We start from the raw sequence: 57,671 nt of genomic DNA on the forward strand, positions 1-57,671 counted from the left end.
ACTTCGTCACATTTCCAACGTCAAATACATCGTGATTTTTTCCGTTATAAAAAACAACGCGATAGCCTGTAGCGCCAGGGATTTGATCCCAATTCAGTTCAATGTATCCCGATTGAGAACCAGTTAAATTCGTAAAGGCATGCGATTTCGGCTGCTTTGGTGCTTCTAACGGCACAAATACCTTTTCTTCATCTGATTCTGGACTCAATTCATCATGCGGATACTCCGCTACAACCTTTACTTTGTATGCATGTTTATCGTTTCCTTGTTCTTTAGAACCACTATTTTGATAGAACTGAGAAGGACTCGTTGGCAATTCTCCGCCTAGTCCATCGAAATGAAGATCATTTCGCCCGCGGCTTACTTCCTCTTTATTTGGCCATATTTTCTTATCCTTTGTTGACCAAGACGTCGTATTTCCAACGTGGTAATAATTATAATCTGTTCCGTCAAAAATCCCTACTCGATACCCAGTTGCACCCGGTATTGCATCCCAGTTCACATTAATATGTCCTGTTCCGCTTGCAATGCCATTTGAATAAGCTGATAACCGTGGTTTATTCGGCTTTGGATAGGAATACGTAATTTCTAAATGCGGTGCTGTATCTCCTCCGTTATAAGCCGCAATAAATTTCTTCCAATGCGTTTGTCCTCGCCCGTTCGGATGCAGCTTAAATCCATAGTTCGGTCTCTCGCCGCTTACCCACGCTTTTACTGTATTTGTAACATTAAATTCTGCCCATTGATGTCGGCCAACATTCGCAACTGCGATTTCTTGGGACCACGGTTTCGTTTCCCAGTTCATCGTAATATAATCCCAGTCACCTTTTACTTCGTCTAACCAAACTTCATTTGGATTATTTCCGTAATAATGCCACGCTGCATAAGCATAAAATTTTGCATCATGCACAATTGCGCCGTTCAAGCTAGAAAGTTCGGGCTTTGTATAGGCAAAATTATAACCAGTACTATTATCAAAAGAGCCTACTTTCAACGTATGTGCTTTCTGTCCTTCATCCCAGAGTACCCATCTGGAATAATTGTTCTTTGGATGTGCACTCGATACATAAGCTTCTTGGAAACTTCCCATCGTAATAGAAGGGTCAATATAAACCGGATATTTCCGCTCAGGAGCTTGTAGCCACTTCGGATCTGCGGTAATAGTTACATTGTACGTGTTGTTTTCTTGTTTCTCTAACGTATACTTTACATCTTCTGAAATCGGTGCTTCATTCGATTCAGGATGTATATTAGAATCTGTCATAAACGGCTTTGGCAGTGTAAACACAGTCTTTTGTTTATCATCTACCATCAAAATAGAACCGTCTTCTTCTAACTTCGGTGTCAATGTGGTCTGTAATTGGAAGGTAAAGATATGATGTCCTGTATATTCATTCAGAACAATATCTTCTTTTACTTTGTCATTAAACGTAATCGTACGCAAATCGATCTTTGGAAAAATATTTTTATACCAAATCTCATTTTTTTCATACGTAGCTGCAACTGGAGATGGTTGGAGTTGTTCCTTCTCACCCTTTGCCCCTATTAATTTATAAGTAACTTTGTGACCATCTACTTCAAAGGCCGCGTATTCTTTCTGTTCTAACCTTTTTTGAAATGTCGGTTTTAACTTTGTTGTTTTTGTCGCAATTGTTTGTGGGGATTTTGCGACAAGCTCTGGTTGAATCTCTTCTAACTTCCCATCTTTCTTTATATGTATGGGCTCTGTGTAAACTTTCTTTGTAAACGTTCCATTCTTATTATCAAATACTTTTTCGTGTTCGGTTCGTTCTTCTACTACTTCCGTAGGTTTTCCGTCTGATGTTTGCTTCTGCTCATTCGGTTTCTTTGTTTGTTCAGCAGAAGGAACTTTGTTTTCCTGCGCTGGTTTGTCCTTGTTCATCGATTCCGCAATTGTCTCCATCGGAATAGAAGAGACGATTAACGCCATTACGATGAGCTGGATTACATACCTGTACCATCGCCTTTTTCTTTTCTCCTTTTTCATACATTCACCTCGCCAAAATTTTAAATCTTACAAAACCAATGTAAAAAAAGGAGAAAATAAAGGCAATACTATTTTAATAACTTTTAAATTATAATTACTATAAACGTACATTTTTTTGACAATTTTCGAGAAAATCTTTTATTCCGAAGAAAACCTGGTAAAATAAGTATGAATTAAAACAATATTACACCTTGTGTACTAACAATCTAATAAAAATTTCAATCACAAAACTCTTTATACATAATGGGAGCATGTTTATATCTTCGAAAAACACGATTTAATTTTTTAAAAATTACACCTTTATCCTTCAGTTTAATCGTTCCAAACAAGTAAAAAAGAAAAAGCTAATTTCCCTCAACTTATAAAAAATCAGCTTTTTCTCTTTTAAATTTTTTAATATACGCAATTTCTCCTTAGATAACTGTGAAGGGATAACATCTTCACTTTAGTGATTCTTTATTAATCCATATCACATCACCTATTTTTTTAGAGTGATTTATGTCTTCTTTCAAAATCACTTCAAATCCATGTTTCTTATAAAAATGGACCAATCTCTGTATATGATCCTTATCAACTTCTGATATCCACCCTGTTATCCTATCCACATTCATCTTTTTTGCTATATCAATAAGACTTCCTAATAATATACTCCCATAGGATTGATTAATAAATGGTTTCTTAATATCAATATCTGCTAAATCAATGTTGTTATATTCTTTATCAAATACAGCTCTTAAAAACGGTTCAGGAGCTAAAATCCCTTCCTTTGTAATTATTTTTAAGTTAAGGATTATAAATGGTTCTTCTTTTTTTGGAGTATCATCATAAAACTGCCTGTATAATATTAAAATTTTTTCTTTATTCTCAAAAATCGATACTACTTCGCAACCTTCATTAACAATATAATCTAACTGATACGCTACCTCATACTCAACGTTTAATTTTCTCTGTAATGGATATATTCTTTCACTATTAAAAACAGATTCTAAAAATTCTTCAATATCGATATCTTTATTCATTAGCTCTTCCTTTATCAATTATTTAATTTTTATATTTCAATAATAATTGAAAATATACAATCCCAAAAGACATATAAAATACAATCTATCCCATAGCTCTTCCTTGTAAATTTAGGAACGATAACTTTGCTGCAAATAAAAAGAACCATAACCTTGCCGAAACGGCAAAGTTATGGTTCAAATCACACAAAAAATAAAAAAACCACCAAATATGTATTGGTGGAGACGGTGGGAGTCGAACCCACGTCCAAAAGTATCGGCACTTAAGCTTCTACGAGTGTAGTCGATATATTGGCATTTCGCAAACTCTTCGGCCTATCGACAGGCTTCCGAATTGCTAGTCTGGTTGTTCTCTTCCTTTGTCCTCAGACGGCGAACTCCGGCGTAGCCCACTTAGAGTGAGTCCGCTATCCTACCACATGGGCGATGGAGGGGCGAACCGCTAAAAGCTGTTATTAAGCAGCTAAAGCGAAGTTGTTTTGTTGTTTGCCAGTTATAGGCTTTGACGTTTTAACGAGGCCGATCCCCTCGACTCGCAACCTAAGCTCGAACTACCCCTGTCGAATCCGTAACGTCCCCATATAAGAAATGGAGCATACGAAGTATATTCGTGATAGCTGCTATTGAGCTGTTTTTCAATGTTCAACTGACCTTACATTTGTTATTATAGCACACGATCGCCATTTTGCAATTGTAAATTTCTGTATTACATTTTTTGACGATCGCGGAATACACGTGCAATTTCACGTTTTGCTTCTTTTTCTTTTAAATCATGGCGTTTGTCGTATTGTTTTTTACCTTTACCTAAACCAAGTGCCATTTTCGCAAATCCATTTTTTAAATAAATTTTAAGCGGTACAAGCGTATAACCTGTTTCTTTCGTATATCCAATTAGCTTTAAAATTTCTTTTTTATGAAGAAGTAGCTTTCTTGTACGAAGCGGCTCATGGTTAAAACGATTTCCTTGTTCATACGGACTAATGTGCATATTATGTACCCATACTTCACCATTTTGCACACGGGCAAAGGCATCTTTTAAGTTTACACGACCTGCGCGAATTGCCTTAATTTCCGTTCCTTGAAGGACAAGACCTGCTTCATATGTTTCTTCAATAAAATAATCATGATATGCTTTTTTATTTTGTGCAATGACTTTTCCTTGACCTTTTGGCATCTCTATCTTTGCCTCCCTTCATTTGTACTATTGTAGCAAAATATGAAGAAAGAAGCCATATATGGCTTCTTTCTTACTTACGTTTTTTCTTTTTCTTCTTAAAGCTCGGTGCATTTTCAAAGAATGGCTTGTTCTTTTTGCTGCCGTCTCGTTTTCCGTTGCGGTTTGATTCTTTTCCTTGCCCGCCGCGATTATTATCACGGTCGCCGCGTTTTTTTCTATTTCCTTTCGGCTGTTCAATGACAATAGGACGATCTTTTCGTTGTCGTTTCACACTGCCTTTCATGCCGACAATTTCAAAGTCAATCGCGCGTTCATCTTTGTTTACGTTAATTACGCGAATTGTAATTTCATCACCAATGCGGAAGACATTACCTGTGCGTTCGCCAATCATCGCAAAATGACGTTCATCATAGCGATAGTAGTCATCTGTTAAATAGCTAACATGAACAAGGCCTTCAATTGTATTTGGAAGTTCTACGAATAAACCGAAGTTTGTTACAGAACTAATGATTCCGTCGTATTCTTCACCAATTTTATCAAGCATGTACTCAGCTTTTTTCAGTTCATCTGTTTCACGCTCTGCTTCAACAGCGCGGCGCTCCATATTAGAAGAATGCTCCGCAATATCCGGTAAGTTTTCACGCCATTTTGCTTGTGTTTCATTGTCCACTTTTCCGTTAATTAAATACGTGCGAATTAATCTGTGCACAATTAAATCTGGATAGCGACGAATTGGTGATGTGAAATGTGTATAAAACTCTGTCGATAAACCGAAGTGCCCTAAACTATCCGCATCGTAGCGTGCTTGCTTCATGGAACGAAGCATAACTGTTGAAATAACAACCTCTTCTGGTTGACCTTGTACCATCTCTATAATTTGTTGCAGCGCACGCGGATGTACTTCGTTCCCGCGGCCTTTTACTGCATACCCAAAGTTTGTAATAAACTCAAAGAAACGCTCTAATTTATCCTCTTTCGGATCTTCGTGAACGCGGTACATAAACGGTACGTTCATCCAGTGGAAATGCTCTGCAACTGTTTCGTTTGCTACTAGCATAAATTCTTCAATAAGCTTTTCAGCAACAGAACGCTCACGCAATACAACGTCTGTTGGCTTGCCTTCTTCATCCACTAATACTTTCGCTTCTTTAAAGTCAAAGTCAATGGCTCCGCGGCGCATACGCTTTTCACGTAAAATAGCAGCTAGTTTCCCCATCTCTTGGAACATTGGGACTAATGGCTCATAACGCGCCATTAATTCTTCATCTTCATCTTCATCATCCAAAATGCGCTTCACATCAGAGTACGTCATACGCTCCGCTGTTTTAATCACACTTTGGAAAATTTCATGCTTCACTACTTCCCCTTGCTCATTAATTTCCATTTCACAAGATAAAGTTAAGCGGTCTACCTTTGGATTTAATGAACAAATGCCGTTAGATAAACGATGCGGAATCATCGGGATTACGCGGTCTACAAGATAAATACTCGTTCCGCGCTCAGCTGCTTCGCTGTCAATTGCTGAGCCTTCTGTCACGTAATGACTTACATCCGCAATATGTACACCAAGCTTGTAATTGCCGTTCTCAAGCTTCGTCACTGTAACCGCATCATCTAAGTCTTTCGCATCCGCACCATCGATTGTAACAATTGTTTGATCTCGTAAATCACGGCGCCCTTGTAAATCATTCTCATCAATTGTTTCTGGTACACTGTTCGCATGCTCCATTGCATCTGCCGGGAACGCAAGGGGTAAGTTATGCTTATGAATAACAGATAAAATATCAACGCCCGGGTCGTTTTTATGACCAAGAATTTGAATAACTTCTCCTTCTGCACTTAAACGATCTTGCGGATAGCTTGTAATTTTAACAACAACTTTATGCCCTTCTACCGCACCCATAGAAGCATTTTTTGGAACGAAAATATCACTCGTCCAGCGTTTATTATCAGGAATCACAAAGCCAAAGTTTTTCGATTCCGTATATGTACCAACTAATTCTTTTGTTCCGCGCTCTATAATACGAACAATTGTCCCTTCCTTGCGCGAACCGCTTGACTCTGAACTAATACGCGCTAATACTATATCACCGTGCAGTGCGCCTTTTAATTCTGTTGGCGGTATGAAAATATCATCTGTCCCTTTTTCTTCTGGTACAACAAACGCAAAGCCGCGGGCATGTCCAATGAGTTTGCCGCGCACTAAATTCATTTTCTCTGGAAGACCATAGCGATTACTTCTTGTCCGCACAACAAGTCCTTTTTCCTCCATAATGACAAGTGCTTTCACAAATTCTTTAAAATCCGCTGCATCTTCAATACCAAACGCTTCTTCTAACTCTTGCACAGTAAGCGGTTTATATGCTTCTTCTTTCATAAACGATAACAATTTATCGATATTTGCTTGAATCATTTCCTCCAAGTACAAAAACCTCCTTCTAAATCCTCGTATTTTATATTGTATCCGAAAAGATAACCATATATAAATGATGTTGTCTTATATAAATCCATTTTGGTTTTTCACCTATAAATCACTGCTACGAAAACAGAACAGACACTGACCGCTTCTACGCATGGCCAGTTCCTCTCGCCAACCCTTAAAAGAAAAGGGGTTTTCTATCGACTTTTCAACTTGTATGTATATAGGTAAAAAAGAGGCAACTAGATCTTACCAGTCTAGTTGCTCCAAGAAGTTATATACATCTTCATGCAGCTCATCACGCTGCTTATCAAGCGTAATTACATGTGTAGAATCCTCGTACCACTTAATTTCTTTTACATTTGATTCTACTCCATTATAAATAATATTTGCGCTATCTGTATTAATCATTTCGTCATGGCGCGCTTGCACAACAAATGTTGGTGCATAAATCATATCAATGTTATTGCGCACATCGCGAATTAAATCTTGCAGTGCTCTTAATGTGTCCATCGGTGTTTGTTTAAACGCAAACATCTCTTCTTCAATCTTCTCTGGTGATTTACGCTCACGCTTTTTATATTCGCGCGCGTACGCTAGTATACCTTGGTACATTGTTTCTTCGCTTTTAATGTACATTGGGGCACACATTGGTACCACCCCGATAATCGGCATTGTATAAGCAAGTTTTAGTGAAAAGACACCACCAAGCGATAAGCCAACAGCTGCAATCTTTTCATACCCTTTATCTTTTAAATGTTGATATGCTTCCATTACATCTTTCCACCAGTCTTCTGGACCCGTGTGTACGAGCTGCTCTGGTGGTACACCATGGCCTTTATAAATCGGGGCATGACATGTGTAGCCTTTTGTCTCTAAATAACGTCCAATCATACGAACATCAGCAGAATTCCCTGTAAAACCATGTAATAGTAAAACTGCACGTTCTCCCGCTTCAAATGTAAATGGTTTTGGGGATGCTAGTTTCATTTCTGTTTCTCCTTCTCTTTCTATAATGTAATCCTCATATATTGTCTATTCCTAGTGTAACATAGTTTCTTTTCCATAATCTAATTAGAAATTTCCTCCGGAGAAATAAAAAAAGATTCAACCCAAAAAGGTGAATCTTTTTTCATTATACTTGTAAATACGTAACAGCAAATGTTAACACGAAGAATAATACAGCAAGTACAATTGTAATGCGGTTTAATACAGCTTCTACTCCGCGTGCTTTTTGCTTGCCGAATAATTGCTCCGCGCCGCCAGAAATTGCACCGGATAAACCAGCACTCTTACTAGATTGCATTAATACAAGTACAATTAATAACAGCGATACAATAATAAGTAAAACTGATAAAAACGTATGCACTTTACATGCCTCCTAAAGTTTCAATTACTTTAAATGTAACATAAAATAATTGGAAAAGCGAGAGCGTCTCATCCGCCTAATACTTCACCAGATTAAATAAAAACCGCTGCAAATAACGGGCCTAGTAAACATGTTAAGATTGCTGTTAATGTCATCGTTACCGATCCGATTACGCCCTCGTGTTCATTGTTTTTCATCGCACGCATAACGCCCATAATATGCGATGCACAGCCAAATCCTATTCCTCTTCCAACTGAATTTGTCACTCTGCTCCATTTTAATAAAAGAGGACCAGAAATTGTTCCAGATATCCCGGCAACTACTACGAAAGCAGCCGTTAACGATGGTACACCACCAACTTCTTCTGACACACTCATAGCTACTGGCATCGTTACTGACTTCGGTAAGGAAGATAAAATTAAACTTTTATCCGTTCCCATAACAGTTGCAATCATCATATCACTTGCAATGGCAACGATTGTTCCTACCAATACACCGCCAGCAATTGGTACAACATACTTCTTCAAAACGCCGCGTTGTTTATAAAGAGGGATCGCAAACGCTACTACACCGGGTCCAAGCAATTTCGAAATCCAGCCCCCGCCGCTTTGCATGTATTGTTGATATGGTATATCACATACGACCAACAAGATAATCATCAAAGCTGTTGCGACAAGCATGGGAATGGTAAACGGTGTTGGAAACCACTTGTAAATCTTCTTTGCTAGTTGATACAATAACGCTGTTAACATAACCCAACCAATTCCAATTACTATGCTCATTGTGTCTCTTTTTCCTTTCTATTCGCCAAATATTGTCCTGTATGCCCTGCTACAATGATAATCAAAAACGTACTCGCGACAACAGTAATGAACAGCGAAATACCTTTATTCATAAAAAAAGAACCATAATTCATTAAACCAATGGTTGGAGGGATTAGTAAAAATGGCATAAGAGCAACTAATGTTTCCGCTCCTAATTCAAACCATTTCACCGGAAGGACTTTCAAACCAAGCAATATTAGTAACAAAAACATCCCTATTAAACTTCCTGGAATCGGAAGATGAAGTGCTCCTTCTATCCACGTTCCAATCATATTGAACACGTAAAGTGCTGCTACTTGGACAATAATTTTTGTAAATTTCATCTGTCTATCATCCTTCATTATGCGATTCTTGACATTTTCTACATTTATCATAGTACAAATTGTAAAAACCTGCAATTTATCTGATTGACAAATAAAACACAATATGGTATGCGCTTTCATTCTTATTTTTACTGTATTTGTAAACGAAATGAGCAATTCAATTTACATATTACTATATAAAGTTTATATTTTCAGACTTTTTAACAAAAAAATAAAACCGGCCGTGAGAAATCACGCCCGGTTTTTACATTATACAATTATTTTTTTAGGTTGTAGAAAGATTTTAAACCATCGTAAACAGCGATTTCGCCTAGTTCGTCTTCGATGCGTAATAATTGGTTGTACTTCGCAATACGGTCAGTACGGCTCATAGAACCAGTTTTGATTTGGCCAGCGTTAGTTGCAACTGCGATGTCAGCGATTGTAGCATCTTCAGTTTCACCAGAACGATGAGATACAACTGCTGTGTAACCAGCACGTTTAGCCATTTCGATTGCTTCAAAAGTCTCAGTTAAAGTACCGATTTGGTTAACTTTAATTAAGATTGAGTTAGAGATACCTTTTTCGATACCCTCAGCAAGTTTTTGTGTGTTCGTTACGAATAAGTCGTCACCAACTAATTGAACTTTTTTACCAAGGCGGTCAGTTAATAACTTATGGCCATCCCAGTCGTTTTCGTCTAAACCATCTTCAATAGAGATGATTGGGAAGTTGTTGCAAAGATCTTCGTAGAAATCAACCATTTCTGCAGAAGTCATGCTACGACCTTCACCTGTAAGATCATATTTACCAGTTTCTTTGTTGTAGAACTCAGAAGAAGCAACGTCCATTCCTAAGAATACGTTCTCGCCAGCTTTGTAACCAGCTTTTTCGATTGCTTCAATGATTACTTCTAATGCTTCACGGTTAGAACCAAGGTTTGGAGCGAATCCACCTTCGTCACCTACTGCTGTGTTAAGACCTTTGTCATGTAATACAGCTTTTAATGCATGGAATACCTCAGCACCCATACGGATTGCTTCTTTGAACGTTGGCGCACCAACTGGTAAGATCATGAACTCTTGGAAGTCTACGTTGTTGTCAGCGTGAGAACCACCGTTGATGATGTTCATCATTGGAGTTGGTAATTGTTTTGCATTGAATCCACCAAGGTAACGGTATAATGGAAGACCTACATAGTCAGCTGCTGCATGAGCTACTGCCATAGATACACCAAGAATAGCGTTAGCGCCTAATTTACCTTTGTTTGGAGTGCCGTCTAATTCGATCATAGCACGGTCGATTCCAGCTTGGTCAGTTACATCGAAACCAACGATTTCTGGAGCGATAATTTCGTTTACGTTATTTACTGCGTTAAGAACACCTTTTCCAAGGTAACGAGATTTGTCACCGTCACGTAATTCTACTGCTTCGTATTCACCAGTAGATGCACCACTTGGTACTAATGCGCGTCCGAATGAACCGCTTTCTGTGTATACTTCTACTTCTACAGTTGGGTTACCACGAGAGTCTAAAACTTCACGAGCATAAACATCTAAAATTGCTGGCATATTATTTCTCTCCTTTTATATAAATAATTATTTAATAATTGTTTTACCTGTCATTTCTTTTGGCTGTTCAACGCCAAGAAGTGTAAGCATTGTTGGTGCGATATCTCCCAAAACACCGCCTTCACGAAGCTCCACGCCTTCTTTTGTAACGATGAAAGGAACCGGGTTTGTTGTATGGGCTGTCATCGGTGTGCCTTCTGGAGTTAACTCCTCGTCAGCATTACCATGGTCAGCAGTAATAAGTGCTACACCATCTTTCGCAAGAATTGCTTCTACAACTTTTCCTAAACATTCGTCAGTTGCTTCTACTGCTTTAATTGTTGGTTCCATCATCCCAGAATGGCCAACCATATCACAGTTTGCAAAGTTTAGAATGATCACATCATGTTTATCATTCTCAATTTCATTTACAAGAGCATCAGTTACTTCATAAATGCTCATTTCTGGTTTTAAGTCGTATGTTGCGACTTTTGGTGAGTTAATTAAGATACGTTCTTCTCCTGGGAATTCAGCCTCACGACCACCGCTAAAGAAGAATGTAACGTGCGGATACTTTTCAGTTTCCGCAATGCGAAGTTGTTTTAATCCCGCTTGTGAAACAACTTCACCTAACGTATTATCCAAGTTCATTGGCTTGAATGCTACGTAACCTTTTACCGTTTCGCTAAAGTGTGTCATACAAACGAATTCTGGAATGTGAGGTACTTTTTCACCACGATCGAACTCACGGAAGTCTTCGTTTGTAAATACACGAGCAATTTGAATTGCACGGTCCGGACGGAAATTGTAGAAAATGATTGCATCATCATCATTGATTGTTGCAATTGGCGTTTCATCTTCATTTACCATTACAGACGGCAATACGAATTCATCATAGATACCATTTGCATAGGAGTCATCCACACACTCATATGCTGTTTTGTAAGTAGGGCCTTCGCCATTCACCATGGCACGGTAACATTTTTCAACGCGATCCCAACGCTTGTCACGGTCCATGGAGTAGTAACGACCGGAGATTGTCGCGAACTGTCCTACTCCTGTTTCTTTCATTACTTCATTTGTTGCATCGATATAACCTTTTGCTGTTTGCGGACCAACATCGCGGCCATCTAAGAATGCATGGAGATATACTTTCTCCACGCCTTCTTTTGCAGCTAGGCGAAGAAGAGCAAACATATGATCAATGTGACTATGCACACCGCCATCAGAAAGTAAACCGAATAAATGAAGAGCTGTACCATTTTCCTTTACGTGTTTCATTGCACTTTGGAACGTTTCGTTCTGATCGAACTCACCTTCACGAATTGCAACGTTCACACGTGTTAGGCTTTGATATACAACGCGGCCGGCACCAATATTTAAGTGACCTACCTCAGAGTTACCCATTTGACCTACTGGAAGACCTACCGCTTCACCGCACGCTGTAAGCGTTGTGCGAGGGAACTTGTTCCAGTAACCGTCGAAATTAGGTTTCTTAGCTTGCGCTACAGCATTCCCGTATGTTTCTTCACGTAAACCGAAACCGTCAAGAATGATTAAAGCTGTTGGCTTTCTCATTTTACCGCCTCCAAAAGACCTAAGAAGGAAGCAGGCTCTAAGCTTGCACCGCCAACTAAAGCACCATCGATATCAGATTGTGCCATGTATTCTTTAATGTTTTCAGGTTTTACGCTGCCGCCGTATTGAATACGAACTGCTTCTGCAGCTGCCGGAGAAACAGCTTCAGCAACAACTTTACGGATGTGCGCACATACTTCGTTTGCATCTTGTGCAGAAGAAGATTTACCTGTACCGATCGCCCAAATTGGCTCATATGCGATAACAGTTACTTTTACTTGCTCTTCTGTTAAGCCGACAAGTGCTTTTTTCACTTGATCTGCTACAAGATCAAATGTTTTTCCGCTTTCGCGCTCTTCTAACGTTTCACCACAGCAAACGATTGGTGTTAAACCATGTTCAAATGCTGCAAGAGTCTTTTTGTTTACTGTTTCGTCTGTTTCAGCAAACATTTCACGACGTTCAGAGTGGCCAAGTACTACGTAGCTCACTTTCAAGTCGCTAAGTGCTACTGGGCTAATTTCGCCAGTGAATGCACCATTTTTTTCGAAGTGCATGTTTTGTGCACCTACTTGTAAGTCAGTTCCCTCTGCTGCTGCTACAAGACGCTCTAAGAAAAGAGCTGGCGAGCAAACAACCGCATCAACAGCTGTAGCTGCTGGGATTTGACCTTTTACTTCCTCTACGAAGCTAACTGCTTCAGATAGAGTTTTATTCATTTTCCAGTTACCTGCGATAATTGGTTTACGCATGCTTTGCACCGTCCTTTTTCTTAGCTGCTAATTATTTGTCGTTAAGACAAACTACACCAGGAAGTTCTTTACCTTCCATAAATTCTAATGACGCACCGCCGCCAGTAGAAATGTGGCTCATTTTATCAGCCATACCGAATTTTTCAACAGCTGCTGCAGAGTCACCACCGCCGATAACAGAGTATGTACCTTCTGCATCTGCTAATGCTTGTCCTACTGCTTTTGTACCTTCTGCATATGGAGCCATTTCGAATACGCCCATTGGTCCGTTCCATACAACAAGCTTAGAGCTTTTAATTACATCTGCATAAATTGCACTTGTTTTCGGTCCAATATCTAAACTTTGCCAATCAGCAGGAATAGAATCGATATCTACAACTTGTCGGTTTGCAGTTTCAGAAAACTCATCTGCAATCACGCAATCAACTGGCATGTAGAAGTTTACACCTTTTTCTTTTGCAAGTTGGATAAACTCTTTTGCTAGTTCAATTTTGTCATCTTCACATAGAGATTTTCCAATTTCATGACCTAATGCTTTTACAAATGTATAAGCAAGTCCGCCGCCAATGATTAAGTTATCAACTTTATCAAGTAGATGACGTATTACACCGATTTTATCTTTTACTTTCGCACCACCGATGATTGCTGTAAATGGACGATCTGGATTAGAAAGTGCTTTACCTAATACATCTAATTCTTTTTCCATTAAGAAACCTGATACTGCTGGTAAGTAATCTGCAATACCTGCAGTAGAAGCGTGAGCACGATGAGCTGCACCGAATGCATCATTTACGAAGATATCAGCAAGAGCTGCAAATTCTTTCGCAAGTTCAGCATCGTTCTTTTCTTCGCCCGCATAGAAACGTACGTTTTCAAGAACTAATACATCGCCTTCATTCATTGCTGCAACCATTTCTTGTACAGCAGGTCCGAATGCTTCGTCCGCTTTTTTCACGTCTTTACCAAGAAGCTCACCTAAACGTGCAGCTACTGGAGTAAGACGCATTTCTTCTACCACTTGTCCTTTTGGACGACCTAAATGGCTTGCTAAAATCACTTTCGCACCTTGCTCTACTAAATATTGAATTGTAGGAAGAGCTGCACGAATACGAGTCTCGTCTGTAATTTTTCCTTCTTTCATTGGTACGTTGAAGTCAACGCGGCAAAATACTCGTTTACCCTTTAAATCTACGTCACGAATTGATTTTTTATTCATTGGATTTCCCTCCGACTAGTAGTTAGGATTGACAAAACCCATTCAAAAGCTTATCACATTTGCTTATAAAACGAAAGAAGAGAGAGGGAACAAACCCTCTCCCTCGTTTTGTCATTGATAACTGATAAACTTAAGAATTAAAGACCTTTAGAAGCGATGTAGTCTACTAAGTCAACTACGCGGTTAGAGTAACCAGTTTCGTTGTCGTACCAAGAAAGAACTTTAAGCATGTTGCCTTCCATAATCATTGTAGATAATGCATCAATTGTAGAAGAGCTTGTGCATCCGTTATAGTCGATAGATACTAATGGCTCTTCGCTGTATCCAAGGATACCTTTTAATTCGCCTTCAGCTGCTGCTTTGAATGCTGCGTTTACTTCTTCAACTGTTACTTCTTTCTCAAGCTCAACAACTAAGTCAACAAGAGATACGTTAGCAGTTGGAACACGAACTGCACCACCGTTTAATTTACCTTTAAGTTCTGGTAATACTAATGCTACTGCTTTCGCTGCACCAGTTGTAGTTGGGATCATGCTCATTGCTGCTGCACGTGCACGACGTAAATCTTTATGTGGTAAGTCTAAGATTTGTTGATCGTTAGTGTAAGAGTGAATTGTTGTCATCATACCGCGTTTCATGCCAAATTTTTCGTTTAATACTTTAGCAAATGGAGCTAAGCAGTTTGTAGTACAAGACGCGTTAGAGATTACGTTATGGTTAGCTGCATCATATTGCTCATGGTTAACACCCATAACGATTGTGATATCTTCATCAGAAGCTGGTGCAGAGATGATAACTTTTTTAACTGTTCCACCTAAGTGTTTCTCAGCGTCTGCTTTTTTAGTGAAACGGCCAGTAGATTCTACTACTACTTCTACGCCATAGTCGCTCCATGGTAATTGAGCTGGGTCGCGCTCAGCGATAACTTTGATTTCTTTACCGTTAACGATAATGCTGTCGCCGTTTGCAGATACTTCTGCATTTACTGTTCCGTGAACAGAATCATATTTTAAAAGGTGTGCTAATGTTTTTGCATCTGTTAAGTCGTTAATTGCTACTACTTCCACGTTAGGGTTGTTAAGAGCTGCGCGGAATACCACACGCCCGATACGGCCAAATCCATTAATACCAATTTTAGTCATTTGAATTTCCTCCTTGGGGGATGTATATTAAGGGTTATTTACCCTTTACTAACTCTTTTGCTGCACCTTCGTCTGTAATCAATAATGAAGTGTGCCCTTGTTTAATTACTGCTTGAATTGCTTTTGCTTTTGATGAACCTCCAGCAACTGACACGACATGAGTTACATGCCCTAAATCTTCAAGCTGCATGCCAACTGTCTGTACTTTATGAACGACTTCACCTAGTTCGTTGAAGTAGTATCCAAAAGCTTCACCGACTGCTTTGTTCTCTTTAATTTTCATCCAATCTGCTTCTAAAGTACTTCTTCTACGCGCCATTGTTAAGGCATCACCGATTCCGTGAATGACAATATTGGAAGATCGAATCAACTCAAGAATTTCTTTCACAGAAGGTTCTGTCACAATGGATACGTATGCCTCGCTGCTTACGTGGTCAGGAACATACAATAAGCGATAATTACTCATCGTATTTTGTGCCATTTTCGCACAAATCGTGTTTGCTTCTAGCTCCACACTCTCTCCTATTCCACCGCGTGCTGGGACAAATAACATATGTAGATCCCTGCAATCAATTTGCATCATATCAGCTACGGCAGCTATCGTGGTTCCTCCAGTCACAGCAACGATATTATTCGCTGTTAGACGATCTTTTATACAAGAAACACAAGCGCGGCCCATCTCCAGCTTGACCCAAGGTGATTCATCGCTATCACCAGGGACAACGAAAACTTCATCCAAGTCTAATGTTTCCTTAAGCTGCTTTTCCAAAACCTTCAAACCAGAAATTTCTTTCATAAAGTCTTCCAAAGCAAGAACAACAGCTGTTCCTTCTTCTGTTAATGTCATTCCAGAAGAGGCGACGTGAATCAAGTTCTCATCTTTCAAAACCTGTACTTCACTTCGTAATACTCGTTCTGTCATACCAAGACTTGCAGATAAATTTCTTCTACCAATAGGTTGTGTTAACCGGATGTACTGAAGAATTTGCATTCTCTTTTGCATAACAGGTAGCAGATCAGGTAATAATTTTTTTGTGTACTGAATCCATGAGCGCATCATATTATATCTCCTCACTACATTGGTTCATTCTCTATATGGTCACCATATGTCCCGTAGTGACATATTGTGTCCCGCATGGAGTAAAAAAATATCCCTGCTACATTTATTATTGTAACAGGAGATCCAAAGTTATTCAACTCTTATCGCATGAATTATGCTGTTTATTATGACATCTTTGTGAATAACCCCATATTCTACCTCTTCCCCTTCAATTTCAACGACAGGGATCATAAGATGGTACTTCTCTAACAGCTGTTCATCCTCATAAATATTTATTTCCTTCAAATCAAATACGTATTCATCTTGCAACTCTCGCAGAAGTTTTTTCGCCTTTTGACAAAGACCACATTCTTCTTTTGTGTATAGAATAACCTCCATATCCATCACCTATACAATCGATTTTCGCAGAGAAGAAGCTGGGATATTTAACTGCTCGCGATATTTCGCTACTGTTCTGCGTGAAACAACAATTTCATGTTCTTCTTCTAACATTTTTGAAATCTTTTGATCTGAAAGTGGTTTTTTCTTATTTTCTTTCTCTACAAACTCCCCGATGAGCTGCTTCACTCTTTTCGTTGAAATGGCCGCGTCTTCTGTTGTTGCTACCGCATTACTAAAGAACGACTTCATTTCAAATAAACCATACGGTGTTTGCACATATTTATTGCGCGTTGCTCGGCTAATCGTTGACTCATGGACACCTAATATTTCAGCCACCTCTTTTAACGCAAGCGGCTTTAAATATTGCGGACCGTTCATAAAAAAGTCGCGCTGCTTTTCAATAATTACTTCCATTACATTTAAAAGCGTTTGCTTTCTTTGTTTTAAACTACGCATAATCCATTGTACATGCTGATATTTTTCCGAAACATAAGAAGCGACGTCACTTTCACTATTATGAAGGAGCTCACTATATTCTGAATGAATTTCAATTCTCGGCATATTACGTTCATTCATCTGAATCACCAAGAGATCCCCTTCTTTTTTCACCGCCATATCTGGAACAATGTACAGCGGCTTCTCCGAAGAAAACGCCAAACCTGGTTTCGGCTGCAGCGATGTAATCACATGAACGGCTTCTTGTAATTCTTCCGTACTACACTTCAATACATTTGCTAACTTGCGCCAATCTTTCTTTACGAAATACGCAAAATATTCATCTACAATCATTTTCGCTAAAGTGTTTCTTTTTTGTAAGCGCTTTAATTGGATGGATAGGCATTCTTGAATATTTCTCGCTCCTACCCCTGCCGGCTCTAATGATTGAACAAGCTCCATGCAGCTATTTACTTTCTCTATACATACCGATAATAGCGACGCTAATTCCTCATTCGTTTCTTGTAAATACCCGTTCTCATCCACATTTAAAATAATAAATGAGGCAATTTTTCTTTGCTCTTCATCTATTTTATAATACTGTAATTGATTTACTAAATGCTGTTGAATCGTTGTGGAATCCACACTATAGATTTCCATTTGATTCTCAGTTTGTTTACTCATTGTTTTACTCTTTTTCTTTTCCCTGTCAAAGCCACCTAGCTCGATAAGGGGATTTTCCAGCGATTGCTCATACAAAAACTCCGTTAATTCCTGCACATTGTACTGGAGCATTGTAATCGCTTGTCTTAACTCTTGCGTCATTGCCAAACGTAAACTTTGTTCTTGTAAAAGACTTGCTTTCAACCTAATCTCCCCCTCACTTCTATTGTACAATAAGTTTATAAAAAGGAGAATCCTGCACAGATACCCATTCCAAAATATTGTTAACTTATATGTATTAATGAAATTTGCATCTTACAACCGAAAAATGAATAATATTGAAAGAAAATAACACCACATTTTTAAAAAATATATACCAAATACTAATAGCAACTACTAATTTTAGATATAATAACATAAATTTCACTTACATACTATCACTACAAAAAAAGTCCTAACCTACAAATGTAAGTTAGGACTTTTTGACGCGCCCAGAGGGATTCGAACCCCCGGCAGACGTGGTACCGGAAACCACCGCTCTATCCGACTGAGCTATGGGCGCATGATCATTCTACTGCAAAAGGACTTCTTTTTATCCTATCGCGCACTGTTTATTATACGATATCTTCGTTTTGGAAGCAATTACTTCTTATGTCGCAATGACTGACATACAATATACGGCCTACATCGTTACGCGATGTAGGCCGTATATAATGAAACGATATCATTTATGCAAATGATACGGAACCGTTGTAATGACAATATCTTTATTACGCATAAACCACATGCGTAACAGAAGTGCACTTTGGTTATGCAATGCATTGTGCCACCATTTGTGCGGAATGAACTGCGGAATAATAATATGGATATGTCCTCCACCTTTTTGTTTCGCCTCTATTGTTTTAATAAGACGATTCAGCGGTTCAAGAATAGAACGATATTTACTGCGTAGAACGACTAGTCTACAAGGAGTTCCCCAGTCTTTCCACTTTTTCTCCATTTTATTTATAGATTCCTCATCGAAACCAACGTATACAGCAATCGGATCAACATCTACACTCTTCGCAAAGGATATCGTGTTGTTCACAACACGGTGAACACCTGACACTAAAACGAGCGTGACTACATCGCTTGCTTCTGGACGTACCATTTGCATATCGATGCGCAATTCTTTTGCAACATCTTCATAATGCTTGTGAATGGACATTGAGATGAAAATAATAATAGGCAAGACAACTAATACAACCCAAGCGCCGCCTGTAAACTTCGTAACAGCAAAAATAACGGCAACGATTGATGTAATTACAGCACCAACTGTATTAATCGTAAACTTAATTTTCCAATGCGATCCTTTTACTCGTTTCCAGCGGCGCATTAAACCAATTTGCGCTACTGTAAACGAAAGGAACACACCGATCGCGTATAGTGGAATTAACGCATTCGTATGCGCATGAAACGATATAATCAAAATACATGCCAACGATGCTAACGCAATAATTCCATTCGAATATCCTAAACGGTCTCCACGATTTGTTAAACTTCGAGGCAAATATCCGTCTGCCGCTACAATCGCAGCAAGCTGAGAAAATCCCGTAAATGTGGAGTTTGCCGCTAAAATTAACACAATAAACGTAAACCATATAATCACTTGATATAAAATTCCATGTCCAAAATACATACCAGTTAACTGTGACAACATTGTGTTGTGCGGATCTGGCGTAATTCCTTTCACATACAAATGATACGAAAATCCTAAAAGTGTCACAGCTGTAATCGAACCTAAAGCAATGTACGTTCTAATTGCGTTTTTTTGCTGCGGTTCTCTAAAAATAGGAACTGCATTTGAAATTGTCTCAATTCCTGTAAGTGCTGAACAAGCTGAACTGAACGCCTTCAAAATTAATAAAGTTGTTAAGCCTTCTGGAACTGTTCCAAAACTCGGTGTACTCGGTTGAACAAACCCGTGACGAAGTTCATCAAAAAATCCTGTGAAAATTAAAATTAACATACAAATCATAAACCCGAATGTCGGCCAAGCAAATACGCGAGCTGACTCTGCTATCCCGCGCAAGTTTATAAGTACTAAGATAACAACGCATAAAATCGCCAAAATCGTTTCATATGGAGCGACTACAGGATACGCAGAAGAAATCGCTTCTATCGCTGCAGATACGGATACCGCTACGGTCAATACATAATCAACAAGCAAAGAACTAGAGGCAACAAGAGAAACCCAGCGCTGCTTGAAGTTATCTTTCGCAATGGCATACGCTCCCCCGCCGTTTGGATAGGCCAAAATCCCCATAATATACGACACAATCAAAATTGCCAAAAGAACGATAGTCGAAATGGTAATCGGCATAATCAACCATTTCGCATCAGGACCAAGTCCTGCCAGCTCTGTCATTCCTGATTCAGGTCCATACGCAACAGATGAATACAAATCCGCTGAAAGGATAGGCAGCGCAATTAACCAAAATAATTTGTTATGATGCGCATGAAGCTCTGACGTTCGCATCGGACGACCAATTAAAAAACGCTTCACACTACTGAAATTACTTGCAGAAAACCAAATTGCAAGTAATGCAACAATAATTAACACTGCTTCTAACCATCTAACTAAAGTGTGATGATCCATAACTCTTTCTCCTTTTAATCGCTATTTACTAATTTTTACTCTCCTAATTTGAATTGATACATAATATTTTGAACAACGAAATATAAAATATGTACTTCCTAAAGATACCCTCAATCAATAGCCTACAAATTCATGCATAATCGTTATTATTAAATAAACATAACTACTGATATTATAATTTGTCATCAAAAATCATTATGTTCTCAAATTATATAGAGAAAAAAAGGTGCATCACCATAACATGGGGTTGATTTTTTTGAAAATAAATTATTTTTAATACACGGAACGGAGAGTGGCGACTCCTGCGGGAATAGCGAGGGAAGTGAGACCCCCACAGGCTTGCCGAGGAGGCTCGCTCTCGCCCGCGGAAAGCGTCCACTCGGAGTGGAGTGTATATCTATCTATATATCACCCCCGGCTTTTGGTGATGAACCGAAAAAAAATGTACAGACCCCGAAATAAACCTAAAATTGGTAATTATATTTCAACACATATTCACAAATTCTAATGATTGAAATTCAATTCAACTAGAGGAGGAATTACGTTATGACTGTAATTACGAAACTTAAACAAACTGTTTCAGGATTAAAAAGTGCACAAGCGAGCTTAGAGGGATTCGCTCTTGATACCGATAACCAACAAGCGAAGCAATTATTCCAAAGCGCAGCACAACAAACGCAATCCATTATTGATTCTTTATCTCCGCGCGTTCAAGAGGTTCAACAAGAAGAACCTCAATACACACAGCAGTAAAGGGCACTTTAGACAAACAATAATACCCACTTTATGCTGAACCGGAAAAAGGGTGATACAATATCATCCTTTTTTCACCTCAAATTACATAGAGCTATAGAAATGGAATGATACAATGCGAAAATTTAGGATCATTACTTTGTTATTCCTTCTCTTCTTCAGTTTCCTAAGCGGCTGTAACAGTCCACTAGATAAAAAAGTAAAAAAAGAAGCAAATGAGAAAGAAGAGCACCAAATAAATAAAAAAGATACGCAATTAAAAAATGTCAGTATGGAGACTATTGATCAATCCATAGCAAATCAAGCGAAAGATCAGATTTTTAATATGGAAGAAGTAATTGAAGTAAAAGCGGTTAATTTCAATAACGAACTATACGTAGCCGCGAAACCAGAGCACCACGAACGCTTTCAACTAAAGAAATTAAAAAAGGAAATGAAACAGACATTAGAAAAGACATATCCTAATTTAAAAGTTTATGTCAGTATGGATAAAAAAATTTTCATGTTACTAGATAAATTAGAAACGAAGATTAAAAACAAAGAAGCAGATAAGAAAGAAATAAAAAAACAACTAAAAGTAGTTAAAGAAGAAATGCATTCCGATATTTAATAATACTTTTCAACATAGAAAAGGATGGATTCATATGTCGAGCCAAAATAAAGACTTATCACCAGTGCAACAAGAATATAAAAAATTTGAACAGCAGCGTGAACCAAAGCGTCCTGTTCTCAAAAATTGTATAAAAGCTTTTTTTGTAGGTGGATTCATTTGTTTAATCGGTCAACTGATCTCCACATTTTATATTACTTATTTTGATTTTACGGAACGATCTGCGGGGAATCCAACTGTAGCGACAATGATCTTTATTTCCATGCTCTTAACAGGTTTCGGTGTATACGATCGATTAGCTCAGTTTGGCGGGGCAGGTACAGCCGTTCCTGTTACTGGGTTTGGAAACTCTGTCATAGCAGCTTGTATTGAGCACCGGACGGAAGGTTTTGTTCTTGGAGTGGGCGGGAATATGTTTAAATTAGCCGGATCTGTTATTTTATTTGGTGTATTTTCCGCTTTTGTGATTGCACTGATTCGAACGATTCTAATCCAATGGGGAGGGTTTTAAATGTTACAAGGCCACCGAACATGGGTATTTGAAAACAAACCCGTGATTATATCAACTGGTGTCATTGGCGGACCATTTGAAGCGAACGGCAAAATCCCTGATGATTTCGATACATTGCACGACAATTTATGGTTAGGACAAGACTCCTACGAGAAAGCGCATCGCGTTTTATTCGAAGAAGCCTGCAGCAGGGCCACCGAAAAAGCAAAACTACGGAAAGACGATATTCAATTTATCCTGGCTGGAGATTTAATTAATCAAATTACTCCTTCCAGCTTTGCTTGCCGGACACTCGGTACTCCCTATCTCGGATTATTCGGGGCTTGTTCTACCTCGATGGAGGGACTTGCTTTAGGTGCAAGCATCGTAAATGCAAAAGGAGCAAAATACTTATTAGCAGGAGCATCAAGCCATAATACTGCTGTAGAAAAACAGTTCAGATATCCAACTGAATACGGAGGACAAAAACCCCCTACTGCGCAGTGGACAGTAACAGGAGCTGGTGTTGCCTTATTAAGCGACCAAGGAGATGGCCCTTGCGTAACATCAGCAACAATTGGAAGAGTGATCGATATGGGGCTAACCGATCCTTTTAATATGGGCGGGGCTATGGCTCCTGCTGCTGTCGACACGATAGAAGCGCATTTAAGAGAACGACAAATCGACGTATCCTACTATGACTTAATTGTAACGGGCGATCTCGGACATGTAGGACGCGAAATTGCCTTTGACTTACTACGCAAGCAAGGAACATCTATACGAAGCGAACAATTTCAAGATTGCGGATTACTCATTTACAGAGACGACCAGCCTATTTTAGCAGGAGCAAGTGGTCCAGGCTGCTCAGCAACTGTTGTGTATGGGCATTTATTAAACCGAATGAAAAAAGGAGAGTTTCGCAAAATACTTGTAGTTGCTACCGGGGCCTTACTTTCCCCATTAACTTTCCAGCAACAAGAAACGATTCCTTGTATCGCTCATGCAGTATCCATTGAAGTTGGAGGTGTATAATACATGATCTTTTTTTGGGCTTTTGTAATTGGCGGCCTCATTTGTGTCATTGGACAAATTATGTTCGACGTCTTCAAACTTACCCCCGCTCATACAATGGCGACACTTGTTGTCATTGGTGCCATATTAGATGGATTTAATTTGTATGAACCGTTAATTGATTTTGCCGGAGCAGGTGCAACGGTTCCTATTACAAGCTTCGGGAACGCTCTCGTTCACGGTGCAATGGCAGAAGCGGCTGAACATGGCATTATTGGCGTTATAACAGGAATGTTTAAAGTAACAAGCGCTGGTGTATCCGCCGCAATTATCTTCGGATTTATTGGAGCTTTATTATTTAAACCAAAAGGATAAGAGGTGTTCTCATGACCGTTGTTGCAAGTGTAAAAACATGCCTTGCTAGTTTAAAAGGCGCACAAGCAAGTTTAAGTGCCCTTTCACAAAATGTCACTGACGAAGAAGCAAAGCGCGTTTTTCATGAATGTATGTTAGAGATGGATAGTATCATTGCTGATGTACAAGGGCGAGTTTCAACACTAGAACGAGAAGAACCACAATATAAAGGATTTTAGGAAGACTGGAGGGAATATACATGCCTGACATTCACATACCAGAATGGCCGCTTGTCATTATACGTTCTTTATTTGTCTTAATTGTTTTATTCGCCATTACGAAATGGCTTGGCAAAAGACAAATCTCTCAACTTTCCTTTTTTGAATACATAGCAGGTATGACGATTGGTGATATCGCTGCCGAAGTATCGACAGGGTTGGAACAAAACTTCTTCCACGGTATTTCTAGTATGCTGGTTTTTGCTATCATACCCTTTTTCGCAGGACTAATTTCCTTAAAAAATAAGACGGTACGAGATTTTGTAGAGGGTAAATCCACTATTTTTATAAAAGATGGCAAAGTACTCGAAGATAATTTAAAAAAGGAAAAATATACGAGCGACGAACTACTAGAGCTTCTGCGAAAAAAAGATGTATTCAACATAACCGATGTTGAATTCGCTATATTAGAGCCGAGCGGTGAATTAAACGTATTATTAAAGAAAGACAGACAACCATTAACTGCAAAAGATATCGGATTAAAACTACCAAACGAAAAAGAAACGCACACAGTCATTATGGATGGAAACATAATAGATGAACCTCTTGCAGCAAGCGGTCATAACCGCGCTTGGGTTCGCACTGAACTCGAAAAAATGGGGGTTGCAATCGACAACGTATTCATCGGACAAGTCGACTCCTACGGCCAATTCACTGTCGACATATACAACGATAAAATTCAAATGCCTTCTCCCCAAGATAAACCATTATTACTCGCTTCCTTAAAGAAATGTCATGCTGATCTTGAACTCTTTTCTTTAGAAACGAAATCAAATGCTGCCGCGAACATGTATGTAAACAACGCCAAGAGGCTAGATGAAATTTTAAATAAAGTAACGTATTTACTGAAAGAATAGTACGAAAAAGAACGCTTATATATGAAACGGCGTTCTTTTTTTATGTCTATATAAAGTGAAACTTCCATCAGTGGGGGTTTTCTTCATCCCCCACTGATGGTTATTGAACCAATCGGGCTTTTACGGGCAGTTTTCCCCCACCTATCTCCTTAAGAAAAGCGGAAGCGGCTCGCTCAGAATCGCAGGACGTTGGAGCACCCGACAGAGAGGCGCTTTTTGCCTCGTCCGAGGGGGCGAAACGACCGGAGATTCTAGCCGCTAGGGCTGGACATCGTTTCTCTCTCAACCTTGAGGTGGGGGGTCTTACTGCCCACGAATAGCGGGATAAATCACTGCCATGCAGCGAACAAGGAATCTGCGCTCGCTTTCCCTTTTTGTTTTCACTTCGCACGTGGCAGAAAAGGGCCCTGACCGCTTCTATGCATAGCCAGATGCTCTCGCCCACCTAAAAAAAGAGGGGTTTTCTATAAGTATGTTTAAATTCATACAATTCGGTTATGATGAGGAAGGTACAGAAGAAGGGAATTCCTTATTCATAGCGAATTAACATGATACACCTACATATTTTTTAAAACTGAAGTGGTTTCGTTTGACCTTTATTGACCATAATTGTATTATAAAACTAACAAATGTGTTAAAGGAGGAAGTTACACATGAATTTAATTCCTACAGTTATTGAACAAACAAATCGCGGGGAACGTGCTTACGATATTTACTCTCGTTTATTAAAAGACCGCATCATCATGCTTGGTAGCGCAATTGATGACAACGTAGCAAACTCTATCGTTTCTCAGCTTTTATTCTTAGAATCACAAGACCCAGAAAAAGATATTCATATATATATCAACAGTCCTGGTGGCTCTATTACAGCTGGTATGGCAATTTACGATACAATGCAATTCATTAAACCAAACGTATCTACAATTTGCATCGGTATGGCTGCATCTATGGGTGCTTTCTTACTTGCAGCTGGTGAAAAAGGAAAACGTTTCGCGCTTCCAAACAGTGAAGTAATGATTCACCAACCACTTGGCGGTGCACAAGGACAAGCGACAGAAATCGAAATCGCTGCAAAACGTATCCTATTCTTACGCGACAAACTAAACAAAATTCTTGCTGAGCGTACAGGTCAAGATTTAGAAGTAATTGAGCGCGACACAGAGCGTGACAACTTCATGACAGCAGAAAAAGCATTAGAATACGGCTTAATTGACAAAATCTTCACAAACCGCTAAAAAAAGCGGAAGCGGCTTGCTCAGAATCGCAGGACGTTGGAGTCAAAGGCAGAGAGGTGCTTTTTACCTCGTCCGAGGGGGCGAAACGACCGGAGATTCTAGCCGCTGGAGCTAGATCATAAGAAAAGAGCTATCATTTACGATAGCTCTTTTTCATTTATCGGCGCTTCGACACGATATAAAGATCCTTCGACGACGTTCGACAGGCGAGTAGCCCAGTCACCGAAACGCAACACACAATAAAAAGCTATCGCACATTCGCGATAGCTTTCTATTGTTCTTTTTGCACATAAGCAACAAGTGCTGCTAATGCTTCTGTTTCATCTGATCCTTCTGTCGTAATTGTAACTTCACATCCAGATCCAACGGCTAAACTCATAATCCCCATAATGCTCTTAGCATTGACCGTTTTCCCGTCTTTCTCCATAAAAATATCAGCTTGAAAACGGTTTGCTTCTTGTACAAACAACGCCGCCGGACGTGCTTGTAATCCAGTCTTCAACAGCACCTCTACCCGTTTTTGAACCACTGTTCCATTCCCCTTTGCCTTTTATTTTTTTACAACTGCTTCACCAGCGCGTAATTTCTCCGCAATGTCATCAATTTTACGCAAACGATGATTGATACCCGATTTACTAATGTTTCCCCCAGATACCATTTCCCCTAGTTCTTTCAATGTAACATCTTGATAATTGATACGCAGCTCTGCGATTTCACGTAATTTATCTGGTAAAAAATCAAGTCCAACAGTCTCGTCAATATAACGAATGTTTTCAATTTGTCTTAAAGCTGCACCAATCGTTTTATTTAAGTTTGCTGTTTCACAGTTCACAAGACGATTTACAGAATTACGCATATCACGCACAATTCGAATATCTTCAAACCTTAAAAGAGCGCTATGAGCCCCAATAATATTTAAGAACTCGGTAATCTTTTCCGCTTCCTTTAAATACGTAATGTACCCTTTTCGCCTTTCTAACGTTTTACTGTTTAACGCAAATTCATTCATCAGCTCACATATCGCATCATTATGTTCCTTGTATAATGAGAAAACTTCTAAATGATACGATGATGTTTCTGGATTATTAACGGAACCGCCAGCTAAAAACGCCCCGCGTAAGTACGATCGTTTACAACATTTTTTCTCAATCAATTCTTGTGAAATATTACGAATAAACGAAAAGTCCTCTCGTACAATGTGCAAATCTGATAAAATCTCACGCGCTTTTTCAACTAAACGAACGATGTACACATTATTTTTCTTTAAGCGCATTTTCTTACGCACAAGTAGTTCAACTGTCACGTTATATCCTTTTTTCAATAATGTATAAATTCTTCGAGCAATCGCTGCATTTTCCGTTTGAATGTCAATGATTACACGACGGTTTGAAAAGGAGAGTGAACCGTTCATACGAAGTAATGCTGACAACTCTGCTTTCTCACAGCATTCCTTCATTTCGAGCTTTGTTAGCTCCTTCTTTGTTTCTGATGCAAAGGACAACCGTTTCACCTCCTAACAATAATTACTACCCTAAATGAATTTGTAGCGTTACCTCAAAGAAGTAACGCCTTATACCATGCAAGCTTTTTCAAGCTGATAAGTTATATTAATGAATATAAAATCGAAGCTAGCTTTATCGTATCATGACGCACAACTTGATCATCATACTTTGCTAAACAGCCTTTAATCAACTTAATATTATGTGCGGCAAAACGCTCTTCATCAATTGCAACCTGCTCCGACATTTCTTCTGCATAACGTCCTAATAGTTTAGATGGAATTGGTTCATCGTTCACGATTGCTGTATCGATAAACGCTTCTCCAAGGTGATCATGCAATGCTCTCACATGGTCAAACGCTGTATATCCCATTGTTTCACCAGCTTGGGTCATAACATTACAAACGTATGCTTTCTTCGCTTTTGCCCGAAGTACTGCGTCCCCGATTTTTTTCACCATTAAATTCGGCAAAATACTTGTATACAAACTTCCTGGTCCAAATAGAAGTAAATCAGCTCTTTGAATTTCCATTATTGTTTCATGAAGCGGTTCTACTTCCCCTGGTGTTAGAAAGACACGGTTAATTTTTTTCCCGGAATACGGAATTTTCGATTCCCCGCTTACAATTTGACCATCTTCCAATTCCGCATGCAAAACAACACTTTGATTTGCAGCTGGAAGTACACGCCCTCTCACATTTAACACTTTACTCGTTTCCGTAATGGCATGAAAGAAATCACCTGTAATAGCTGTCATTCCAGCTAACAATAAATTCCCAAGCGCATGTCCTGTTAATCCTTCTCCCGATGTAAAACGATGCTGAAATAACGCCTCTACAAGAGGCTCCACATCTGACAACGCAACAAGCACGTTACGAATGTCTCCAGGAGGTGGGATATCTAACTCATCGCGAAGTCTCCCAGAACTTCCTCCATCATCAGCAACCGTTACAATCGCCGTAATATCGACAGGATACTTTTTTAAACCGCGTAGCAAAACGGATAGACCCGTTCCGCCTCCCATAATAACGATTTTCGGTTTCCTCTCTTTTCCCATCTCTTAATATCCCTTTCTCTTCTCCACATCACGATGAGATACATGAGTTGTATATTCTTGCTTCAAATGTTTCATTAAATATTCTGCAAGTGTAACGGATCGATGTTGCCCTCCTGTACATCCAATCGCAATAACAAGCTGACTTTTTCCTTCGCGCTTATAATGCGGAAGCATAAAGGAAATAAGGTCTGTTAACTTCTCTAAAAACTTGTGCGTTTCGTTAAATTTCAGCACATATGACGATACTTCCTCGTCAAGACCTGTTAATGGCTTCATATGTGGAATATAGTATGGATTTGGTAAAAAACGAACATCAAATACTAAATCAGCATCAATTGGAATACCATATTTAAATCCAAATGACATTACGTTTACACGAAATGCTTGTTCACCCTCAGTTGAAAATAATTGAATGATCTTTTCTCTTAGCTCTTTCGGCTTTAATTCCGACGTATCAAGTACAATATTCGCACGCGCCTTCATATCTGTTAATAACGAACGCTCAGCTTCTATTCCTTTTAACGGAAGACCCGTTAGAGCAAGTGGATGTGAACGCCTTGTTTCTTTATAACGAGTTACAAGTGTACTATCTTTTGCATCCAAGAATAAAATATGCGGAATAATCCATGTGCGTTCTGTTAAATCGTCAAGCGCTCCCCATAAATGATCAAAGAACTCTCGGCCACGTAAATCAATACCGAGCGCTACTTTATTCATTTTCCCTTTCGAGTCTGCCATTAATTCAACAAACTTCGGCAACAACATAGGCGGTAAATTATCCACGCAAAAATATCCTAGATCTTCAAAGCTTTGCAAGGCAACCGTTTTTCCTGCTCCAGACATTCCTGTAATAATAACCATTTTAATATCATTATGCGCGTCCATCATATCCCCCCTCATGGTTTAACTCGGATCTAACCGATACGAAAGTAATTCAAAATCTGGTGTATATACAAATGTACCGTAAATAATACCATTTCCTTTAATTAAATAATCAATAATATGATAATCTCCCGGTGCCATTGGCAACTCATCAATCTTATCAAATGTATGCCAACCTATTATCCCTTCTTCGCTTTGCAGTTTATTTTCTCCTGCAAAATCTGTCGCTAAGAAAGAAAACATCATCCATTCGGAAACAACCTTGTCTCCTTCTTGGATTACGAAAGTAAAGACACCTTTTAATGCTGGATTTTTCAAATAAATACCCGTTTCTTCGCGATATTCGCGAACAACCGATTCTCTTACCGTTTCCCCGCGCTCCATTTTACCCCCTGGAGCAACCCACCAATTTCGACGAGGCTTTTGTAATAGAAGAACTTCATTATCCTTAATTAACACACAGTTTGTCACTCTTTGCAAACTTCCTCACCTCAGCTACTAACGGAGAAATCCCCATTATATACTTCCTTCATTATACTATCAAATACAGTTTGTCACAACGAAGGAACCCCATGTCTAAAGCAAATGAAAAAAGATGACGGAAGAATATTCCCATCATCTTATAGTAAAAAATCTCATAATTATTGATCATCCACAATAATATATGCTGTTCTTATTGGCCCATGCACTCCTACGACAAGATTCATTTCAATATCTGCACTGTTTGACGGACCAGAGATAAAATTCAAACAAGATGGAGGGGCTTCACCCTCAACATTTTGATGATGAATCATCTTTGTAGCTTGTGTTAACCTGGGGACAATCGTGCTTTTCGGGACAATGGCAATATACGATTCTGGAAGAAGACTGACGTGTCTGCCTTTCATTCCATCATTATATAAAACGACGGTTCCTGATTCCGCAAGAGTAATATCACAAAATGTAATTCCAAGATTAGCTGTTTTCGCGAATTCAATACTCTCTTCCTTATGGGCTAAATCCCATTTGTGAAAATGCATTGCCCCTTCATTTGTAAAAGTATTACTAAGATTATATTCATCAAACCGTTCATCATTTGAATAAATAACAGATTTGATATTCCATTCATTCATAAAGGAGTGTAATGTTTCTGCAAGATTAGCCTTGTTTGTTCTCAGGACTTCTGTATGAATCGTTTCACAATGTTCCATCAACTGCAATACAAGCTCATCCTTCGTTAATCCGTCAAAAACGCTCCATTGCGGAGAAACAGACCAGCTCGGTTTTTCTACGGTTTCCGGACGTTTTCTCCCAAGTCTTTCTGATAGCTTAGCTAAAAATGTTTCGCGATTTTGAATGGCCATTATCGATCCTCCCTTGACCGCTTTTCAAACCAATCTCTAAACAGTTGTTTTTTCGGAGCTGGAAAGTCTCTTGCTTCTGTCCAAGCTTTTAACGGTCCTACCCCGCGCTCAATTTTATCTCCTTTTGTAAAAGGCTTTAATGCATACGGAGCTGTCCTCGCCGCTAACGAGAATGACCTCGAACTCTTCACCATTTTTTCAAAGCCCTTCATCGCCATATCCCAAGCTACAGGAGACTTTTTCGCTTCCTCTACAATCTGCCTACGATGCTGAATTAATAATTCATGTAAAGGTATTTTTACCGGACATGCTTCCGTACAAGCGCCGCAAAGGCTAGATGCATAAGGTAAATCCTTGTATTCATCATATCCGCCTAAAAGCGGTGTCAATACAGCACCAATTGGCCCTGGATAGATTGAGCCGTATGCATGCCCTCCGATATGACGATATACTGGACACACATTAATACATGCCGCACAGCGAATACACTGCAAAACACTTTGAAACTCTGTTCCTAAAATATTAGAACGGCCGTTATCAACAATTACTAAATGAAATTCCTCTGGTCCATCTGTCCCCCCAGGTTCCGTTAAACCAGTAATATAACTTGTTAACTTTTGCCCGACAGAACTTCGGCACAGAAGCGTTACTAAAATATCAAGCTCTTCCCATGTTGGGACAATCCGCTCCATTCCCATCACGGTAATTAACGTTTTCGGAATGGTCGTAACTAATCTGGCATTCCCTTCATTCGCTACAATTGAAATAGACCCGGACTCCGCAACAGCAAAATTACATCCCGTCACACCTACATCCGCTGTTAAAAAATCATTACGCAAATAGTTCCGGACAAACCTCGCCATCTTTTCAGGATCAGCTGTTCCGGTATAGCCTATTTTTTCTTTAAACAACTCGCAAATGCTTTCTTTATCTTTATGAAGACACGGAACAACGATATGTGATGGTGGATCATGATCATTAATTTGTAAAATAAATTCCGCTAGGTCCGTTTCTAATACTTCCCCTCCAACTTCTTCAATTGCTTCATTTAGACTGATTTCTTCCGTTACCATCGATTTTGACTTTACAATTTTTTTCGCGTTTTTCTTTTTTATAATCCCTTTTACATATTCCCTTGCATCTTCAGCAGTCTCTGCGAAATACACAGAACCACCATTTTGCTCAATCTTTTCCGTGAGTTGATATAAATAATAATCAAGATTTTCTAATGTATGCTTTCGGATCTCTTCTCCTAGAGAACGCCATTCTTCCCAATTTCCAAGACTCTCAGTCGCTTTTAACTTCTTACTTCTAAGACCATCTTGCGCTTTCTTAACTGCATTTCTCATAAATTGATCTCCGATACCTGTTTCAGCACGTTTATGAAAAGGATCGTTCCCAATTTTCATTCCCATTTTTAGATCCCCTCTCTATCCTCATTTAATACTTGCGCAATATGCTTCACTTCAATTGGATAACCATGACGGGTTAATCGGCCTTTTATATTCATTAAACAGCTACAATCCATCCCGATTAACACTTCCGCACCCGTTTCCATAATATGCTTCACTTTTTCCTCAACCATTTCCTCAGAGATTTCCGCCATCTTCACTGCGAATGTACCGCCGAATCCACAGCAATCATAATTGTGAGACAACGGAACGACTTCCAGCCCTTTTACATGTTTTAATAATGTTTGAGGAGGCTCTTTAATATTCATTAACCGGCTCATATGACAAGATGTATGAACAGTTGCTTTTTTATGAAGCTTTGCTCCTAAATCTTCTTTACCTAACACTTCTACAATGAACTGTGTAAATTCATATGTTTTTTTTGCAAGTTCCGTAGCTTTTTCGCGCCATTCTGTTTCACTTTCAGAAAATAAACTCGAAAACTCGTGAACCATCATAACGCAAGAGCCTGATGGTGCCACAACATATTCTGAACCAGCAAACGCTTCAATCATATGCTTTGCAGCCGTTTTCGTTTCCTTCTGATATCCGCTATTATAAGCAGGCTGACCACAGCAAGTTTGTTTTTTAGGAAAGTCGACTTCACAGCCTAAATCTTCAAGAATCTCAACAACATCTTTTCCTACTTCTGGATAAAAGACATCAGCAAGACAAGTAATAAATACCGACACTTTCATATAGACACCTCCAAATAGGTTCTTCGTCCCCACCTATCTTCTTCTCTTTTTTGTGACAAGGGACTTACTGTTTGCGAATGGCGGAGTAAACTAGAAAAATAAAAGCAATAATTCTTTTCATTTTTTGACATAGAAGTCACTGCTTTTCTCCTAAGTTCTATGTCATTTTTTTACTTATGTATAAGCTCAAATAACTTCTTTAAATCTACCTCTTCTGCATATTATTGGTAAAAAATACAAAAAATATTAATACAAATAATAACTAATCTTTTTCCGACATAGAAGTTGATACTATGCAGAATACACCATGCCCTCCACTCGCTTTCTCCCTTTGTTTTAAGCATCTCATGTGGCAGAAAAAGGCCCTGACCGCCTCTATGCACGGCCAGTTGCTCTCGTCTCCTCCCTTAAAAAGAAAGGATTTAAGCTTTTACAAGCAAACAAAAAAATAAGTGATTGAGGGCTATCCCTCAATCACTTATTTCTTACTAAAATATGATACAATCGCAAATCCTAAAATAAATGTAATAATAGAACTTACAATCGATATACCACCTGTTGGAATACCAGGAAACACAACTGCAATTGATCCAATCACAAGTCCGATAATTGCCGCAAATGTTGCGCTCTTATAATGCGTTAATAAATAGCTAATTCCTTTACTACTCACAACGAATCCTACCATAACCCCCGCACCAATTACCACAATTAATGGAAGATTCAATGTTGTTAAAGCTTGAATCGCTGTCGGATACACGCCAATGATTAATAAAATAAATGATCCGCTAATCCCTGGAAGCAGCATAGCCATACTAGCCATCCAGCCTGCCAAGAATAGCCCCATCGTATTTAAAATTGTTAACGTCGTAATTGGATCTGCCGCTTTATCCGGCTTAAAAAATGCAGTTACCGCTACAAGAGCTGCTGCAACAAACAATATAATAATATGGCCTACTTTAAATTCTTCTTTCGCATTGGCTTCCTTCATTAACATTGGTATAATGCTCAAGATTAAACCAATGAAGAAAAACTGTGTTGGCCCATAATGATTTTCCAGTAAATACTTAATTACATGACTTAACGTCAAAAATGCTGCCGCTACACCAGAAGCAAGCGGAATTAAAAATCCTAAATGTTTCTTCCACTCACGACTAAAGAAGCCGCTAATTGCAGCAAGTAGTTGCTCATAAATCCCAAGTACAACGGCAATCGTACCACCGCTCACACCAGGAATTAAATCGCTAACACCCATACAAAACCCACGATATACATTACGCCATTCCATCTTCTACACATTCCTCATTTCTTTTGAACATTTTTTCACAAATTAAAGTATAACAACAAATACAAAAGAGCACGAACAGAATGACCTAATATATATGACATCTCTATAACAATTCAGGCTTTGAAATCCTATATAAATTGCTGTACGCTATCGCGTTGGGGCGCTACTCGTGTGTCGAATATGGTCGAAGGGTCTTTATATCGTGTCGAACCGCCGATATATTGTGCCAAACCGTCGATATATTGAAAAAGTCGCCGATAAGTTGCACCGAACCGTCGATATATTGAAAAAGTCGCCGATAAGTTGCACCAAACCGTCGATATATCGAAAAAGTCGCCGATAAACGAAAAAGAAGCTACCTCAGTAAAGGCAACTTCTCTTCTCGGGTTATTATTTTTCTACTTTTAATTCTTCTAATAGGCATTCCACGTAATGCTGTGCACTTTGCGCTGCAATACTTCCATCACCTGTTGCTGTTACAATTTGACGAAGCATTTTTTCACGAATGTCACCAGCTGCGAAAATACCAGGAACTTTTGTTTCCATACGTTCATTTGTTTCAATATAACCATTTTCATTTGTAATACCTAACTCTACAAATGGTTTAGAAAGTGGTAACATACCAACATAAATAAATACGCCTTCTGCTTTAAACTCTTGTTCTTCACCACTATTTACATCTACAAGTGTTACGCTGCCTACTTTTCCGTTTGCTTCATTAATTTCTTTTACAGTGTGGTTCCAAATAAAATCAACTTTTTCATTTTGGAAAGCACGGTCCTGTAAAATCTTTTGTGCACGCAATTGGTCACGGCGATGAACAATCGTTACTTTCGTTGCAAAGCGTGTTAAATACACACCCTCTTCAACAGCTGAGTCACCGCCACCGATAACAACAAGCTCTTTCCCTTTAAAGAATGCACCGTCACATACTGCGCAGTATGATACGCCGCGTCCGCCAAGTTCTTTCTCGCCTGGTACACCAATTTTCTTATATTCCGCACCGCTCGCTACAATAATGGCACGTGCTTTATATTCTTTCTTTCCAGCGATTACTGTTTTATATTCTTTTCCATCAATAACTTGTTTTACATCACCATATGCATATTCTGCACCGAATTTCTTCGCATGTTCAAACATTTTATTTGATAAGTCTGGTCCTAAAATATGATCATAACCTGGATAGTTTTCTACTTCTTCTGTATTTGCCATTTGTCCGCCCGGAATGCCGCGCTCTAGCATTAACGTACTTAAATTTGATCGAGATGTATACACAGCTGCGGTCATTCCTGCTGGGCCAGCTCCGATAATAATTACATCATAAATTTTTTCTTCTGCCATATTTTTCATCTCCTTTTCTTATCGCTCTTGTAATACCCTCATTATACTGTCGGCAATGTTTTTTTCCCAATGATTTGCTTGCTCTTATGCGTGCACACATCTAACTGCTTGCACATACTTTCGTACAGTTGCTACCGATACATTATATATATTCCCGAGCTCTGCCTGCGTCAATTTATCGTGACATTCGCCTCTTACAATATATTCAACTGCCGCTGACCAGCCATATACATTTGTAAACGCCGTTCCGCTCGTGTATAAGCGTATAAATGTACAAAACCAAAGATGTAAACACTCTTCAATCAGCTCATCATCTTTTTTAGTATAGTTGTATAAAGCATCTGCAATGTGAACACATTGTTCAAACGGCTGAAGCCCTTGCGGAATACTTTTATGACTATTAATTAAAAAGAAATAGTGCGCGAGTTGTGATACGATCGGAACACGCTTAGGAGATTGCATTACATCAAAGAAAAAGCCGATTTTGTCTGGTGTTGTCAACTCATTCATTAAATATAAAGCCAGCATTTGTTCTTCTAACGTTTCACTTTGCTGAAATGATTGTTGCAGTTCTCGAAATAAAATATTTTGGCCTTCATCTGCTAAATTAATAGCATTCCAAGGCTCCTTTCCTTTTTTATCAGGATGTAACTCCACGACGTGCGTCCACATTTTCTCTGCTGTTTGTTCATCGTTTACCATGTAAGCAGAATATGCAAACCAATAATAAAAACTAACATCACCTTCGTAACCTTGACGCTTTAAAACTTTTAACCATTTATATGCGCTTTCGAAACGACCAATTGTCGCAAATGTTGTCCCTAGCTTCACACGATGTTCAAATGACATCGGATACACTGTCTCCAATTGCTCTGCTAACTTTTCTACTTGCTTATATTCCCCAATAGAATATAGAAAAATAAGCGTATTACATAAGGCATGAATATTCCCTGGATTCTTCTCTAAAATGAGCTCTGTCATTTTCAATGCTTGATCAACATTGCCAAGCTGAAAATGAGCAATTGCTAAATTATTATGTGCCGACCAAAATTCCGGATATTCCGTTATAACGCCTTCAAGCGTAGCAATTGCTTCTTCTAATTGACCGTTCCGAATATAATGATTTGCTTGCTCTTGCATCACAATTAATCCATCTTCATCTTCAAGTTCCGGTGCATCCATTTCTTCTTCTTCAATAATCTCTAAAAGTTCCATCGTTTCTTCAATAAATTCTTTGTCCGTCGCAACTTCTAAATACCGCTCTGCATACTTTTTTGCTTGTTGGAATAGACCAAGATACGCATAATTATTTGCCATAAAATAATAGCATTCTTCTATTTGTTCACCCGTACGAACAATTTGTAAAAAAATTTGATTCGACTCGTGATAATCTCCCACTTCTGATAATGCCGATGCTAATTGACATAAAATAAACGGCTCTTTCTGACTTTGTGCCGCTCTTTTAAAATATTTAATTGCATCGTCTAAATGATGGTTGCGATAAGCCTTCATTCCTTTATCATAAAAGAAATCGGCTAATTGATTAAAAGAAATAACTTGTCCGTTATCTTTATGAATTTCTTGATTTTTCCCCATAGATCCTCCATTAGTTCATTCTTCTATCTATAAGTATAAACGATTCTTCTAAAAACAAAACAGTATATTATACGCAAATATTTCCTTTTCATTCCCGAAAAGAAAAGGAAAATGTTACATTTCTAACATTTCCCTTTTCTCGCTGCCATTTCCTCTTTCGTATAAATAACACGCATCGGATTTCCACCAACGAAAGCACCGCTCGGTACATCACGATGAACAAGTGTACCCGCTGAAACAATCGCTCCATCTCCAATGACAATCCCCGGTAAAATAGTCGAATTTGCTCCAATCATTACTTCGTCTCCAATGATAATTTCACCAAGGCGATATTCTGTAATTAAATATTCATGAGCTAATAATGTTGTATTATAACCAATAATCGAATTACGCCCAACCGTAATTTTCTCTGGAAACATAATATCTGGCATAACCATAAGGGCAAAAGAAGTTTGCTCTCCAATTTTCATTCGCAAAAATGTGCAATATAACCAGTTTTTCATCCGTAAAAACGGAGTATAACGCGCAATTTGAATGACAATGAAGTTTTTCATCACTTTCCAAAATGAAACGGTCTTATATACGTTCCATAATGAATTTGCTCCTGACACAGGATAGCGTGTTGTCCGTCGCACCATTCTCTCTCCTTGTCAGCCTAGTTCATGAGGCAAGATCGTTAACAAGTCACTCATTTTTTCTAACATATAATCCGGTTTATAAGACTCTAAGTATTCGCGTCCTTTAATTGTCCATGCAACAGCTGCTGTCTTCACGTCAGCATTTTGTCCGCCGACAATATCGTGATGATTGTCTCCTACCATTAACGCTTCTTCCGGCTTTGCCTCTAATAATTGCAACGCTCTTTGAATCGGCTCTGGATGCGGCTTCACATGCTCTACATCATCAATTGTCACCACAACATCAAAAAACTGTTTTAATTTCGATAACTTTAATCCCATTTCGACAGTTTGGCGCGCCTTCGTTGTTACAATCCCAACCTTATAACCTTTCTTTCGAAGCTCCTGGACAGTTTCATACACTGTTTCATACTCTTCTACTAACTCATCATGATGTTCATGATTAAAGTTACGGTAACATTGAATGAGTTCTTCAACTCGGTTTTCATCAATTTTACTGAATGTATCATGCAATGATGGACCAATAAACGGCAGTACATCTTCACGCTTATACTGATTTGGATAGTACTTTTCTAAAGTATATAAAAATGAAGAGATAATAAGTTCGTTTGTATTAATCAACGTTCCATCCAAATCAAATAACACTGTATTGATGTTCATCTTTTCCACGCCCTTAGTTGTTGTATGATAAAGTGAAACTTCCATTCGAAGTTGCTTTTTCCTTCGAATGGTTAGCCCGCCCAATCGGGCTCTTACAAGCAGTTCCTCTTCTTCGCTTACTGCTTGCTAGAGCGGGATATGAAAAGAAGCAGCGCCGCATGTATGACGCTACTTTTTTCTCATTCACCACTGAAATTCTATCATTATTTTTCTGAATACCGTTTATCCGCATACCCCATTTTGCGTCTCACAACAACAAAAATGATAGAGACAAGAATTAAGACAATGGATACGACTTGTGCAATGCGAAGCGGACCAAGCATTAAACTATCTGTACGCAATCCTTCTACAAAGAAACGACCGATAGAGTACCAAGTTAAATATGTAAAAAATAGTTCTCCGCGGCGTAAATTTGCTTTCCGAAGAAATAGAAGTAAAATAACCCCAACAAAATTCCATAGTGATTCATATAAAAATGTTGGATGGTAATATACACCATCAATATACATTTGATTCACAATAAACTGCGGTAAATGTAAACTTTCAAGAAATTGACGCGTTACCTCACCGCCATGAGCTTCTTGGTTCATAAAGTTGCCCCAGCGGCCAATCGCTTGTCCAAGTAAAATACTTGGCGCTGCAATATCTGCTAGCTTCCAAAAAGATAGACCGCGTACTTTTGCAAATACAATTCCGGTAAGAACCGCACCAATTAATCCGCCATGAATCGCTAAACCGCCTTGACGAATGTTAATAATTTGACTCGGGTTTTGGGAATAATAGTCCCATTCGAAAATAACATAGTATGCACGTGCACAAATGATTGCAATCGGCACTGCAATTAGGACCAAATCAATAAACGTATCTTTCGGAATACCGAGACGCTCTCCTTCGCGGGTTGCAAGCCATAATCCAAGCAACACAGCCGTACCAATAATGACACCATACCAATAAATTGGAAACGGCCCAAGCTGAATTGCCACGCGATCAAGCTGCGGTACAGACCCTAACAGCATATTCTCCACTCCCTTTCTATTCCACTAATGGAAGCTTCACTTATATTTAATTTTGATCTCCTAGTTCAATCGCGCTCATAAGACGCTCTGAAAATTGTTGCGCTGCATTGACGCCCATACGTTTTAAACGGAAGTTCATCGCTGCTACTTCAATAATGACAGCTAAGTTTCGACCTGGTCGTACTGGTAGGGTAATCTTTGTAATATCTGTATCAATAATTTTCATTTTTTCTTCATCTAAGCCAAGGCGATCATAGTTCTTCTTTTGATCCCAAATCTCAAGATTAATCACAAGTGAAATACGTTTATGATTACGCACTGCACCTGCACCAAATAACGTCATAACGTTAATAATGCCAAGTCCACGAATTTCAAGTAAATGCTCAATTAACTCCGGTGAACTTCCAACTAGTGTATCGTCATCTTCTTGGCGAATTTCTACACTATCATCAGCAACAAGACGATGTCCGCGCTTCACAAGCTCAAGTGCTGTTTCACTTTTCCCGACACCACTTTGTCCTGTAATCATTACACCGACGCCATAAATATCAACTAATACACCGTGAATGGCTGTTGTTGGCGCCAATTTACTTTCTAAATAGTTCGTCAAACGGCTTGATAAACGTGTCGTTTTTAACGGTGAACATAATATCGGCACGCCGGTCTGACGAGATGCTTGCATTAAGTCCTCTGGTACATCCTGACCGCGCGTTACGATAATGCACGGTGTTTCTTCTGTACAAAGCGCTTGCATGCGCATTTTCTTTTGTTCAACTGTTAACGTATCAAAAAAAGTAAGCTCGGTTTTCCCAAGAAGCTGCACACGATCAGCCGGATAATATGTAAAAAATCCCGCCATTTCAATTCCAGGGCGTGATAAATCACTTGTATCAATGGGACGATGAATTCCTTCCTCACCACTTACTAATTCTAACTGAAAATGTTCAATTAAATCTTTCGTACGAACTTTTGGCATATATAAACCTCCACGTTGCGGAATGTATCTAGGCAGTGTACTACCACTCTACCCGCTATTGTACCATTTTTTACTTAAAACAAGAAATACGGTTTCTTTTGAAAAAGAAAAAAACATTCCACGCTTTGCGCAAAATGTTTTACGTTTTGTCGGATACTTTCTGCCGTCCGATTAGTCTTTCTCATATAACGGTTCAATGATCACTTTCTCAATTAACATATTTAAAATTGAAATAAAGATCGCTGCCATAATTGCTGCGCCAAATCCGGATAAATTAAACGCATCACCAAGTATCGAATCTGTAATTTCTAGCGTAATTGCATTAATAACGATTAAAAAGAATCCAAATGTTAACACAGTAATTGGCAGCGTAATTAAAATTAATAACGGTTTAACAAACACATTTAAAAGAGACAAAATAATGCTTGCAATCACTGCTGTTTGTATATTCGCTATTTCAAACGCACCTGGTGCAAATATTTTGAGAAGACCTGATACAACAATTAGCACAATACTGTTTACAATAAGTGATAAAATCAATCTCATGTTCTTTACACTTCCTTTTCACTAGGGACAATGAATACTCAAACTACATATATAAATGCAAATTGAAAAAACGACATAAAAACTCCCTTTTTTATAGGGGAGGGCGAGAGCGTCTGGCCGCGCATAGGAGCGGTCAGGGCCTTTTCCTGCCACATACCAAGTTTGAAACAAAAGGAGCAGGCCAGTAGCCGGCATGATGTATTCTGCATAGCAGCGATTTGTGTGTTAAAAAATCAAAGTGGATTTATATATACTAACAATAATACGTTAACTCTTCCCAAAATACCAAGAACAAATGAAACTGCATATAAGATTCTTCTTACAGACAATCCTTTACTCATTCGCAAGCAACTGTACACCTTTCACAATATTCCAGATAAAAATAACAAGGTTCACAAATCCAAATAACAACAGTGCAATAAGCACCATCACACCAATTTGTTCTGGTGTGTTCATCACAAATCCAAGTAGAAAAACGAGAAATAAACAAAAGAACGGTAATAAATGCGAAATGAGTGCTTTCTTTGCATGAGATTTCACTTCTTCATGAGGAACAACAAAGTACACAATGATTGGAAATAATAACGGAGCCACAAAAATACTAAAATAACAACAAGAGGCTAACACCTTTTCGATAGAATCCACATCCTCATCTCCTTTGGATGCATATAGCAGAAAACATGTAACAGAAAAGCATCGCCTCTCTGTTACATGTTCCTTTACTGTGTTAATTCTACTTCCTTCACTTTTTCTTTCATACGTGCTGTATCACGTTCTAAAACACCTTTTAAATACTTACCTGTGTAAGAACGTTCTTCTTTCACAACTTGCTCCGGCGTACCTGTCGTAACAATTTGTCCGCCCTTATCTCCGCCTTCAGGACCAAGGTCAATCAAATAATCCGCCGTTTTAATGACATCTAAGTTATGTTCAATAACAAGTACCGTTTCACCATTATCAACAAGACGCTGCAGCACTTTTAATAGACGAGCAATATCATGTGCATGAAGCCCCGTTGTCGGTTCATCTAAAATGTACAACGTGCGGCCTGTTGAACGGCGGTGCAGCTCAGATGCTAACTTCACGCGCTGCGCTTCTCCGCCCGATAACGTCGTTGCCGGCTGACCGAGCTTCATATAACCAAGCCCTACATCCACAAGCGTTTGGAGCTTACGTTTAATTTTCGGGATATTCGCAAAGAACTCTACCCCATCTTCAATTGTCATCTCTAACACGTCAGAAATATTTTTATCTTTATATTTTACTTCCAATGTTTCACGATTATAACGTTTTCCATGACAAACTTCACACGGAACATACACATCTGGTAAGAAGTGCATTTCAATTTTAATAATCCCATCACCGCGGCACGCCTCGCAGCGGCCACCTTTCACGTTAAAGCTAAAACGTCCTTTTTGATAACCGCGGACCTTTGCTTCATTCGTCTGTGCAAACACATCACGAATATCATCAAACACACCTGTATATGTCGCTGGGTTAGAACGCGGCGTACGCCCAATTGGTGATTGATCAATATCAATTACCTTGTCTAAATGCTCAAGGCCCTTAATTTCCTTATGCATACCAGGCTTACTCTTCGATTTATATAGTTTTTGAGCCACTGCTTTATATAGCACTTCATTAATTAATGTACTTTTCCCTGAACCAGATACACCCGTTACAGCAACAAATGTGCCAAGCGGGAATGACATCTTCGCATTTTTTAAGTTATTTTCCTTCGCCCCAATAACCTCAATCTTACGCCCATCACCTTTGCGGCGCTCCAGCGGAACTGGAATAAACTTTTTACCGGATAAGTATTGTCCTGTTAACGAATTGTCATCCTGCATTACTTCTTGCGGCGTCCCAGCTGAAACGACTTGCCCACCGTGAATACCTGCACCAGGACCAATGTCTAATAAATAATCCGCAGCCATCATTGTATCTTCATCATGCTCAACTACAATAAGCGTGTTTCCTAAATCACGCATATTTTTCAGTGTTTGAATTAAGCGATCGTTATCACGCTGATGTAAACCGATAGAAGGTTCATCAAGAATATATAATACGCCCGTTAAGCTCGAGCCGATTTGCGTCGCTAAGCGAATACGCTGCGCTTCTCCGCCCGATAATGTTCCAGCTGCACGGCTAAGCGTTAAATAATCAAGTCCCACGTTAATTAAGAAGCTAAGACGCTCTTTAATTTCACGCAAAATAAGTTTCGCAATACTTTGTTGCTTTTCCGTTAATTCGATATTTGTAAAGAACTCGTGCGCGTCTTGCACAGAAAACTGCGCGACTTCAGCAATCGTTTTTCCACCTACAAAAATAGCTAAGGTTTCTGGCTTCAAACGAGCGCCTTTACATTTCGGACAAGCTTGCTGCGCCATATATTTTTCCATTTGCTCACGAATATAATCAGAGCTCGTTTCTCGGTAACGACGCTCAATGTTCGGAATGACACCTTCAAAAACAATCTCGCCTTCCTTCACTTGACCAAAGTCATTCACATAACGGAAATACACTTTTTCATCTCCGCTTCCGTATAACACCTTTTCAAACAAATGCTTCGGAATATCTTTTACCGGTGCATCCATATCAATGCCATAATGGTTACAAACAGACTTTAGCAACTGCGGATAATATTGCGAACTTGACGGTTCCCAAGGTGCAATTGCATGATCGTTTAATGATAAATCCCAGTTTGGAATGACTAAATCAAGATCTACTTCTAACTTTGAACCAAGACCATCACAAGACGGACAAGCACCGAACGGACTGTTGAAAGAAAACATGCGCGGCTCAAGTTCACCAATAGAAAATCCGCAATATGGACAAGCGTGATGCTCACTAAACAGCAACTCTTCTTCTCCAATCACATCAATTAAAACGCGGCCTTCACCAAGCTTCAAAGCCGTTTCTAAGGAATCGGCAAGGCGACCGGCAATTCCTTCTTTCACTACAATACGGTCAATCACAACTTCAATGGAATGTTTTTTATTTTTATCTAGCGTAATTTCTTCCGATACATCAAGCATTTCTCCATCAACGCGAACGCGGACATACCCTTGCTTTTTAATATCTTCTAATAATTTCACATGCGCACCTTTACGACCTGATACAATCGGCGCGAGCACTTGTAGCTTCGTACGTTCTGGATATTCTAAAATACGATCTACCATTTGCTCAACTGTTTGCGATGTAATTTCAATGCCATGATTTGGACAAATCGGCGTTCCGACACGCGCAAATAATAAACGTAAATAATCGTAAATCTCCGTCACCGTTCCAACTGTTGAACGCGGATTGCGGCTCGTCGTTTTTTGGTCAATTGAAATGGCCGGTGATAACCCTTCAATTGCATCGACATCCGGTTTATCCATTTGCCCTAAAAATTGCCGCGCATACGCCGATAGCGATTCTACGTACCGGCGCTGTCCTTCTGCATAAATCGTATCAAACGCTAACGACGATTTCCCTGAACCAGATAGCCCTGTTACAACAACAAGCTGATTTCTCGGAATGGTGACATCTATATTTTTTAAGTTGTGGGCTCTCGCACCTTTTACAACGATAAAATCTTTACCCATTGTCTTCACCCTTCTGCTTTTAATTCTAATAATAGATCACGAAGCTCAGCTGCCCGCTCAAAATCAAGCGCTTTTGCAGCTTCCTTCATTTCGGCTTCCATTTTTGCAATTACATTTTCTCGTTCTTTTTTCGTCATTTTCTTAGACGATAGCGGCGCTGCTTCATACGTTTCAGTATCTTCAGCAGCCATCGTTGCACGAATCACGTCGCGCACCTCTTTTTGAATTGTTTTTGGTACAATTCCGTGCTTTTCATTATGTGCTTCTTGAATTTGACGACGACGCTTCGTTTCTTCAATTGCGATTCCCATCGATTTTGTAATTCGGTCAGCATACATTACAACATGACCGTTTGCATTACGAGCTGCGCGGCCAATCGTCTGAATAAGCGAGCGCTCCGAACGAAGAAATCCTTCTTTATCCGCATCTAAAATAGCTACGAGCGACACTTCTGGAATATCGAGTCCTTCTCGAAGTAAGTTAATACCGACAAGCACATCGAACTTGCCAAGACGAAGATCGCGAATAATTTCAATCCGCTCTAACGTTTTAATTTCAGAATGAAGATAGTTTACTTTAATCCCAACATCTTTTAAATAATCTGTTAAATCCTCTGACATTTTCTTCGTTAATGTCGTAATTAATACACGCTCATTTTTCGCGATCCGCTCTTGGATCTCTCCTAGTAAATCATCAATTTGCCCTTCAATTGGCCTTACATCAATTTCCGGATCTAATAGCCCTGTTGGACGAATAATTTGTTCTGCCACTTCCGGTGAATGTTCAAGTTCATATAGACCCGGCGTCGCTGATACATACACAACTTGATTCGTTTTCTCTTCAAACTCTTCAAACATAAGCGGTCTGTTATCGAGCGCTGATGGCAGGCGGAATCCATGATCAACAAGCACTTGCTTACGTGCCTGATCTCCGTTATACATCGCTCTTACTTGCGGCACTGATACATGCGACTCATCCATTACGATAAGAAAATCTTTCGGAAAATAATCTATTAATGTATATGGTGTTGAACCAGCAGGGCGGAGCGTCAAATGACGGGAGTAGTTCTCAATTCCAGAACAAAAGCCCATCTCACGCATCATTTCTAAATCGTAACGTGTCCGCTGCTCTATCCGCTGCGCTTCTAACAATTTACCGTTATCATTTAATTCTTTTAAGCGTTCTTCTAATTCTTTTTCAATATTTTCAATGGCAACTTTCATTTTTTCTTCGCGTGTAACGAAGTGAGATGCCGGAAAGATTGCCACATGCTCACGTTCTGCTAATACTTCACCTGTTAATGCATTTACTTCCCTGATGCGATCAATTTCATCGCCGAAAAATTCAATTCGGATACAGTGCTCATCAAGAGATGCTGGGAAGATTTCAACTACATCACCGCGCACGCGAAACGTCCCGCGCTGGAAGTCAATATCATTACGGCCATACTGCACATCAACAAGTTCACGAAGCAATTGATTGCGATCTTTCTCCATACCAACGCGTAAAGAGACAACAAGCTCACTATATTCTTCTGGGGAACCTAAACCGTAAATACAAGACACACTGGCTACAATAATGACATCATCTCTTTCAAATAAAGCCGACGTCGCTGAGTGACGCAATTTATCAATCTCATCATTAATTTTTGCGTCTTTTTCAATAAATGTATCGGTTTGTGGTACATATGCTTCCGGTTGATAATAGTCGTAGTAACTAACAAAATATTCAACTGCATTGTTCGGAAAGAAATCTTTGAGCTCACTGTATAGCTGTCCTGCTAACGTTTTATTATGAGCCATTACAAGTGTTGGCTTCTTCACTTCTTTAATGACATTTGATATCGTAAATGTCTTACCCGTCCCTGTCGCTCCAAGCAACACTTGATGTTTCTTACCATTTTTAATCCCAGCTACAAGCTGCTCTATCGCTCTTGGCTGATCACCTTGCGGGGAATACTCTGAGACAATTTCAAATTGATGTTCCAAATAAATCCGCCCTCCTCGTAAAAAATCTGTATTTTCATTTTAACACGAACGCTCATAAAAAAACCAAAAAAACGAACAAGCATTCGATAAATAATTCGACATGGAATTCTTCATTTTTTGTATAGGTAGAATTTTCTAAAAAATTTGTATTTACAACACCCACTTTTCATATTACAATACGTTTAAAGATTCGACATTATACGACAATTCGAACTTAAAGTTCAGAATATTTTAACAACTAGAGGGTGAGGGAGCTTATATGAATCTATTCCGAAAAAAATCGATTTCGGCACTGCTAGCACAATCACAGCAGAAAGGCACTTCTTTAAAAAAGGAGCTAGGCGCATTTGATTTAACAATGTTAGGAGTCGGCGCTATTATTGGAACAGGTATTTTCGTTCTTACTGGCGTTGCAGCAGCAAAACATGCAGGACCAGCACTTATTTTATCGTTTATTTTATCCGGTTTAGCCTGTGTATTTGCGGCATTATGTTATTCCGAATTCGCTTCAACTGTACCGGTATCAGGTAGCGCGTACACTTACAGCTATGCAACATTTGGAGAAATCATTGCTTGGATTTTAGGTTGGGACTTAATTCTAGAATACGGCCTGGCATCCTCAGCCGTTGCATCTGGTTGGTCAGGATATTTCCAAGGATTATTATCTGGATTTGGTATTAAACTGCCGCACGCTTTAACAAGCGCTTATAATCCTGCGGCTGGCACATACGTAGACATACCAGCAATTTGTATTATTTTCATCATGACATTTTTATTAACAAGAGGCGCAAAAAAATCAGCTCGCTTCAATGCCATTATGGTAGCTATCAAAGTATTTGTTGTTCTTCTATTCATCGGCGTTGGTGCTTTCTATGTAAAACCTGAGAACTGGACGCCATTCATGCCTTTTGGCTTCTCTGGCGTAACTACCGGAGCAGCAACTGTATTCTTTGCTTATATCGGATTTGACGCTGTATCAACAGCTGCTGAAGAAGTAAAAAATCCACAGCGTAATATGCCAATTGGTATTATTGCTTCCTTAGCAATCTGCACAATCTTATATATCGTTGTTTCATTAGTATTAACAGGAATCGTTCCCTACAATCAATTAGACGTAAAGAATCCTGTTGCATTTGCTTTGCAATATATTCATCAAGATTGGGTTGCTGGACTTATCTCTTTAGGAGCAATTGCTGGGATTACAACAGTATTACTCGTTATGCTATATGGACAAACTCGTTTATTTTATGCAATGAGCCGTGATGGCTTACTGCCAAAAGCATTTTCTCGCGTAAACCAAAAAACGCAAACACCTGTTATGAACAGCTGGATTACAGCAGCTATGGTTGCTTTCTTTTCTGGATTCGTTCCATTAGACAAGCTAGCAGAATTAACAAACATCGGTACATTATTCGCATTCATCGTTGTATCAATCGGCGTTATCATCTTACGTAAAAAACAACCAGACCTGCCGCGTGCTTTTAAAGTGCCATTCGTACCATTGGTTCCGATCTTAGCGGTTCTATTCTGCGGATACTTAACATTACAGCTTCCCGCAACAACATGGATCGGCTTTGTCGTTTGGTTAATTATCGGATTAGTTGTATATTTCAGCTACGGTTATAAAAATAGTACGCTGCATAACAAACAAAAAGAAGATGTTGCATAAAGTGAAACTTCCTTCTGGGAGCGTTTTTTCCCAGAAGGTTAGTTGAACCAATCGGGCCCTTACAGACGGTTTGCCTCTCTTCCTTGCCTAACTTCTTACCGGATGTTTGGGCGGGATAAAGTGAAACTTCTATTCGGAGTTAGTTGAGTCAATCGCGCTCTAACAAGCAGGTCCTCTTCTTGTTGGAGCACGGTAACTAAAAAAGGTGTTGTCCTAACGAGACAACACCTCTTTTTTCTTTTTCGGAAAAAAAACGTAAGAGAGTGTAATCAGCGTATCTACACCGAAAACGATTCTCCACACTTTACTGACGCGATTCGCGGTTTCATTTAAAAATATATCGGCATCCCAGCTTGAAATGTTTTCAAGTGGCACCAATCCATATAGAAAGAAAAATACAATGTGCACACCTGCAAATACAAGAAAATGAATACCCCACTGTAACAACTCCTGCTTCGTATATGCCCAGCCTGTTAATTCTACTGGTTCTTCTATCATTGGAAGTGCTTCTCCCCGCCACTTTGCAATCGTTCGCTGCACACGTAGATCCAGCTTCCTTAAATCTTTCTTTCCATAAAAAACAGCGTACAACAAAATAATTACGATAATAATTTGAAATTGAGAAAACTTCCCGGTTTCATAATAATCAACGACACCTAATGTTAAAATAAATAATTCATTTAACAATAATACAATCCCTGCAATGAAACTTGCTTTACGTAGCTGAAAAGCATACCGTAACAGAAAGAAACTAATCGCTGAACTCCAAAACACAATTTCGGCGCCAATTAAAAATACCCAGCGATACTCGGTTAATATATTCATACTTTCTCCTCTCCCTCTATATACAATTCAAAAGCCGCATCCATATACTGCAAAAGCTCTTCCTCAATTGGATACATATTCATCCTTTGCGACTGCTCTTTTGACTTACGTACTTCCCACAATTTATCTAAAAACGATTCATCACCGTTTGCCATCTCCCGGCATTTCTCTAAAATGATTCCAGTAATCCCTTGTACTTCTGCATCACTTGGTGCTCTCTTCTTCTGCATGAACTGACGCATTCGCTTTAATAAAAGAATCCACTCTTGTACTTCTTCATTTTGCTCACTCATGTTTGGTAAATTTTTTAGCAGATGTTCTTCTTCCTCTGAAAATACTTGTTGCTAAAATAGCTGCCGCATTCGCGGGGACTGCTGTGAAAGCTGCATAAGCTCAAACATAATATCCCAATTTAGCTCGCCTTCTAACTCAGTAGAATACAAAACAGCTTGCAACATTTTCTCCATACGTGAAAACTTCTTCTGCTCTTCTCGTACGAACAGCAATTGCTTTTGCAAAACTTCCTTGAAATTTACACGCTCTGTTTCTAACATATTCGTAATCTCTTTTAGCGCGAACCCCATTTCTTTCAAAAACAAAATCTGCTGCAATTTCAATAAATCATGCTCACTATATAACCGGTGTCCCCCTTCCGTCTTTCCGCTTGGCTCTAATAAACCAATCTGATCATAATACCGAAGTGTCCTTACTGTAACACTTGTTTCCTTTGTTAATTGTTGAATAGAAATCATTTCTATCACCCTCTCATTTTTATTATAAAAGGTGACGTAACGTTAGTTTCAAGAGGATTTATAAAAATAAAGAGCTGTTTACATCTCAAGTCCTGTAAACAGCTCTTATAGAAAAAATTCTTATTCATCATCTTCAAGGTTTTTCAGCTTTCGCTTCTCCCAGGCACAAATCGCGAAAAAGATTGCACTACCAGTCGCCATAATCGGAAACGCCCAGCCTGTTTTCCCTTTCGTTATCATGTCATAAAATGCCCAAATTAACAGGGATGTACTATAAAACATACAGGTGTACCTGGAGGCTTTTCCTGTTATGTGCCATTCGTATTCATCGACTCGTCTTTTCATGAATCATTTCTCCTTCAAAGTCATTATTCATTCTCTTAGAAGTTATTAAATTAATTGCATACATCACACATCTTAATTTTTCAACATATAAATCGCTGCTGTGCAGAATACTTGCATTCTTACTACGCTCTATCTCTACTCCACTTTACGCTCGTTTTCCAAATGCTGTTGCAACAATAAAACTACCAACCATCAAAGCGCAGCAGATAAGAAACATTTCTTGTAGTGGTAACGTTTCTCTGCCGACCACTTTACTTATGCCAATGTAGAAAATGAGAATAATGAATGACATCATAAAAGAAATATTTAAGTATCTCTTTATATTGTCTTGTACCCGTTCATCAATCTCAGGGATTCCTTCACGTTCAAACTTTTTCTTTTTGTAATAAGCGTATAAAATCACAAATACAATCCCCAACACATTACTCAGTAATACAGGTATCTTCGGTATAGAAGAATCCATCATAAATAATAGAATATCCCCTATAGCCAACCCAAAAAAAGTCCCTATGTACAGTGATTTATAACTTCCCATCACAATCCCCCCTATTCCAACGTAAAAATCTCCTCCACACTCATCTTAAAATACTTCGCAATCTTAAGTGACAACTCCAAACTCGGATTGTAATGATGATTTTCAATCGCAACAATCGTTTGACGCGTCACTTGCATTGCTTTTGCCATCTCAACTTGCGTAATATGATTTTGCTTTCTTAATTCTTTAATTTTGTTTTGTACACCCATGGAATCCACCTTCAAAAAGTAAAGATATCTTTACTTTTATTATAAATATTTCCCATAACAAGTAAAGATATCTTTACAAAATTCCCAATAAAAAAGGACTTGCCCAGCAAGCCCTCTACACAAAATGCAACACATACACAAGCGTATATCCAAGAACAGAAAGTAATACCGATCCAATTAACCCTGCAACAAATGCTTTCGTTCCGAGCTTACGAAATGTCTTAAATTCTACATTTAAGCCAAGCCCCGCCATTGCCATCGCCATAAGCATGTAAGAAATAACAACAATATCGCTTGCGATTTTTTCAGGAACAATTCCTAATGAATGAAACGCACTCACTGCTAAGAAACCAAAAATAAACCACGGAATCGGAATATCACGCCAAGATTTTTTTTGCCCCGTTTCTTCTCCGCGCTGAAACCATATACCAATTAAAATTGCCACAGGGACAAGAAAGGTAACGCGCGTTAACTTCATAATTACCGCAATATCAACCGATTGACTTCCACCAGGTGCTGCCGCTGCAATAACATGGGCAATTTCATGCAATGTTGCCCCGGAAAAAACACCATATCCATACGGAGACAAATGAAGTACAGGATACAGTAGTGTATATGCTAATGTGAAGATTGTTCCTAAAATCGCAACGATCGCTGCGCTCACCGCAACCTCTTCATCCTTCGCTTTTACTTGCGGTCCAATTGCCACAACAGCTGCTGCCCCGCAAATCGCTGTTCCGCATGCGGTTAAAATGCCAAGCTTCTTCTCCACTTTACAAAAACGTGTTAATGCATATACGACAGTAAGCGTAAATGTAATAACAATTGCAGCCATGACCAATACCTTCGGTCCCGCCTTCGCAATATCAACTAAATTTAATCGCATACCGAGTAATATAATCCCTAGGCGCAATAGTTTTTTACTCGCAAAATTCGTTCCGGAAATTGCTTGATTTGGTACACCAACTGCTGCTCTCCAGATCATTCCAATTAGAATAGCAATGACCAATTGGCCCATAATACTTAAAAACGGAAGCTGCGCCAAATATTTTGCCACAATCGCAATCAGTAACGTAATCCCAATACCTTGCGCAAATCCGAAACGCTTCTCCTTTTCTAACGCTATCATTTGATTCACCTTTTACCACTCCAATACCTATCTTGTAACATACATGTTCGTTCTACCTTCATTATAAAAGCATTTTAATCATAAGTTTAATACCAATATGCTATTTCAATCATCAAGGAAACTTATGATAAAATGTAGCTACTCAGTCACTCTATGAAAAAAAGGCAGAAAAGCATTATTTTAAATGGCCAGGGAGGGACTGGCTATGTATAGGAGCGGTCAGGGCCTTTTCCTGCCACGCGCAAAGTTTTAAAACAAAGAAAGGCAGCAAGGTGTAGGTTCATTTTTCCCCCGCATTAACGAGCAGTAATCTATATGCTGAAAAATGAACATAACTTTCTATAGGTAATAAGAGGCGTATTTTCACTGGAATCATACCCCTTACCAAATTTCTAAATAAAATGTATGGCTGAGTAGTTACGCTAAAATTTTAAAAACGAAAGGAATGAGTCTCATAAACACGGACATTTTAAAAATTTTTGTAACAGTCGTAGAACAAAAGCATTTTTCAAGAGCTGCCGAAATGTTGAACCTTTCTCAGCCAGGTGTAAGTATGCACATTCGCAATTTAGAAAATGAATTCGGCACAACGCTCATTCAGCGCTCACCGAAACATGTCCAAGTCACAGAGGCGGGAAACATTTTATACATACATGCAAAACAAATGCTTACACTGTATGAAGAAGCAAAACAAGAAATTAATGAACTTCATAATATCGTTACAGGGACACTGCGCATCGGCGCTAGTTTTACAATCGGAGAATACCTTCTTCCGAAAATATTAGCAAACTACGCAAAGGAACATCCGCATGTTGAAGTTCACACCTTTATCTCAAATACAGAAGAGGTATTACAAAGGGTTCGCTCGAATCAACTTGACATTGGCTTAGTAGAAGGGCAAGTCATCTACACAGATGTAGACGTAGAATCATTTATGGAGGATGAAATGAAGCTCGTCGTTCCGCCAAATCATCCTCTGACACTGACAAGCCCGATTCAAACAAACATGTTGCAAGACCAAGTATGGGTGCTCCGTGAAACCGGTTCAGGAACGAGAGCTTACAGCGACCGCTTTATTCACGACCACCATTTAAAAATGAAACGTTACTTCACATTTAGCAGCATTCAAAGTGTAAAAGAAGCCGTTGCTGCTGGACTCGGAATTGCCATTTTATCAGACTGGACGGTACGTAAAGAATTGCAAGCTGGTGAAGTATGTCACATACCTGTGCCAAACGAAAAACTCATGCGTCCGTTCTCCATTGTACGAGGAAAATATTTTATTCCTTCTAAAGCGATTCAAGTATTTTTAGATCATGTGCAAAACTTCGCGAATCAACAGCATTGACCTTTACACTAATGTGAAGGTTTACAATAAAGAAAGAAGGAGTGATAGTTTTGCGCATCGGAGAATTATCGAAACGTACAGGCGTAAGCGAACGGTCACTACGGCATTACGAGGAAAAAGGCTTACTAGCTTCAAAACGACTCGCAAATGGCTATCGTGATTTTGATGAAACAACGATTGAACAAGTAAAGCTTATTCAAATGTATTTACAGCTCGGTTTAAACTTAGAAGAAACAGCCAGAATGCTGCGCTGTTTAGAAATAGAACCGTACTTATACGATAACCCATGCAGCAGTATCATCACACTTTACGAGGATAAGCTTGCGGAAGTACAAAAGCAGATTTCGTTACTTTCTCATATCGAAGCGAATTTACAAAAACACATTAAGTTGTTAAAAGAAAGGAATTGATATACGATGTTCGTTTTACATGGCAGTTCACGTTCAAATGGGAATACAGAACAATTAACGCATATGCTATTAGAAGGCGTCCAAACTGAAGAAGTATATTTACGCAATCATACCATCAAGCCCATTACAGACCAGCGCCACGATGCCGAGGGCTTTCAACCAATTGATGATGATTACGAAGGCATCGTCAAACGAATGCTTGAGCATGATACTATTGTCTTCGCAACGCCGCTTTATTGGTACGGCATGAGTGGATATATGAAAAACTTTGTCGATCGCTGGTCGCAAAGCTTGCGGGATACATCTCTACATTTTAAAGACCGTATGAAAGGTAAGAAAATGTATGTTGTCATTGTCGGCGGCGACAATCCAAAGTTAAAAGCACTTCCGCTCATTGCACAGTTTCAATACATTTTTGACTTTGTCGGTGCTTATTTTGAAGGTTATATTATTGGATATGCCAATGCACCAGAAGAGATTATGAATGACACGGAAGCGCTGGAAAAAGCTAAACTATACAATCAAATTTTCAAGGTAAATTAACAGAATGATTTGACAAATGCACATCAACATGCATACAATAAATATGAAATTATGAAAGGAAGGTACATCGGCCAATGAAGTTCTAATTCTCTTTTTTATTCATCCATCACAAATAGTGAAACAAAATGATGAAAACTAGAAGAGGATTAGTCTGCCCTTTTGTCGATAACTTTCTTTTGACAGGAACATGTAAAATACGTGTACAGTTTTTTTGTGCATCTCTTTTTACATACTACGGGTGAAATCTATCCTCTCTAGTGAAACTAGGGAGGTTTTTTTATGACCATTTTAACAGCACGAAACATTGAAAAAAGCTTTGGTGACCGCACTTTATTTACATTACAAGCACTTGATATCCACGCCCATGATCGCATTGGAATTGTCGGTGTAAACGGCGCCGGGAAATCAACGCTATTACAAATATTAAGTAAGGAAATAGAACCTGATGGCGGAACGATTACTCATTACGGTTCGATTGCCATCATTCCACAGTTCCATGAGGAAACATTGGAAACAGCCTCGTCTCTTGCAAAAGGACAATGGGGTATTTCTCACGTCACAACGAACATGAGCGGCGGCGAACGCGGACGTTTAAAAATTGCTCACGCTCTTGAACAAGAAGCAGCTATCTTATTTGCTGATGAACCAACAAGTCATCTTGATATGCATGGCACAGAACAACTAGAGCAGGCACTACAATCTTATAAAGGAGCGATTATTTTAATTTCTCATGACCGCGCCTTATTAGACGCCATTTGTACAAAGATGATCGAAATTGAAGATGGTACCGTTCGTGAATATAAAGGAAATTACACAAGCTACCGGGAGCAAAAACAGCAGCAAAGGCAGCATCAGCAATCAGAATACGAAAAGTATACGAAAGAAAAACAGCGCTTAGAAACAGCAATCGCTAGCAGACAACAGCGGGCTTCCGGTATGACAAAAATCCGATCAAGCTTTAGTTCTTCTGAATCTAGACTATACAAATCGGGAGCAGCTTATAGCCAAGGCAATGTCCAAAAAACCGCCAAAGCACTAGAAACAAGATTAGAGAAATTAGAAAAGAAAGAAAAACCAAAAGAAATTGCGTATACAAAGTTTGATGTACAATACCATGCACCCATTCATAGTAAAACGGCTGTGCAATTTAATAAGGTTACGAAAAAAATCGGGAGCCGCACCCTTTTTAACAATATAAATGGGAGTATAACGCCAGGTGCAAATCTTGCTATTCTCGGAAAAAATGGAAGCGGAAAAACAACGCTATTTCATATGATTCAAACAAAGGAACGAGGAATTCAGCTTTCAAAAAGCTGTAAAATTGGTTACTTTGAACAAACATTAGCTATTTTGCAAAACGACAAAACCGTTTTACAAAACGTGATGGAAGAAACGCGTTATGACGAAGCGTTCGTACGAACAATTCTCGCCCGCTTACTGTTTCGAAGAGAAGATGTTTATAAACGAGTAAACGTCTTAAGCGGCGGCGAACGTGTAAAGGTCGCACTAGCAAAAATCTTCTTAGGAGACTACAATATGCTTCTTCTTGATGAGCCGACAAACTATTTAGACCTCGCCACTCAAGAAGAACTAGAGCACATGCTAAAAGATTATCCTGGGACTGTGTTATTCATTAGTCACGACCGCACATTTGTTCATAAAATTGCCGACCACATTTTACACCTAGATGAAGACGAACCGCGGATCTTTCAAGGCAATTACGAGCAGTATACGAAACGAACTGAACAATCTTCTATTAATCCAGCAGAGCAAGAACTACTGCGTCTGCAAACAAAATTAACCGAAGTAATCGGACGCATTTCGATGCCAGGACGTCATGATGATGTTAACGCTCTTGAAAACGAATATGAGTAATTGCTGTGTCAAATTCAAGAATGTAAAAAATCTGTCCTCTAATATATCGGCGCTTCGACACAATATAAAGTGAAACTTCCATCAGTGACGTTTTTCTCACTGATGGTTAGTTGAACCAATCGGGCTTTTACGGGCAGTTTTCTTCCCCGTGCTTCCCCAGCCTTTACTGCCCGTTAATGCGGGATAAAGACCCTTCGACAACATTAGACATGCCAAGCACACTAAAGGAGGCTGACCCAGGTCAGCCTCCCTTTTTTCTTCCGATTAAAATTTATTCCAAGTTAAGACATCATCAAGCGGAAGACGAACTTTTTCAAATCCAGCCTGCACTGCTTTCCCTACACAAATTAACATAACAGGTTCAAGATTTTCTGGAACATGAAAAGCTTCTACAAATTTCTGCGGATGGAAACCGCCAATCGGTACAGTATCAAAACCTTTTGCTTTTGCCGCCAACATAAGCTGCATCGCTACTAAACCACCATCAATCATCGCCACGCGAGTAGCTTGTTCGTTAGAGAATTCCCCATAGTTTTCAATAATTGAATTGACATAGAAATTCTTCGTTTCTTCTGTCATTCTGCCTTTTTTTACTACTTCTCCGTAAATTTTCTCAGCATTTTTATAGGCCTGTTTATCTCCTAAAACAGCAATAACAATAGAAGCATCGACAATTTGTTTTTGGTTGTTTGCGATTGGTAATAATTCTTCTTTCGCTGCTTCATCTTGCACAACAAGAAATCTCCATGATTGTAAGTTTGACGATGACGGAGCTAATGTTGCTACCTCTAAAATTTCACGAATATCATTTTCATCCATTTTAAAGTGAGGATCGTAATGACGTATAGATTGGCGCTCTTTAGCGATAGTAAAGAAATCTGTGTCCGTAATTTCTTTTGGAGCTTCCGTATGAGTATTAAGCTCATGGATTTTATTTAAATACTCTTCTGCTGCAGATTTTTTTGCTGACATTATTTTTCTCCCCTTAACTGTTCCTTTGTCAAGAACAGTTAATGTTAAAAAAATAAAACGAAAACTACAGTTCCGTTTTATTCATTCTTTCGGAAGTAAATCAGCTAGCTTTTTCTTTGCCAGCCCATCGACAAGCCATCTTTCCATTTCATCTCTTAATTCATATAACGCTGAACATGTAGAAGGAGAAAAACACTCTTTCCCATCTACATCAAGGAATCCTTTTGAATACGGGTCTGCTCTTATCGCATCATAAACTTCTACTAATGTAATTTCATTTGCAGATCTAGCTAAATAATAACCGCCATCTCGTCCTTCTTTCGCTGCAATCGGTTCTGCTTTAACTAAATGAGTAAGGATTTTTCTTAAAAA

55 protein-coding genes, 1 tRNA gene, 1 other RNA gene and 2 pseudogenes (1 of these 59 running past the window's edge) are annotated in these 57,671 nt (G+C 39.0%); 13 read left to right on the top strand and 46 right to left on the bottom strand.

Annotation, left to right across the window (positions count from 1 at the left end; translation table 11 throughout):
• From V7024_RS04035 to V7024_RS04125, 19 genes are all read right to left on the bottom strand, one after another.
• On the bottom strand, positions 1 to 2,008 hold a 2,008-nt coding region (locus V7024_RS04035), incomplete at its 3' end, for a DNRLRE domain-containing protein (protein ID WP_335516007.1).
• A 440-nt stretch (positions 2,009 to 2,448) separates the two neighbouring features.
• Positions 2,449 to 3,027, bottom strand: a complete 579-nt coding sequence (locus V7024_RS04040; protein ID WP_335516009.1) for a GNAT family N-acetyltransferase — start codon at positions 3,025 to 3,027, stop codon at positions 2,449 to 2,451.
• Between the two features lie 217 nt (positions 3,028 to 3,244).
• Positions 3,245 to 3,606, bottom strand: a transfer-messenger RNA (tmRNA) gene (ssrA, locus tag V7024_RS04045).
• A gap of 127 nt (positions 3,607 to 3,733) precedes the next feature.
• Complete coding sequence (smpB, locus tag V7024_RS04050) at positions 3,734 to 4,201, bottom strand: SsrA-binding protein SmpB (RefSeq protein ID WP_098918929.1); 468 nt, start codon at positions 4,199 to 4,201, stop codon at positions 3,734 to 3,736.
• Between the two features lie 73 nt (positions 4,202 to 4,274).
• A complete protein-coding gene (gene rnr / locus V7024_RS04055; protein ID WP_438824435.1) occupies positions 4,275 to 6,617 on the bottom strand; it encodes a ribonuclease R in 2,343 nt (780 codons plus the stop codon).
• 255 nt (positions 6,618 to 6,872) lie between these two features.
• Complete coding sequence (locus V7024_RS04060; protein WP_335516017.1) at positions 6,873 to 7,613, bottom strand: alpha/beta hydrolase; 741 nt, start codon at positions 7,611 to 7,613, stop codon at positions 6,873 to 6,875.
• A gap of 145 nt (positions 7,614 to 7,758) precedes the next feature.
• Positions 7,759 to 7,992 carry a preprotein translocase subunit SecG gene (gene secG / locus V7024_RS04065; RefSeq protein WP_090915984.1) on the bottom strand — a complete coding sequence of 78 codons (234 nt, stop codon included), beginning with the start codon at positions 7,990 to 7,992 and terminating at the stop codon, positions 7,759 to 7,761.
• Positions 7,993 to 8,084: 92 nt separating this feature from the next.
• Positions 8,085 to 8,774 (bottom strand): LrgB family protein, encoded by a 690-nt coding sequence (locus tag V7024_RS04070; RefSeq protein ID WP_098918926.1) that lies wholly within the window; start codon positions 8,772 to 8,774, stop codon positions 8,085 to 8,087.
• Positions 8,771 to 9,139, bottom strand: a complete 369-nt coding sequence (locus V7024_RS04075; protein ID WP_335516023.1) for a CidA/LrgA family holin-like protein — start codon at positions 9,137 to 9,139, stop codon at positions 8,771 to 8,773. Before V7024_RS04075 ends, V7024_RS04070 begins: the two co-directional genes overlap by 4 nt.
• A gap of 257 nt (positions 9,140 to 9,396) precedes the next feature.
• Positions 9,397 to 10,689: a phosphopyruvate hydratase gene (gene eno, locus V7024_RS04080; RefSeq protein WP_090998036.1), complete on the bottom strand. Its 1,293-nt coding sequence runs from the start codon at positions 10,687 to 10,689 to the stop codon at positions 9,397 to 9,399.
• 27 nt (positions 10,690 to 10,716) lie between these two features.
• Positions 10,717 to 12,246: a 2,3-bisphosphoglycerate-independent phosphoglycerate mutase gene (gene gpmI / locus V7024_RS04085; protein WP_335516027.1), complete on the bottom strand. Its 1,530-nt coding sequence runs from the start codon at positions 12,244 to 12,246 to the stop codon at positions 10,717 to 10,719.
• A complete protein-coding gene (tpiA, locus tag V7024_RS04090; RefSeq protein ID WP_335516031.1) occupies positions 12,243 to 12,998 on the bottom strand; it encodes a triose-phosphate isomerase in 756 nt (251 codons plus the stop codon). The genes gpmI and tpiA overlap by 4 nt, the downstream gene beginning before the upstream one ends.
• A gap of 31 nt (positions 12,999 to 13,029) precedes the next feature.
• The gene (locus V7024_RS04095) at positions 13,030 to 14,214 is read right to left on the bottom strand and encodes a phosphoglycerate kinase (RefSeq protein WP_335516035.1); all 1,185 of its coding nucleotides are present in this window, start codon (positions 14,212 to 14,214) and stop codon (positions 13,030 to 13,032) included.
• 137 nt (positions 14,215 to 14,351) lie between these two features.
• Positions 14,352 to 15,356: a type I glyceraldehyde-3-phosphate dehydrogenase gene (gene gap, locus V7024_RS04100; RefSeq protein WP_335516041.1), complete on the bottom strand. Its 1,005-nt coding sequence runs from the start codon at positions 15,354 to 15,356 to the stop codon at positions 14,352 to 14,354.
• A gap of 34 nt (positions 15,357 to 15,390) precedes the next feature.
• The gene (locus V7024_RS04105) at positions 15,391 to 16,413 is read right to left on the bottom strand and encodes a sugar-binding transcriptional regulator (protein WP_335516399.1); all 1,023 of its coding nucleotides are present in this window, start codon (positions 16,411 to 16,413) and stop codon (positions 15,391 to 15,393) included.
• Between the two features lie 132 nt (positions 16,414 to 16,545).
• A complete protein-coding gene (locus tag V7024_RS04110) occupies positions 16,546 to 16,794 on the bottom strand; it encodes a glutaredoxin family protein (protein ID WP_335516043.1) in 249 nt (82 codons plus the stop codon).
• A gap of 9 nt (positions 16,795 to 16,803) precedes the next feature.
• The gene (gene rpoN / locus V7024_RS04115; RefSeq protein WP_335516046.1) at positions 16,804 to 18,099 is read right to left on the bottom strand and encodes an RNA polymerase factor sigma-54; all 1,296 of its coding nucleotides are present in this window, start codon (positions 18,097 to 18,099) and stop codon (positions 16,804 to 16,806) included.
• Between the two features lie 282 nt (positions 18,100 to 18,381).
• Positions 18,382 to 18,457 (bottom strand) — tRNA-Arg (locus V7024_RS04120).
• Positions 18,458 to 18,619: 162 nt separating this feature from the next.
• A complete protein-coding gene (locus tag V7024_RS04125; protein ID WP_335516049.1) occupies positions 18,620 to 20,533 on the bottom strand; it encodes an APC family permease in 1,914 nt (637 codons plus the stop codon).
• 546 nt (positions 20,534 to 21,079) lie between these two features.
• On the opposite strand from V7024_RS04125, the gene V7024_RS04130 reads away from it, so the two are divergent.
• The 8 genes from V7024_RS04130 to clpP all read left to right on the top strand — a co-directional run bounded on the left by V7024_RS04130 (position 21,080) and on the right by clpP (position 26,121).
• Positions 21,080 to 21,286, top strand: a complete 207-nt coding sequence (locus V7024_RS04130; protein WP_020061705.1) for a DUF1657 domain-containing protein — start codon at positions 21,080 to 21,082, stop codon at positions 21,284 to 21,286.
• Positions 21,287 to 21,401: 115 nt separating this feature from the next.
• Complete coding sequence (locus V7024_RS04135) at positions 21,402 to 21,896, top strand: YhcN/YlaJ family sporulation lipoprotein (RefSeq protein WP_335516052.1); 495 nt, start codon at positions 21,402 to 21,404, stop codon at positions 21,894 to 21,896.
• Between the two features lie 34 nt (positions 21,897 to 21,930).
• Complete coding sequence (spoVAC, locus tag V7024_RS04140; protein ID WP_335516055.1) at positions 21,931 to 22,407, top strand: stage V sporulation protein AC; 477 nt, start codon at positions 21,931 to 21,933, stop codon at positions 22,405 to 22,407.
• Positions 22,408 to 23,418 carry a stage V sporulation protein AD gene (gene spoVAD / locus V7024_RS04145; RefSeq protein WP_335516058.1) on the top strand — a complete coding sequence of 337 codons (1,011 nt, stop codon included), beginning with the start codon at positions 22,408 to 22,410 and terminating at the stop codon, positions 23,416 to 23,418. It begins immediately after the preceding gene.
• A gap of 3 nt (positions 23,419 to 23,421) precedes the next feature.
• Entirely contained in the window at positions 23,422 to 23,772 is a 351-nt protein-coding gene (gene spoVAE, locus V7024_RS04150; protein ID WP_090915955.1) for a stage V sporulation protein AE, read from the top strand.
• An 11-nt stretch (positions 23,773 to 23,783) separates the two neighbouring features.
• A complete protein-coding gene (locus tag V7024_RS04155; protein WP_335516063.1) occupies positions 23,784 to 23,990 on the top strand; it encodes a DUF1657 domain-containing protein in 207 nt (68 codons plus the stop codon).
• Positions 23,991 to 24,010: 20 nt separating this feature from the next.
• A complete protein-coding gene (locus tag V7024_RS04160; RefSeq protein ID WP_335516067.1) occupies positions 24,011 to 24,886 on the top strand; it encodes a DUF421 domain-containing protein in 876 nt (291 codons plus the stop codon).
• 653 nt (positions 24,887 to 25,539) lie between these two features.
• The gene (clpP, locus tag V7024_RS04165; protein WP_020061713.1) at positions 25,540 to 26,121 is read left to right on the top strand and encodes an ATP-dependent Clp endopeptidase proteolytic subunit ClpP; all 582 of its coding nucleotides are present in this window, start codon (positions 25,540 to 25,542) and stop codon (positions 26,119 to 26,121) included.
• 271 nt (positions 26,122 to 26,392) lie between these two features.
• Here clpP and V7024_RS04170 read toward each other — a convergent pair whose 3' ends face one another.
• From V7024_RS04170 to uvrB, 19 genes and pseudogenes are all read right to left on the bottom strand, one after another.
• Complete coding sequence (locus V7024_RS04170) at positions 26,393 to 26,650, bottom strand: HPr family phosphocarrier protein (RefSeq protein WP_335516071.1); 258 nt, start codon at positions 26,648 to 26,650, stop codon at positions 26,393 to 26,395.
• A 21-nt stretch (positions 26,651 to 26,671) separates the two neighbouring features.
• Positions 26,672 to 27,622 (bottom strand): DNA-binding protein WhiA, encoded by a 951-nt coding sequence (whiA, locus tag V7024_RS04175; protein WP_335516075.1) that lies wholly within the window; start codon positions 27,620 to 27,622, stop codon positions 26,672 to 26,674.
• Between the two features lie 101 nt (positions 27,623 to 27,723).
• Positions 27,724 to 28,677 carry a gluconeogenesis factor YvcK family protein gene (locus V7024_RS04180; protein WP_335516078.1) on the bottom strand — a complete coding sequence of 318 codons (954 nt, stop codon included), beginning with the start codon at positions 28,675 to 28,677 and terminating at the stop codon, positions 27,724 to 27,726.
• 3 nt (positions 28,678 to 28,680) lie between these two features.
• Positions 28,681 to 29,562 (bottom strand): RNase adapter RapZ, encoded by an 882-nt coding sequence (gene rapZ, locus V7024_RS04185; protein WP_335516080.1) that lies wholly within the window; start codon positions 29,560 to 29,562, stop codon positions 28,681 to 28,683.
• A gap of 18 nt (positions 29,563 to 29,580) precedes the next feature.
• Positions 29,581 to 30,039: an NUDIX hydrolase gene (locus tag V7024_RS04190; protein ID WP_028411235.1), complete on the bottom strand. Its 459-nt coding sequence runs from the start codon at positions 30,037 to 30,039 to the stop codon at positions 29,581 to 29,583.
• 161 nt (positions 30,040 to 30,200) lie between these two features.
• A complete protein-coding gene (locus V7024_RS04195; RefSeq protein WP_335516083.1) occupies positions 30,201 to 30,902 on the bottom strand; it encodes a LutC/YkgG family protein in 702 nt (233 codons plus the stop codon).
• A pseudogene (locus tag V7024_RS04200) lies at positions 30,868 to 32,317 on the bottom strand (LutB/LldF family L-lactate oxidation iron-sulfur protein). Before V7024_RS04200 ends, V7024_RS04195 begins: the two are co-directional and overlap by 35 nt.
• A gap of 2 nt (positions 32,318 to 32,319) precedes the next feature.
• On the bottom strand, positions 32,320 to 33,051 hold the full coding sequence (locus tag V7024_RS04205) for a (Fe-S)-binding protein (protein WP_098918906.1): 732 nt from the start codon (positions 33,049 to 33,051) through the stop codon (positions 32,320 to 32,322).
• Between the two features lie 478 nt (positions 33,052 to 33,529).
• The gene (locus V7024_RS04210; RefSeq protein WP_335516089.1) at positions 33,530 to 34,336 is read right to left on the bottom strand and encodes a DUF368 domain-containing protein; all 807 of its coding nucleotides are present in this window, start codon (positions 34,334 to 34,336) and stop codon (positions 33,530 to 33,532) included.
• A gap of 390 nt (positions 34,337 to 34,726) precedes the next feature.
• The gene (gene trxB / locus V7024_RS04215; protein ID WP_335516092.1) at positions 34,727 to 35,677 is read right to left on the bottom strand and encodes a thioredoxin-disulfide reductase; all 951 of its coding nucleotides are present in this window, start codon (positions 35,675 to 35,677) and stop codon (positions 34,727 to 34,729) included.
• Positions 35,678 to 35,761: 84 nt separating this feature from the next.
• Entirely contained in the window at positions 35,762 to 37,273 is a 1,512-nt protein-coding gene (locus V7024_RS04220; RefSeq protein WP_335516097.1) for a tetratricopeptide repeat protein, read from the bottom strand.
• A 122-nt stretch (positions 37,274 to 37,395) separates the two neighbouring features.
• Positions 37,396 to 37,908: an acyltransferase gene (locus tag V7024_RS04225; protein WP_335516099.1), complete on the bottom strand. Its 513-nt coding sequence runs from the start codon at positions 37,906 to 37,908 to the stop codon at positions 37,396 to 37,398.
• Positions 37,909 to 37,923: 15 nt separating this feature from the next.
• Positions 37,924 to 38,571 (bottom strand): pyrophosphatase PpaX, encoded by a 648-nt coding sequence (gene ppaX, locus V7024_RS04230; RefSeq protein WP_335516102.1) that lies wholly within the window; start codon positions 38,569 to 38,571, stop codon positions 37,924 to 37,926.
• A gap of 203 nt (positions 38,572 to 38,774) precedes the next feature.
• Complete coding sequence (gene lgt, locus V7024_RS04235; protein ID WP_335516106.1) at positions 38,775 to 39,587, bottom strand: prolipoprotein diacylglyceryl transferase; 813 nt, start codon at positions 39,585 to 39,587, stop codon at positions 38,775 to 38,777.
• 46 nt (positions 39,588 to 39,633) lie between these two features.
• Complete coding sequence (hprK, locus tag V7024_RS04240) at positions 39,634 to 40,563, bottom strand: HPr(Ser) kinase/phosphatase (protein ID WP_098918901.1); 930 nt, start codon at positions 40,561 to 40,563, stop codon at positions 39,634 to 39,636.
• A 171-nt stretch (positions 40,564 to 40,734) separates the two neighbouring features.
• Positions 40,735 to 41,109, bottom strand: a complete 375-nt coding sequence (locus V7024_RS04245) for a phage holin family protein (RefSeq protein WP_098918900.1) — start codon at positions 41,107 to 41,109, stop codon at positions 40,735 to 40,737.
• 333 nt (positions 41,110 to 41,442) lie between these two features.
• Positions 41,443 to 41,754 (bottom strand): hypothetical protein, encoded by a 312-nt coding sequence (locus tag V7024_RS04250; protein WP_335516115.1) that lies wholly within the window; start codon positions 41,752 to 41,754, stop codon positions 41,443 to 41,445.
• Between the two features lie 74 nt (positions 41,755 to 41,828).
• Positions 41,829 to 44,699, bottom strand: a complete 2,871-nt coding sequence (gene uvrA, locus V7024_RS04255; RefSeq protein WP_335516118.1) for an excinuclease ABC subunit UvrA — start codon at positions 44,697 to 44,699, stop codon at positions 41,829 to 41,831.
• Positions 44,700 to 44,704: 5 nt separating this feature from the next.
• Positions 44,705 to 46,687 (bottom strand): excinuclease ABC subunit UvrB, encoded by a 1,983-nt coding sequence (uvrB, locus tag V7024_RS04260; RefSeq protein ID WP_335516121.1) that lies wholly within the window; start codon positions 46,685 to 46,687, stop codon positions 44,705 to 44,707.
• A 259-nt stretch (positions 46,688 to 46,946) separates the two neighbouring features.
• Here uvrB and V7024_RS04265 point away from each other — a divergent pair, with 259 nt between their 5' ends.
• Positions 46,947 to 48,356, top strand: coding sequence for an amino acid permease (locus V7024_RS04265; protein ID WP_335516124.1), 1,410 nt, complete (start codon positions 46,947 to 46,949; stop codon positions 48,354 to 48,356).
• A gap of 213 nt (positions 48,357 to 48,569) precedes the next feature.
• Here the strand turns inward: V7024_RS04265 and V7024_RS04270 are convergent, their stop codons facing one another.
• From V7024_RS04270 to V7024_RS04295, 6 genes and pseudogenes are all read right to left on the bottom strand, one after another.
• Complete coding sequence (locus tag V7024_RS04270; protein WP_335516125.1) at positions 48,570 to 49,181, bottom strand: hypothetical protein; 612 nt, start codon at positions 49,179 to 49,181, stop codon at positions 48,570 to 48,572.
• Positions 49,178 to 49,933, bottom strand: a pseudogene (locus V7024_RS04275) (MerR family transcriptional regulator). Before V7024_RS04275 ends, V7024_RS04270 begins: the two are co-directional and overlap by 4 nt.
• 120 nt (positions 49,934 to 50,053) lie before the next feature.
• On the bottom strand, positions 50,054 to 50,278 hold the full coding sequence (locus tag V7024_RS04280; RefSeq protein WP_335516129.1) for a hypothetical protein: 225 nt from the start codon (positions 50,276 to 50,278) through the stop codon (positions 50,054 to 50,056).
• 145 nt (positions 50,279 to 50,423) lie between these two features.
• Complete coding sequence (locus V7024_RS04285; protein ID WP_335516130.1) at positions 50,424 to 50,813, bottom strand: hypothetical protein; 390 nt, start codon at positions 50,811 to 50,813, stop codon at positions 50,424 to 50,426.
• Between the two features lie 11 nt (positions 50,814 to 50,824).
• Positions 50,825 to 51,022, bottom strand: coding sequence for a helix-turn-helix transcriptional regulator (locus V7024_RS04290; RefSeq protein WP_306199467.1), 198 nt, complete (start codon positions 51,020 to 51,022; stop codon positions 50,825 to 50,827).
• Positions 51,023 to 51,137: 115 nt separating this feature from the next.
• Positions 51,138 to 52,151 carry a YeiH family protein gene (locus V7024_RS04295; RefSeq protein WP_438824436.1) on the bottom strand — a complete coding sequence of 338 codons (1,014 nt, stop codon included), beginning with the start codon at positions 52,149 to 52,151 and terminating at the stop codon, positions 51,138 to 51,140.
• 454 nt (positions 52,152 to 52,605) lie between these two features.
• Between V7024_RS04295 and V7024_RS04300 the strand changes: the two genes are divergently transcribed.
• From V7024_RS04300 to abc-f, 4 genes are all read left to right on the top strand, one after another.
• Positions 52,606 to 53,499: a LysR family transcriptional regulator gene (locus V7024_RS04300; RefSeq protein WP_335516403.1), complete on the top strand. Its 894-nt coding sequence runs from the start codon at positions 52,606 to 52,608 to the stop codon at positions 53,497 to 53,499.
• Between the two features lie 50 nt (positions 53,500 to 53,549).
• Entirely contained in the window at positions 53,550 to 53,909 is a 360-nt protein-coding gene (locus V7024_RS04305; protein WP_335516140.1) for a MerR family transcriptional regulator, read from the top strand.
• Positions 53,910 to 53,915: 6 nt separating this feature from the next.
• A complete protein-coding gene (locus tag V7024_RS04310; protein WP_335516141.1) occupies positions 53,916 to 54,452 on the top strand; it encodes a flavodoxin family protein in 537 nt (178 codons plus the stop codon).
• Positions 54,453 to 54,731: 279 nt separating this feature from the next.
• Positions 54,732 to 56,327 carry a ribosomal protection-like ABC-F family protein gene (gene abc-f, locus V7024_RS04315; RefSeq protein WP_335516145.1) on the top strand — a complete coding sequence of 532 codons (1,596 nt, stop codon included), beginning with the start codon at positions 54,732 to 54,734 and terminating at the stop codon, positions 56,325 to 56,327.
• 264 nt (positions 56,328 to 56,591) lie between these two features.
• On the opposite strand, the gene V7024_RS04320 is transcribed toward abc-f, so the two are convergent.
• Together V7024_RS04320 and V7024_RS04325 are read right to left on the bottom strand one after the other, a co-directional pair.
• The gene (locus V7024_RS04320) at positions 56,592 to 57,299 is read right to left on the bottom strand and encodes a nitroreductase family protein (RefSeq protein WP_335516147.1); all 708 of its coding nucleotides are present in this window, start codon (positions 57,297 to 57,299) and stop codon (positions 56,592 to 56,594) included.
• Positions 57,300 to 57,380: 81 nt separating this feature from the next.
• Positions 57,381 to 57,671, bottom strand: the 3' portion of a protein-coding gene (locus V7024_RS04325; protein WP_335516150.1) for an RrF2 family transcriptional regulator. The gene runs 126 nt beyond the window's last position; 291 of the gene's 417 nt are visible here — the last part of the coding sequence; the start codon falls outside the window, past its right edge — the gene reads right to left on this strand; it ends in the stop codon at positions 57,381 to 57,383.

The sequence above is a fragment of the Bacillus sp. JJ864 genome (assembly GCF_036963045.1).
GTDB classification, from domain to species: Bacteria; Bacillota; Bacilli; order Bacillales; family Bacillaceae_G; genus Bacillus_A; species Bacillus_A pseudomycoides_C.

What these genes read in the sequence shown, in the direction of transcription:
- V7024_RS04040 (WP_335516009.1), bottom strand. Translation starts at nt 3,027, where the DNA reads ATGAATAAAGATATCGATATTGAAGAATTTTTAGAATCTGTTTTTAAT.
- smpB (WP_098918929.1), bottom strand. Translation starts at nt 4,201, where the DNA reads ATGCCAAAAGGTCAAGGAAAAGTCATTGCACAAAATAAAAAAGCATAT.
- rnr (WP_438824435.1), bottom strand. Translation starts at nt 6,617, where the DNA reads ATGATTCAAGCAAATATCGATAAATTGTTATCGTTTATGAAAGAAGAA.
- V7024_RS04060 (WP_335516017.1), bottom strand. Translation starts at nt 7,613, where the DNA reads ATGAAACTAGCATCCCCAAAACCATTTACATTTGAAGCGGGAGAACGT.
- V7024_RS04070 (WP_098918926.1), bottom strand. Translation starts at nt 8,774, where the DNA reads ATGAGCATAGTAATTGGAATTGGTTGGGTTATGTTAACAGCGTTATTG.
- V7024_RS04075 (WP_335516023.1), bottom strand. Translation starts at nt 9,139, where the DNA reads ATGAAATTTACAAAAATTATTGTCCAAGTAGCAGCACTTTACGTGTTC.
- eno (WP_090998036.1), bottom strand. Translation starts at nt 10,689, where the DNA reads ATGCCAGCAATTTTAGATGTTTATGCTCGTGAAGTTTTAGACTCTCGT.
- gpmI (WP_335516027.1), bottom strand. Translation starts at nt 12,246, where the DNA reads ATGAGAAAGCCAACAGCTTTAATCATTCTTGACGGTTTCGGTTTACGT.
- tpiA (WP_335516031.1), bottom strand. Translation starts at nt 12,998, where the DNA reads ATGCGTAAACCAATTATCGCAGGTAACTGGAAAATGAATAAAACTCTA.
- V7024_RS04095 (WP_335516035.1), bottom strand. Translation starts at nt 14,214, where the DNA reads ATGAATAAAAAATCAATTCGTGACGTAGATTTAAAGGGTAAACGAGTA.
- gap (WP_335516041.1), bottom strand. Translation starts at nt 15,356, where the DNA reads ATGACTAAAATTGGTATTAATGGATTTGGCCGTATCGGGCGTGTGGTA.
- V7024_RS04105 (WP_335516399.1), bottom strand. Translation starts at nt 16,413, where the DNA reads ATGCGCTCATGGATTCAGTACACAAAAAAATTATTACCTGATCTGCTA.
- V7024_RS04110 (WP_335516043.1), bottom strand. Translation starts at nt 16,794, where the DNA reads ATGGAGGTTATTCTATACACAAAAGAAGAATGTGGTCTTTGTCAAAAG.
- V7024_RS04125 (WP_335516049.1), bottom strand. Translation starts at nt 20,533, where the DNA reads ATGGATCATCACACTTTAGTTAGATGGTTAGAAGCAGTGTTAATTATT.
- V7024_RS04130 (WP_020061705.1), top strand. Translation starts at nt 21,080, where the DNA reads ATGACTGTAATTACGAAACTTAAACAAACTGTTTCAGGATTAAAAAGT.
- V7024_RS04135 (WP_335516052.1), top strand. Translation starts at nt 21,402, where the DNA reads ATGCGAAAATTTAGGATCATTACTTTGTTATTCCTTCTCTTCTTCAGT.
- spoVAC (WP_335516055.1), top strand. Translation starts at nt 21,931, where the DNA reads ATGTCGAGCCAAAATAAAGACTTATCACCAGTGCAACAAGAATATAAA.
- spoVAD (WP_335516058.1), top strand. Translation starts at nt 22,408, where the DNA reads ATGTTACAAGGCCACCGAACATGGGTATTTGAAAACAAACCCGTGATT.
- spoVAE (WP_090915955.1), top strand. Translation starts at nt 23,422, where the DNA reads ATGATCTTTTTTTGGGCTTTTGTAATTGGCGGCCTCATTTGTGTCATT.
- V7024_RS04155 (WP_335516063.1), top strand. Translation starts at nt 23,784, where the DNA reads ATGACCGTTGTTGCAAGTGTAAAAACATGCCTTGCTAGTTTAAAAGGC.
- V7024_RS04160 (WP_335516067.1), top strand. Translation starts at nt 24,011, where the DNA reads ATGCCTGACATTCACATACCAGAATGGCCGCTTGTCATTATACGTTCT.
- clpP (WP_020061713.1), top strand. Translation starts at nt 25,540, where the DNA reads ATGAATTTAATTCCTACAGTTATTGAACAAACAAATCGCGGGGAACGT.
- V7024_RS04180 (WP_335516078.1), bottom strand. Translation starts at nt 28,677, where the DNA reads ATGGGAAAAGAGAGGAAACCGAAAATCGTTATTATGGGAGGCGGAACG.
- rapZ (WP_335516080.1), bottom strand. Translation starts at nt 29,562, where the DNA reads ATGGACGCGCATAATGATATTAAAATGGTTATTATTACAGGAATGTCT.
- V7024_RS04195 (WP_335516083.1), bottom strand. Translation starts at nt 30,902, where the DNA reads ATGGCCATTCAAAATCGCGAAACATTTTTAGCTAAGCTATCAGAAAGA.
- V7024_RS04205 (WP_098918906.1), bottom strand. Translation starts at nt 33,051, where the DNA reads ATGAAAGTGTCGGTATTTATTACTTGTCTTGCTGATGTCTTTTATCCA.
- V7024_RS04210 (WP_335516089.1), bottom strand. Translation starts at nt 34,336, where the DNA reads ATGGAATGGCGTAATGTATATCGTGGGTTTTGTATGGGTGTTAGCGAT.
- trxB (WP_335516092.1), bottom strand. Translation starts at nt 35,677, where the DNA reads ATGGCAGAAGAAAAAATTTATGATGTAATTATTATCGGAGCTGGCCCA.
- V7024_RS04220 (WP_335516097.1), bottom strand. Translation starts at nt 37,273, where the DNA reads ATGGGGAAAAATCAAGAAATTCATAAAGATAACGGACAAGTTATTTCT.
- ppaX (WP_335516102.1), bottom strand. Translation starts at nt 38,571, where the DNA reads ATGAACATCAATACAGTGTTATTTGATTTGGATGGAACGTTGATTAAT.
- lgt (WP_335516106.1), bottom strand. Translation starts at nt 39,587, where the DNA reads ATGCTGTTAGGGTCTGTACCGCAGCTTGATCGCGTGGCAATTCAGCTT.
- hprK (WP_098918901.1), bottom strand. Translation starts at nt 40,563, where the DNA reads ATGCCAAAAGTTCGTACGAAAGATTTAATTGAACATTTTCAGTTAGAA.
- V7024_RS04245 (WP_098918900.1), bottom strand. Translation starts at nt 41,109, where the DNA reads ATGAGATTGATTTTATCACTTATTGTAAACAGTATTGTGCTAATTGTT.
- uvrA (WP_335516118.1), bottom strand. Translation starts at nt 44,699, where the DNA reads ATGGGTAAAGATTTTATCGTTGTAAAAGGTGCGAGAGCCCACAACTTA.
- V7024_RS04265 (WP_335516124.1), top strand. Translation starts at nt 46,947, where the DNA reads ATGAATCTATTCCGAAAAAAATCGATTTCGGCACTGCTAGCACAATCA.
- V7024_RS04270 (WP_335516125.1), bottom strand. Translation starts at nt 49,181, where the DNA reads ATGAATATATTAACCGAGTATCGCTGGGTATTTTTAATTGGCGCCGAA.
- V7024_RS04280 (WP_335516129.1), bottom strand. Translation starts at nt 50,278, where the DNA reads ATGAAAAGACGAGTCGATGAATACGAATGGCACATAACAGGAAAAGCC.
- V7024_RS04285 (WP_335516130.1), bottom strand. Translation starts at nt 50,813, where the DNA reads ATGGGAAGTTATAAATCACTGTACATAGGGACTTTTTTTGGGTTGGCT.
- V7024_RS04290 (WP_306199467.1), bottom strand. Translation starts at nt 51,022, where the DNA reads ATGGGTGTACAAAACAAAATTAAAGAATTAAGAAAGCAAAATCATATT.
- V7024_RS04295 (WP_438824436.1), bottom strand. Translation starts at nt 52,151, where the DNA reads ATGATAGCGTTAGAAAAGGAGAAGCGTTTCGGATTTGCGCAAGGTATT.
- V7024_RS04310 (WP_335516141.1), top strand. Translation starts at nt 53,916, where the DNA reads ATGTTCGTTTTACATGGCAGTTCACGTTCAAATGGGAATACAGAACAA.
- abc-f (WP_335516145.1), top strand. Translation starts at nt 54,732, where the DNA reads ATGACCATTTTAACAGCACGAAACATTGAAAAAAGCTTTGGTGACCGC.
- V7024_RS04320 (WP_335516147.1), bottom strand. Translation starts at nt 57,299, where the DNA reads ATGTCAGCAAAAAAATCTGCAGCAGAAGAGTATTTAAATAAAATCCAT.